A 57,671-nucleotide genomic window follows, 5' to 3' on the forward strand; every position below is an offset into this window, starting at 1 on the left:
TCCATGGCAACGAGCGGCATCAGCTGCTCGCGGTACTGCACCATGTAACGGCCGTTCGAGAACTCGATCTTGTCGGCGGGCAGCTCTTCCAGGCGGGTGACGAGGCCGAGCGGGACCGCCTTGGGCTGCGACGAGCCGGCGCGGAAGACGAGGAGCGAGGTGGTCTGCTCGCCCGAGCCGATGTGATGCGCGCCGTTCTCGTCGCCCATGTCATGGGCCGAGGAGCCGGCGGCGCCGAGCGCCTTGGCAATGCCGTTGGGGTCGATGATCATGATCACCGCGCCATCGCCCAGAATGGTGTTGCCGGAGAACATGTCGATGTGACGCAGCTTGGTCGACATCGGCTTGACCACGATTTCTTCGGTGTGGAACACGCCGTCGACGACGATGCCGAAGGTCTGGCTGCCGACTTGCGTCACCACGATGAAGCCGTTCTCGGGATCCGAGGCGGCACCGTCGTCGATCTTGAGCAGCTTCTTCAGATGGATCAGCGGCAGCAGCTTGTTGCGCAACCTGAGGACCGCGGTGTCCTTGATCCGCTCGATGCGGTGCTCCGAGTTGGCGCGGGCCCGCACCAGCTCGACCACCGAGAGCTGCGGGATCGCAAAGCGGTCGCCAGCGGCCTCCACGATCAGCGCCGAGACGATCGCCAGGGTCAGCGGGATCTTGATGGTGACGCTCGAGCCCTCGCCGGCCACCGACTTGATGTCGATGGTGCCGCCGATCTGGTCGATATTGGTGCGCACCACGTCCATGCCGACGCCGCGGCCGGAGACCGAGGTGATGGCGGCCGCGGTGGAGAAGCCGGGCGCGAAGATGAACTTGTGGATCTGGGCTTCGCTCATCTTCTCGAGCTCGGCCTCGGTGACGAGGCCGCTCGAGATCGCCTTGGCCTTGATCTTCTCGGTGTTGAGGCCGCGGCCGTTGTCGGCGATGCAGATGATGATGTGGCCGCCCTCGTGGTAGGCGGACAGGCGGATGGTGCCCTGCTCGCCCTTGCCGGAGGCGAGGCGCTCGGCGGGGGTCTCAAGGCCATGATCGGCGGAGTTGCGCACCATGTGGGTGAGCGGGTCCTTGATCAGGTCGAGCACCTGGCGGTCGAGCTCGGTGTCGGCGCCGTGCATCTCGAGTTCGATCTGCTTGCCGAGTTCGCTGGAGAGGTCGCGGACGATGCGGGGCAGCTTCTGCCAGGCATTGCCGATCGGCTGCATGCGCGTCTTCATGACGCCTTCCTGCAGCTCGGCGGTGACGTTGGACAGGCGCTGCAACGGCACCTTGAACTCGGTGTCCTCGTTGCGGCGGGAGATCTCCAGCAGCTGGTTGCGGGTCAGCACCAGCTCGGAAACCATGGTCATCAGATGCTCCAGCGTATCCACGTTGACGCGGATCGACTGGTTGGCGATGCGGTCGCCTTCGCCGGCGCCCTCGTCGGCCATCGACTTCTTCGGCGCGGCCTTCTCCTTGGCGGGCTTTGCTTCCTTGGCGGCGGGTGCGGGCGCTTCAGCGGCCGGCGCGGGCTCGACCTTGGCTTCAGCCTTGGCAACGGGCGCGGGCGCCGGCGCTTCGATCGCGGTCTCGCGGAAGGCGCGCTCGAGCTCGTCGAGCGAGACTTCGCCCGGACGCAGCGGGCGCTCCAGGGTCTGCTCGATCAGCGAACCCGTGGTCATGTTTGCCGGCGCAGCAGCGGCAACCGGGGCTTCCGGCACCAGCGGCGGGGCCTCAGTGACGGGAGCAGCCGTTGCACCAGCAGCCATTGCCGCCATGCCCTGCTCGACCATCGCTTCCAGCTTGTCGATGAGATCGCGGTCGTTCCCCTCCGGCTCGGCTTCGGTGGCTTCCAGGCCGGCCAAAATTTCCTTGATGCGGTCGATCGAGGACAGGATCACCGTCACCGCCTGCCCCGTCACCGGCATGCCGTCACGGAATTTGCCCATCAACGTCTCGCCGGCATGCGCCAGCGCTTCCAGCCGCGGCAATCCGAGGAAGCCGCAAGTGCCCTTGATGGTGTGGACCAGGCGGAAGATGTTATCCAGGATCTTGGCGTTGTTCGGCTCCTGCTCGAACTTCACCAACTGGTTGTCGACGGTGTCCAGGCTCTCGCTGGTCTCCGTCAAAAACTCCCGCAACAGATCATCCATGAGCTACGCCTTACTGACCTGACCCTGGACTTCGGCGCCTGCGCCGCTTTTTGGCATGGACGGAAGTCTCTATTCTGGATCGTTAGACATCCCTTTTCACAGTCCCGTTAATTTCATCCTCCGTCCTAATACGGATATTGAAGAGAAGTTTGCGGTTCGCCCGCATGCGGCTGCGCTATTCGGCAAAAGCGACTCCGCGCCGCAACGGCGGGGACGCGTGAGGTAAACGGGCCGATAACAGCGGGCGAGGCGCGCCGGAAAATCCCGCTCTTGAAGGACGATAGGGGCCGCCTGCGGGGCATCGAACAGCGCCGCCGGCAACCGGAGGCGCAGTTGCGCCCCTCGGTTCGCGTCGGCGGCGCGATCTGCGTAGTCCGCAGACGCGGTAAACGAACGGTTACCTGTGGCCACAGCGGACCGCGCCGCGCTAACCCAATCGCGCGGCCGAGGCGATGTCGCCGTCGGGACGATGCTCCGCCAGACAATCGTTGATGGCAGCGAGCAGCGCGTGCGGCGTGAACGGCTTGCGCAGACAGCGTGAGGCGCCGAGCTCGAGTGCCATCCGGAGGAAATCGGGTGCAGGCGAATTCAGATTTGCAAAGGCGTAGCCGGACATCGCGATCAGCGGAATGACCGGCGCCCGCTCGTGGAAGATCCGGATCGATTCGAACCCGCGCATGTGCGGCATGAAGATATCGATGATCATCAGATCGAATTGCTGGTGTTCGAGCGCGCGCAGTCCGGCTTCACCTCCTTCGGCAATCGTGACTCGAAAATTGTTACGCTGGAGATAGACCTCGATGGCCATGCAGACCATCGGGTCGTTGTCGACAACGAGAATATGGCGCAGACCTTCTGTCCCCATTTGCGTTTCCCGTTTTGGCGATTCAATAATTGAACCGTGGGGCACGCCGTTCTCCTTTGCTTTCAGTCGAAAAATGGATGGTCGCGAATGCCGTTGGCGGCACGGGGAAGATGGACGCGAAATCTGCGGCCACGCGACGCCAGGCTTCATCGCAATAGTGGATGGCTGTGAATGCTGGTCCAACGGACGACACTGCGCGGGTCGACCGACGTCTGATCGCAGCGCGGATGCAATGCTTCCGGCTCATGACAGCCCCCCTTGCAGATTTTTCCTGCGCAACCCCTGCAGGACCGGCGCACCGGCTCGTAAGCGAATCAGCGCGCCATTCTTATTTCCGCCGCAAATGCCGCAGCCTGTCTGCCCTCTAACGGGTATATGGACAGCGCCACAACCTTTACAATATGTTTTTGTCACCGCGCAACTGGATGACGAGCGGGCTTTACACCGATCGTACATCGAACACGCCGGATTGACCTTCGATGATTGCGAGCGGCCGCCCGTCCAACCAATTGCTGCAAATGCTCGACGCGGCAGATCTCGATCTGCTGCGCCCGCATCTCGCGACAGTCGAAATGGTCAGGAAATCTGTCTTGTGCGAGGCGGGTGCTGCGCTGAGATATGTCTACTTCCCGCATGGCGGATCCGTTTCGATCACGGTGGGCCTGTCCGAAGGACAGATGATCGAAGTGGCGATGCTGGGCCGCGACAGTGTCGTCGGTGGCGGCGCTGCGCTTGCCGACGGCATCGCGGCAACGGACGCGGTCGTCTTGTTCCCAGGGACTGCTTCCGTGCTTGAAATCGCAGCTTTCCGTACGGTCGCTGCCGCAAGCGCGCCGTTTCGCCAGTTGATGGTCCGCCATGAGCAGGCCTTGCTCGCGCATGCGCAGCAGTCGCTGCTCTGCAATACGCTGCACCCGGTCGAGGCGCGGCTCGCGCGCTGGCTGCTGCGCGCCCGCGATCTCTCGGACAGTGAAATCCTGCCGCTGACCCAGGAGGCGCTGGCGCAGATGTTGGGCGTACGGCGCAATGCCGTCTCGCTGGTCGCGCATGCGCTGCAGCGGGCCGGCATCATCCACTACAGCCGTGGCCAGATCGAAATCCTCGATCTACGGGCACTGGAGAAGACGTGCTGCGACTGCTATTCGGCAGTGAAAGCACACCACCTCCGCCTGGTGGGAACCGTGCCGTGACGACACCTCGGCGCAATCAACTGTATGCCGGCGTGCACGGAGCGTGGCAGGACCGCTGCCATGGTCGGGACAACTTGTCCCAATTGCCAATATATCCCGACGTGAACATGATGGAACTTACGCGCGCTGGGCGTGATTTCGTCCATCGCGATTCGATGGCGCGGGAACGGGAGGCAGCTTTTGGAAACGATGGTGCGTTCAGCCAACGGTTTCCTGTCTGCACTGTCGGCAGACGACTATGAATCGATCCGCCCGCACCTGCGAACAGTCGATCTGCCCCATGACGCGGTGCTGGTCGAGACCGGCGAGGCGCTGAAGCGTGCGTATTTTCCCCACCGCGGCGTCATCTCGCTGGTGGTGAAGCTCGCCAAGGGCGAGCATGTGCAAGTCGCCATGATTGGGCGCGACAGCCTGCTCGGGACGCTCTCGACCATGGGCGATGCGTGCGCGCTGAACACGGCCATCGTGCTGGTTCCGGGCGTCGCGTCGGTGATGGATCTCGACCGGCTGCGGATCGCCGCCGACCAGAGCAGCACCCTGCGCACGTTGCTGACGCGCCACGGGCTGGCGGTCTACGCCCAGGTCCAGCAGACGGCAGGCTGCAATGCCGCCCACCCCGTGGAGTCGCGGCTGTCGCGCTGCCTGTTGCACACACATGACCTCTCGGGCGACTACCGGCTGCTGCTGACCCAGGAGGCCATGGCGCAGATGATCGGGGCGCGGCGCAACAGCGTGTCGCTGGTCGCCAACACCCTGCAACAGGCCAATTTCATCCATTACAGCCGCGGGCACATCCAGATCACCAACCTCGACGGCCTGCGCCAGACGGCGTGCGAATGCTACGCCACCGTGAAGGCCCAGTACGACCGGCTGCTCGGCGCGGGCTGAGGGCCGCGCGCGCATGGTAAACGGCCGGCTAATGTCGGCCTGCAAACACCTTGTGTCCTGCTACCGGAACTGAAATTCGAATGCCGTAGACATTGGGCCGCCCTCGCGCCCGGACGTGCCGCGCGACAAATGACCCGTGATCAAGGCAGCAGGCCCATGTTTGAAGTCACCGTCGCGCCCGCGCAGAAGGCGCTCGATGCCGAGCCTGCGCGCGAGCCGCACGCTTACGAAGCGCTGGTGCGAGAGATCGGCGAGGACGGTGCCTGCGAAGTGCGCGATGTATTCTGGAGCGAGACCGGTGCGCGCCTGCAATTATTTCGCACGCTCTCGCTGGCGCAGCACCACGCCAGGATCGCGCGCGAAGCGCATTCGCTGAAGAGCGCAGCCGGAACGTTCGGCTATGCCAGGCTCGCGGCGCTGGCACTGCGACTGGAGAAGTCCGCGGAGAGGCTGGGCGATGGCGAATTTCGCGATCTCCTGGACCTGATGGACGCCGCCTATGCCGCCGCGCGTGCGCAGGAGCCGCAGGGCTAACCACTCGCGTGTGTGCATTCCCGCCGTACTTCTACGGTTTGGGATTTTTAGAGATGGCTAATCATAGGTGGCGATAGTCGCCGGAAACCAGGAGGGTTTCCATGTTCACCTACGAGACCGCGGACCAGAAAGAGGTTCGCCGCTTCCGTATCGCACAGTTCAACGGCCGCATGGCAACGGTGAAGGCTGGCGAGTCCACGGTGACCGGCTTCGTGCGTTCGGTGCTGGAGCATGAATCGAGCATGCCGCCCCGCTGGACCATCACGATCATCCCGAACGGGCCGAAGGAAGAGATCAAGCCGTTGCGTCCGATCTCGCGCGCGCGTCCCTTCGCCGAAGACTATTTCTGAGCGCGATCGGGTTTTTAAGACGGCCCGGGAAATCTCTCGGGGACTTGTCCGCACCGCCTGCCGGCGATGCAACACACCAGCCTCAGTCGATCGAGTGCAGCAGCGCCGCGCGGACGAGATCCGCGGTGTTGCGCGCACCGAGCTTGCGCATCGCTTCGGCGCGATGGCTCTCGAACGTGCGCGGGCTGATCTGCATCCGAAGCGCGCCCTGCTTGTTCGAATAACCTTCGCTGATCAGGCTCAGCACCTCACGCTCGCGCTTGGTCAGCCGCTTCTGACCCGACAGGCTGAGGAGCTCGGCGCTCGGCACGCGCTGGGCCTGCTGGGCGCGGACGGCCTTCGATTCCGCGTCCTCGACGCTGGACGGGATTGACAAGCCACCCTTGTGAGGACCGGCAAGCTGCTTGACCACACCGCAAACCCGCTCGGTTTGTGCCAGCGCGTTCTCGATCACCCGCTGCAAATAGGCGCGGTCGCCGGTCACGGGCGCGAGTTGATCGCTGTGATGCTTGATCTCGCCCATGTAGAGCAGCAGGGCAGTCAGGGGGCCGTTGAGCTCGCGGGCGATGGCAGCGGCCATTTCGTCGGCGGCTTTGGCCCGGGCGGCACTCAGGCGGACGAAATCGAGCTCTTCAGTTGGAGCAGCGCTGCTTTCGTACCATTCCGACGGCCGCGAATCGGTGGCCGTATCATTCTGTGACCCCATGTCACTCGTTTAGCGGAACCGGGGGCCGTCTGTGGTTAACTTTTTGCTCCGTAAGAATACGGTGATTTTGTCGGTTTTGCGTTAAAGTGGTGACGCCGGCACAATTTGTGCTTGCGTTTGGCGGTGCGCGCCCACGCTGGGGTTGAGCTTTTCGCCAGAAACTTGGGCAGACAGGCGAAATCGTCCTTAACCGCAGCCTTCGCCCCGACGCCTCCCCCCGGTTTTTACGGATTAATTAACGGCGACTTGCTTCTCTTAGGCGAAGTTGAGAGCGCGCAAATGCCTCCACGCATTGGGCCCGCACGCCCGCGGGAAACGCTGCGAAAGATTGCGTGCCATGAACGAGATCGATCGGCTGTCGGAATTCCTGCAGAGGCTGACGCCGCTGTCGCGCAGCTGTCTGCTCAGCGAACTCGAACGGCTCGAGCTGTGCGGCATCGACATGCCCGGCTCGTCCGACATCCAGTCGCGCTTGCGCGCCGAGTTTCGCAAGGACGGATCGACCCAGGCGCGCGCCACCAGCCCGTCGCGCTATTTCTTCGCGCCGCTCGAACTGCTCCTGATCGATGGCGCGCCCGAGCACGCCAATATAGGGCGGATCTCGCGCAACACCCTCACCCCGATCTGGGAGTGGATCTGCCGCGACCTGCTGCCGACCATGGCACGCGACTACATCAAGGCGATCAACGACCAGGTCGCAGCCAACAACCCGAAGGAAGTCCTGAAGGTCGCCGCGACCTTCCAGACCAAGGTCGTCAAGGTGCTCGAGAGCACCTTCGCATCAGTGGAGAGCACCGAATTCGCGCGCGGCAAGCTCGCGCAATACACGGCCTCACGCACCGCCTTCGACGACGTCAGGAAGATGCAGCACGTGCTGCGCGCGGGCGATGCGCTGCCGAAGTTCAACGAAAAGCTGCCTGAGAAGATCGCGAAATTCGACGACGGACGGGTTGCCCAGATCACCGCGCAGCTCGACGCCTTCAAGAAGGCTCATCCCGATGCGCTGCCCTTCGCGCTCGCGCTGGTGGCGAGGCGCCTGACGATGCCCTGGCAATTGGCGCGTCTCGCGACCAAGGCCGCTGCGAGCAAGAGCGTCACCGATGTCGCCGCGACGCCCTATGCCTGCGTCATCCCCATGGTGCTCGACCGGCTCGACGACAAGCGCCTCGCACTTCGGATCGCGCTCCGGCACAACCGGGTGCTGGTCGCCCGCGACCTGCTCGCCGAGATCTACGACACCGAATATGCACTCAAGGTGCGCATCGACGGCATCGAAAGTTGCGAATGGGGAATTCGGCTCCAGCAATTGATGGATGCGATCGCGGCGCTGGTGTCCGCCGAGGTGAGCCGCTTCCCGTCCAATGTCGGCCATATCCTCGGCTCGCGCCGGCTGCGCAGCCACGACACGCTAGGCGGCAAGCTGACCTATATGGCCTGGAAGGGCCGCGACGTGGTGCAGGACGGCGCGGCGGCGTTTCGTAAGTTAATCGGGCAGACCTGATATCGCGCGAACCGCTGCACACTTTTCCGGTTCATGCTCATTGCGCGCGCGGCAGGCACAGAAAGCGATCGAGAAATCGCCCTGACATCACGACCCTGAACCACCAATACATCATTCGCCGCATCGTCATTGTCGTAATCCTCGACAGCCCACCACCGGCTGTGCCGAGCAATAGCGCAGGTGCAGCAATGCGCGTGTGATGCACTTCACATTTGCAGCCCTGGGCCTGGACGCGGTGTCGCAGAACCGTCACGAGCGAAGGCGATACTTGCGCGCATCGCGCGAAGGCGAATCCTGCGACCGTCGCCGTCGCTCGCTTGCGATCTCCCGCAAAGCGATCGGGAGAGCAACCGCCGCAATGCGGGGCCGCCCACCGCCGACGACGCGCTCCCGTTCACCGTCTTCGTCGCGCACGAGCGGGCGCACACCCCGAAGAAACGCCGGAAATTAATCTGCGCTGGTCGCGTCGTTGCTTCGAAAGGGCACACATCCGCATCGCTCATCTTCATCCGCTGGCAAGCGGGACGCAGCTTTCATCGCGCGAGAGACATTTCGCGTGCGCTGACAGTCGTTGTGCGCGTGGTGCTCGGGTATGCGAACTCTTTGCGAAGAGTCTGTCGACAAATTAGCTCGAATTGCAGGGTTTAACGTTACTCAAATAATTCAAGAACGATGTGAAGCTCTCCTTATTTGAACCCACGCTCACCGTTTAAGAAACCGTCACGGAACGGGAGTGGTGTTGATGAACGATGGGATGGTTGAACTCGTCGGACGAAGGCCTGTGACCTTCGGACGACGAAAGGTAACGCCGCGCGCCTGCGTGGCCGATAGCAAGCGGCATCTGCGCGCCTTCCTCAGCGAGGTGCTGGAGGATCTCGGCTTCGTCACCAGCGAATGCGCCAGCTCGGACGAGCTGCAAACCGTGCTCGCCACCGAATTGCCGGACCTGATCCTGCTCGGCGTCGCCGCCGACGGCATCGAGCCGGGGAGATTCCTCGAAATACTGGTGCGCGAGGCATTTGCCGGCAAGGTTCTCGCCGTCGGCGCCCGCGAGTCGATCATCGTCAAGGCCGTGCGGCAGGTCGGCGAGGAATATGGCCTTGCCATGCTGCCGCCGCTGACCACGCCCTTTGCGGCGGAAACGCTGCGCGAGCGCATCGCCATGCTGCTGCCGGAAGAGCCGGCGCCCAGTCCCGCCGTGCATGTCGGCGAGGCTCTGCACGCCGGCTGGCTCGAGCTCTGGTACCAGCCCAAGATCGACGCGCGCACGCTGATCCGCTGCGGTGCCGAGGCGCTGGTGCGGATGCGGCATCCGACCTGGGGCGTGGTGCCGCCGGCTTACTTCATTCCGGAAGAGCGCGATCCGCATCTGCGCGACCTCTCCGAATTCGTGATCGAGCGCGCGATACGGGACTGGCATTATCTGCTGGAACAGCAGACCCCGGTCGATCTCTCGATCAACCTGCCCGCGTCTTATCTGAAGGAGCCGCAGGCGGTGCGCGATCTCTGCCGTCGCGTGCCGACGCATCCGGCCTTCGGCGGGCTGACGGTCGAGATCGACAGCGAGGAGGCGATCCGCGATCTCGATCACCTGACCGAGGTCGCGCGCGAGGTCGGGCTGCACAATATCGGCCTGTCGATCGACAATCTCGGCGCCAACTGGCCGGCGCTGATGGAGCGGGACAAAGTTCCCTTCGTCAAGCTGAAGGCCGACCGGCAATTCGTCACCGGCAGCGGCAGTGACCGGTTGAAGCGCACGGTGTGCCGTCACATCGTCGAGCTCGCGCAGGGCTTTGGCGCACGCAGCGTGGCCCAGGGGGTCGAAAGCCGCGCCGACCTCGTCGCCGCCAACGAGCTCGGCTTCGATCTCGTGCAGGGCTTCCTGTTCGGCAAGCCGATGCCGCTGAAGAAGTTTGCAAAGGGCGCGCTGACGAAGACGGTGATGGGGCAGGCGTGAGGCACAAGCCTCACGCAAACCGGCGCGCGAAGAACACGCAGGCGACCACGAGGACGGTCGCGACGATCATGCTCCAGGCGACGGGCTCGTGCAGCAGCAGGCCGGCGAGCGCGAGACCGAAGAACGGCTGGAGCTGCTGCAACTGGCCGACACGCGCAATGCCGCCGATCGCAAGGCCGCGGTACCAGAAGATGAAGCCGACGAACATGCTGAAGATCGAGACGTAAGCGAGCCCGATCCAGGCGGGCACGCTGACGCCGTTCCAGCTCGCCGGCCAGGTCAGAACCGCGACCGGCACCATCAGCGGCAGCGCAAGCAGGAGCGCCCAGGAGATCACCTGCCAGCCGCCGAGCCGGCGCGACAATGCGGCGCCTTCGGCATAGCCGAGGCCGCACAGCACGATCGCGGCCACCATCAGGAGATCGCCGGTGAGCGAGGCCGAGCCGCCGTTCGACAAGGCGAAGCCCGCCACGGTGCCGCTGCCGAGGATCGCGAACAGCCAGAACAGCGGCCGCGGCCGCTCGCCGCCGCGCAGCACGGCGAAGACCGCGGTCGAGAGCGGCAACAAGCCGATGAAGACGATCGAACGGGCCGAGGTGATGTGCTGGAGCGCGAGCGCCGTCAGCAGCGGGAAGCCGACCACGACGCCGATGGCGACGATGGTGAGGGAGGCGAAATCCCTTCGCTGCGGCCGGGCCTGCCGCAGCACGCCGAGCACGGCCACACCGATCAGCGCCGCGATGACCGCACGGGCCGATGTCAGGAACAGCGCGGAGAAGCCGCCGACCGCGACGCGCGTCGCCGGCAGCGAGCCGCTGAAGATGATGACGCCGAGCAGGCCATTGCCCCAGCCGCTCCCCGCAGATTGCATGTCCGTTCCGCCTTTCGAGAAGCGCGATACTCGGCTGTCGGCGGTGGCACGACCAGTCACAATCCAATACAATCCGGCAAATCTGTATGGGTATGGAAGGTGATACACCTTGGACATCGGAGCGCCCTCGAGGGGACGCGGCGGCACGCGGACCGTTGACGTGATGAGCGCGATCCGCGCCAAGATCGCCGGCCGCGCGCTCAGTGCCGGCGACCGCCTGCCATCGGTCCGCAGCCTGGCCGCCACAATGGGCGTGTCGCCGTCGACCGTCGTCGAAGCCTATGATCGCCTCGCGGCCGAAGGCCTGATCCGCGCCCGTCGCGGCTCCGGCTTCTATGTCTCGCCGACGATCATGCCGCCGCTTGCGCTGACTGAGGCCGAGCCGCGGCGCGACCGGGAGGTCGATCCGTTCTGGGTCTCCAGGCAATCGCTCGATGCCGACGCGGCAGTGCCGAAGCCCGGCTGCGGCTGGCTGCCGGCGGAGTGGATGCCGGAAGCGGCCTTGCGCCGCGCCGTCCGTGCCCTGGCGCGGACCGATGCGGATCTCTTGACGGACTATGGCAGCACGCGCGGCGGATTGGCGCTGCGCCGGCTGCTGCTGGCGCGCCTCGCCGAGGATTCGATTCCCGCGTCCGTCGATCAGCTCATGCTGACGGGCTCGGGCACACAAGGCGCCGACCTCGTCTGCCGCTTCCTGCTGCGTCCCGGCGACACGGTGCTGGTCGACGATCCCTGCTATTTCAATTTTCGCGCGCTGCTGCGGGCGCATCAGGCCAGGATCATCGGCGTGCCCTACACGCCGTCGGGCCCTGACGTCACCCGCTTCGAGCAGATCCTCGGCAGCGAGCGTCCCAGGCTCTACATCACCAATTCAGCGCTGCACAATCCGACCGGCGCGACGATGTCGCTTGCGACAGCGCACCGGCTGCTGACCGCGGCCGCGGCGCACGACCTCACCATCATCGAGGACGACATTTTCGGCGACCTCGAGCCGGAGCGCTCGCCGCGCCTTGCCGCGCTCGACGGGCTCACCCGCGTGATCCGCATCGGCAGCTTCTCCAAGACGCTGTCGGCCTCGGTACGCTCAGGCTACATCGCCGCACGGGCCGACTGGATCGAGCATCTCGTCGACCTCCAGGTCGCAACCAGCTTTGGCGGCCCGAGCCCGGCCGCGACCGAGATCATCGCAAAGGTGCTGGCCGGCGGCAGCTATCGCAAGCACATGGACGAGCTCCGGCAAAAGCTCACGCGGACGCGCCGCGACGTCGCGCGAAAACTTGGGGCGTTGGGGATAGAGCCCTGGCTGGTGCCGCGCGGCGGATTCTTCCTCTGGTGCCGGCTCACGGGCGGACAGGATGCCGCGCAGGTCGCGCGCGCGGCACTGGAAGAGGATGTCGTGCTGGCGCCGGGCAACGTGTTCAGCGTGTCGCAGACGTCGCAGCACTTCATGCGCTTCAACGTGGCGCAGATGAGCGATCCCCGGGTGTGGGACGTGCTGCGGCGGGCGTTGAAGGCGACGCCGGAGCCGCCGCGCTAATACAGCGGCTCCTCATAGACCGGCTCGCCGTCGAGCAGCAGCCGCTTGATGGCGGCGCGGCCGGAGGGGAGCACGGCGGCGACGACCCGGATTTTTTGCTGGTTGCGGGCCTGCTCGAGCTTCTTGCCCTCGCCTTCGGGGACGAAGTAGCTCTCGAGACCGTATTTGATCGGCAAATTATCGCAGAAAGTGTGCCGGGCCGAACCGCAGGCCCCGCCGTAATTGGCGACGCGGCCGCGGATCAGCACGTCGGGAGCCGTGACCGGCACCGGCTCGGCATGCACCGAGACCGCCTGATAGAGGCCGTTGGCATTGGGCGCGACCTTGACGAACACGACGGGATGGCGCGCGTCGGCCGGCTTGCCGGCGAGCGCGCCGGCCGGCACTTGCGAGATGTCGTAGCGGAGCACGACATAGTCGCCCCGCAGGAGATCGCGTGGATCGACCGGCTGCGTCTGCAAGGTCACCTCAACGCCTTCGCGCAGGATCTGCATGCGGTCGGCGACCATCAGCACCAGCAGCGCGCATTGCAGCAGCACAGCGACGCCGAACAGCACGGCTTTCGGGATGCGCTGCCAGAGTCCAGTGATGGTACCGATCATCGCTCAGCCCTCGGCAGCATGCGATTGAGCGCGGTGGCAAAGACCACGGCAATGATTCCGGCCCCCGCAAGGAAGGCCGAGCGGCGCAGCAACGAGCCGTGCACCGCCCAGGTGATGCCGGCGATGACGCCGGCGATCCCGAGCCAGCCGGCGGCGATCCGCGGGCGCACGTCATCGAGCACACCGGAGACGACGAGGCACAGCATGGCGCAAAGCAGCGCGGCGTAAGCGAACCAGGGCTCGCCGGCCGTGGAGACCGGCCAGATCGGCGCGGCGAGCAGCACGAGCCCGATCGCGCATGATGCGAGGATTTCACCTGCGCGCTTCGTGAGCATGGCGGAGACGAGAGCGAGGATCACCCCCGCGGCCCCGCACAGGATCGCCCAAATCGGCTGGGCGGATACCGTGCTGGTCCGGAAGCGAATGATGTCGTCGACGGTCGCCACCTCCAGGACGGCGACGCCGGCCAGCGAAAACGCCCCGTAAATCGACAGGACGGTCCCGAGCCGGAGCGCCCTCGGCGAGGGCCAGGCTGCGAGCGCGAGACCGGCGCCGAACAGCAGCGCGGCACCGTTGGCGAGCACGAAGGACGGCTGGGCGCCGTCGAGCTCGAAGCGGAGCGACGTCGCGATCCACCACGGCAGCGCCGCGAGCGCGACGAGATGAGCGGCGGCGCGCGAATTCCAGGCGAAGGCGAGAACTGCTGCAATCAGCCAGACCGCCACGAACGGAAGATGCAGGACGTCGGGCGCGTCATAAGTCCGCATGCAGGTCCAGATGCCGGCGGCGACGAGACCGACCGCGAGCGCACCGCGCGAGCCGGTCAGCAGCGCCGCGGCGAACGCGCCGATCGACCACAGCAGCATGCCACCGGCAAAGTCGTCGCCGAGATGATACATCTGGCCGACCAGCGCGATGCCCGCACCGAAGATGATCGCACCGACGCTGGCGCTGAGATCGGCGAGAACGTTGCGGCCCGTCGACGCGAACCAGGCCCCGAGGCCAGAGGTAGCGACCATGCCGGCGAGCAGGATCGCGAACCGCGACAGCCGCGCGATCTCGGTCCAGTGCGCCGCGACGAAGGCGAGGAACGCGGCCGCGATCAACAGACCGCCGACGATGCAGACGACCACGGCGATGTTGATGCCCGGCGCTAGCGGCGGCAGCGCAGTGCGGATCGCGGCCGCCGCCGCCGGCGCAATCACGCCATCGGCTTCCCATTGCGCTAGGTCAGCGTTGAGGCGGTCGCGGTAGGTCTTTTCGAACATTGGGGTGGGTTACCTTGGGCCCGGCGGATGGCGGGGCATTGCTAGGTCGGAGCGTGGGGGCGGTGGGTTCAAGCTGGCATCGCTCTGCGGGGGGTCTTCCGATGCCCGGATGACCAAAAACGCGAAAACAACCCCATGCACAGTAGGCGTGGGCTGGAAGATCAATGGGTTACGCGGGGTCCGAGCCGGGTGACTCGGCGCAAGGGGGCGGCCATCGTTTGCTTCGTCGGGCAAAACAGGGGCATGATGGCATCGTTGCAATTGCGATTGAAATGCTGCGATGCTTCGTCAAGCCGCCTGCGTGTTGCTGCCTAGATCAGCCAGATATTCAGAAACGGGAATCACTCCTGTGAGCAGCAGATGCTCGCGAGCCCGCGTGCAGGCGACGTAGAGAAGCCGTCTTTCAGTTTCGTAGATGTCGTCGAGCTCAGCCTCGTCAGCAGCATCGGCGATGCGCTCGTCGAGCGGCAGAACGCCCTCATCACACGCCATGACGGCCACTGCACGAAACTCCAAACCCTTGGCGAGGCTCATTTGAGCCGTCGTTATCTCGGCTGCGCCTGCTAACCCTTCGATCGCGGTGCGCGCGCACAACGAGCTCCGGTGTCCGGACGAACAGACCGATCTCATGGGCTACGATTCCTTCGCTGAGCCAGCCTTCCACCGTCTGGCGGACCGCTTCTGCCTCTGCTGCAGTCGTGGCGAAGGATCTGATCTCGGGCGGAGGTCCATCGAACACCGAAATGATTCCGCGACGCTCATCGTCCAAGCCGTCGCTGTCGCGGCGGACGGTCGGCAAAAGCCGATCGGCAGCGCGTCGAATCTGTTGCGATGTGCGATAGCAAACCTTGAGGGTATGCGATCGGCCTCGCACATCGACGCCGAGGCTCGCCCACGAGAAAGGATGCTGGAAAATACGCTGACCAATATCGCCGGAGAGGAACAGGCCGTTCGGACCTGCCGGCGCCAGCGCCGCGAAGAAACGCAGCTCCGCGGGCGCCAAGTCCTGTGCCTCGTCGATGACGATGTGGTCGAATGGCTTGGAGGTACGGCCTTCAAGGGCTTTCGCGAGGCCGGTGAAGACGTTGGCCCATGTGGTGTAGCGCTCCGTCTCAAGCGTCTCCCGAACCGCTGCGAAGACAGGCCAAAGGCGCGCGCGCTGGTTGGGGCCAAGCCTGCTCTTGCGCCCCATTCGTTCGACGGTCGAATAGGCGTCGAGTGACGACAGGCCCCAGGCGTCAACCACGTTGGTCCACTCGGACAGCAGAAAACGTTCCGAAAAACCCTTGATCGCGGCCCCGGCAGCGGCGGCGCGCAGCCGTTCGCGCAAAACGACGTCGGATGCGATCCGAGGCCGCACGCCGTGTTCGAGCTGATACATCTGCTCGGCGATCCCACGGAACGATGCGGTCGTGATCCGGGGCACGACGCCGCCTGTCTCAGGGGCAAGGACCAGAAGCTTTTTTGCAAGAGCATCAGCCAAAGGCTGAGAAAAGCTCGCCAGGAGTATCTTGGCGGATGGATTTTCGCGAGCGAGCCGCACTGCTCGATGGATCGCAACGATAGTCTTGCCGGTGCCCGCCGATCCCGCCACGCGGGCCGGCCCCGAGAAGGAGCGTTCGACCAGCGAGCGTTGCGAGGGGTGAAGGAAGACGCCCCACTTCTCCCACGGAAAGGCCAACGCCTGTTCGAGCTCCTCCTGATCGGCGATCAGGCGAATGCGGCGCAGCGCATCGGGATGCTTGAAGGGATCAGCGGTCGGCGGAGCCGGCAGCGCCAATTTGCCGGTAGCGGCGAACTCCAGCAAGGCCTCGGAAGCCTCGCCAGGGAGATGCGCCGCCAGCGTGAAGAAAGAGTCTTCATCGGCCGCACGGACGTCGGCCAGCCAATCAGCGGGCACCCCCACCGAGAGAAGCGCATTGTCATCTAGTGCAGCAAACAGCGCGGGCTTTGCCGCTTCGTTCTTGGCAGGCTCGGGAAAAACAAAATCGAATGTCGGCGGCGGCGCGACTTCCGCCACCTGCTCGCGGACTTCAACAATCTGTATCGCGCCGGTTCGGGGATGGGCCTCGATCCGCCGCCGTTCCGCCCAGGCATAGGCTCCGTCGTGATGGTCGACATAGGCAACCAGCAGGCTTTCGGCTGTCTTATGGACGATCAACCGGATATCGCGATTGACCCGCGCCGACCAGAAATTTGGGTCCTTGCTCTTGTCGATTCGATGCAACTGGAGACCGTTGCCACTCCGATCCATTTGCAGATCGAAGACGCTCGCCTTCACCGCCTTCTGGTCCACGCCGGAAAGACGATTGAACGACGCGGTGAAAGTGTCGGCGATGAGAAAGTTCACGCGCTCACACTCCAAAAACCTTCATCACCTCGTCGCCGAAGTGATTGATGACCTTCACCGCAATGCGGCGCCCCGCCGGCCGCGGGAACGGGCGCGAGGTGTCGGAATAGAGCGTCGCCCAGGCATCTTCGTCGATCTCGGCCTGGAGTGCGGACTTCAGGCTCTTGTAGGGATCGTTCGCGCCGAGGAAATAGGCGTGGCGCACGAAGAAGCTCTCCTCGTTATAGTCGGTGTCGACGAACCACGTAGCGATGCCCTTGGTATCGTTGGAGCGGATGTCGCCAGTATTGGGGTCGAACACGTCAACGCCGTTCACCTTCACTCGGATTTCAGCCCCCCATCATCAAGAATTTCTACGTCGGGCTCGCCAAACACAACGAACATGTTACCACGCCCAGTGTTCTTCAGTTCCTCCGACATATGCATGTCGGGATTAATGCGTGCCTTCAGAATTTTGAGGCTCCCGAGGCTGCCCAATTCAGAGGAGTGGGCGTCGAAGTTGAAGGCGCAGGCGATCAGCACGTCGAAGCGCGCATCAACGGCCTCGCGCGCGGCCGCGACAATGTCCTGCCGACCGACGGTGCCGTATTCTGGGCCAATCAAAATCGCGGCGCGCCTTTCGGGACCATTCTCGCCTTCAATGAAGGTGCCACTGGCGCCAATGAACCTCTTCCCCGGCCACGGCGTCAAGCTCTCGAAGGTGATGCGGTCGCCCTTAGCCTGCTGCTTGACGCCTTCGGATCTGAGATAGTCGATCACAATGGCGGCAAAATCCAGCCCGGCTAGGTCCGCATCGGCGGCGTTGCGCTTACCTTCAGCGGCATCGAGCAAGTCGATCAGCTCTTCCTCGCTCGCCGGCAGCACTCGATGGGGCGACAAGCTCTCAACCGTAAATGGACCTGCGACTCGCACGCGGGCATTGTCGATATAGGGTTTGTCATAGAGATATTCGACATCCGCTCGCGCAGCAATGCTAGCGTCGATCTCGCGCTGTCGGGCGGTCCGTGCCTTCCACCACTTGGCGTGCAGTTCGACGACTAAGGCCGGCGCGTCGTCGTTCAGTTCGCGCGGAACCTGCCACTCCTCCCAATTGCTCTCGGTCGCTTTATTGAGCGCAGCGCGCAGCGGCTCGATTAATGCCCGCCACTTCTCCCAGATGTCGTCGATCAGCGGGTTACTCGCGATCGAGCTGAGCATGATGTGCGGCACCCTCTCGTAGACGAAACCCTGGCGAATATCGTTCTGAACTGGGGTGTCAGGAAGCGTGCGCTTCTGAAGATCAGCCTCCTTTGCGCGGCCTTCGCGGCTGTCAGCGAGCAAATACCAAGGATAGCGCGCCGCTATCAGCCGCGTGCGTGCGAGCGCCAGTGCAACCCGGCTTGTGTCAATCGTGATCCAGCGCCGTCCCCATTGCTCGGCCACATAGGCAGTAGTGCCGGAGCCGCACGTGGGATCTAGGACGAGATCACCAGGATCAGTGGCCATCAACATACAACGCTCAATAACTGCGGTGGCTGTTTGGACGACATAAGTCTTGTCGCTTGCACCACTCAAATCATTCCAAATATTCGTTCGCGTCGAGACGGAGAAATCGCTAAACGAACGTGCGTACCGGATTGATGTGGAAAGTGGGATGAGTCGAGCAGCTTTGCGAAGCCGCTCCATTCCTATTTCGTTGGTCTTCCATCGACTTTGCATCGTTGGGCGGTAGGTTTTTCCCGCTAATTCCACGGGAAACCAACTGGAGCACCTTCGCCCTTTTCGCGCCCTGCAGATGCAGACTGAAGAGGGTCTGGGGCCACGAGATTGTGTTGCCCTACGTCCGATGCCCCCTTCTTAGGTATAAGGCCCCCGTCTGCCAGACGAACAAGCGTGAACCGTCCAGAGTCTTCTTCTGTGATCTTCCTCGAATCGTACAGCGCGTGATACTTGAGACGCTCCTTATCGCGCGCGAACCAAAGCACGTAATCGGCGACGCCACCAAGATATTCTGCGTAAGTGGATCCGGCCTTCTGTACGGTGATCTCCGAGATGAAGTTTGCACTACCAAACACCTCATCCATTACCGCCCGAACGCGATGAACATTCTCGTCTCCGATCTGCACGAAGATCGAACCGCTCTCGGTCAGCAAATCTTGCATCGCAGTGAAGCGGTCCCGCAGATAGGTTAGATAGCTGTGAATGCCGTCCTTCCAAGTATCGCGGAAGGCCTTCACCTGCTCGGGCTCGCGGCTGATGTCCGCCTGCTTACCGTCCTTGACGTCGCGCGACTGCGTCGAGACCTGCCAGTTCGAGTTAAACTTGATACCGTAGGGCGGGTCGAAATAGATGCACTGGACCTTACCCTGCAAGCTCTCACGCTCGGACAGGCTCGCCATCACCTGCAAGCTGTCGCCAAGTGTCATGCGATTCGACCAGTGCCCATCGTGCTTGTAAAAGCCGTCCTCGACCCAGTCCTGCGGCAGTCCATTGAAATCAGCAAACATATCCGGCGCTTCGGTTCGCGCCTCGCGCGTTCCCGCCGTGCGACGCCTGAGGTCGGCGATGATCGCCTGCGGCTGGATCTTCTCCTGGATGTAGAGCGGCGGCACGTTGACGACGAGGTCGGACCAGTCCTGTTCGTCTTTGCCGCGCCAGACCAGCTGCGCATCCGACAGCGTCAGCTTGCCGGTCTCGGCCAGCTCCTTCATCTGCTCCGGCGTGATGGTGATCTTCGTACCGTTCCAGATCAGTTCGGGCGCACGCGGCTCCTCGGCGGTTCGGGTCGTGCCTTCGGCGAGCGGCCGGGCGCGCGGATAGTGCTTGGGCGGCATCGGCGAGGCGTCCTCGTCGCGCCGGAAGAAGCTCTCCATCTCCGCCGTCGGAATATTGCGCCGGCTCGCCGCGTCGTGCTTGAGCGCATCGACCTGCTTGGACGATTTCGGCGATTTGGACGGTTTGGTCGGGCGTGTCATCAAGCGGGAACCTCAGTTTCGGCCCATAACGACGGATAGCGATTCCGCAGCCACGGGTACCAATCTGCTTCCGGCCATGCGGTCAGGGGAGCGAAGGCGTCCTCTATCGACATGGAGATAAAGTCCTGCGGATTTGCCAACAACGACTTGAAGACGTCGAAGGCATCGTCACCGAATCTGCGCAGCCCGGGCGAAGTTACCCGATGCAGCAGACGATTGCCTGAAGGTGATAGGTGGAGAACACGTGCCCGGTCGATCTGCGGATCACCTGCCTCTGTATGCCATGCGAGCATCTGCTGCCGGAGCATCTGGTAGAACGGCTCATAGAAGAGTTCGTCCAGGATAACTTTCGCATCGGCGCAAATCGGCCCGTTCGGCTGACGAAAGATATGCTCATAGCGTTGCCGACGCGTCGCATTACCCCTTGGATTGAGAGGTTGGCCATAACGCTCGGTGTATTTCCATTCGATCAGCAGCAGATTGTTGCGGCCTTGAACGTCCCGATACAGCATTGCTGCATCAGCGGCGGTGGCGTTGGCGCCTCGTTTGCGTGGCGCGCCCTGCTTGCCCTCGTTGAGATGATCGGTTTCGCCGATCCATTCGAAGGTGACAAACCAGGGCTGGCCTGCACGATCCGACTCGATTGGCAACATCTCGGACGCCTGATCGGCTGTCACATGTTCAACCCACCGGCGCAGCAATTCCGGCTTCGCGGCGAATGGCAGAAGGAAATTGAGGCAGCATACCTGGGATGAGAGCCCATGATTGGCGTGCTTGTGCCATTGGATCGCGGGCTTCGCCGAGAACAGGCGGTCCGCCGCTTTTCGTATCGAGGGCGCCAGATTCAATTCGCGGCAGGCCGGGGGAATGCGGTATGCGGCTCCCGCGTAACCGTGATTCGGGGCAAGGTTTTCGGTGAACCAAGCGCCCTGAATCCTGCGCTGCTCGGCATCGAACGACGGTTTGTTCATCATGCTCCTTCCTTCACCAGCAGCCGGTCGACCAACGCAGCAAAATCTTCTTCCATGTTCGCCCAGTCGCGAAACTCCTTGAAGTGCCAGCGTCCGAAGCCCCCAAGTGCATTGACACCAGGTACCCAAAGGTCGCGAGACGTCTGCGCCTTAGCCTTGTCGCCCTCGTCGCGGTCGCCCTTGACTTCGAGGATCATGTTCAACGGCTCGTCGCCGCCGACATCGAGACGGACGAGGAAATCGGGCACGTAGCGTCGCATCACGCCGGCATCGAGATAGGGAATGTCGAAGCCCATCGCCTGGTTCTTGGCGTAGGCGAGCACGCGGGGATGGTTTTCGAGTGTCAACGAGAGCTGCTCTTCCCAGCTGCTGTCGAGGACGACATGGCTGATGTGGCACTTCGGTGGCTGCGCACCTGTCTTCCATACTGGCTTGGATGTGATGAAGTTAACGAAGCGCGTCGACCCCCGGGGATTGTAGGGATCGAGCACAGCCAGAAGCCGTCCCTCGCTGCCTCGCGTGAGCGCGATATCGATCTTCTCCGCAGCGCGGGTGAGTTGATCCTGATACAGGATCGCACCGATCGGTACGCCCTTAGTGACCAGATAGCCTTCATCGAGCCATTTTCGCGCAATGCGCTGGATCTGGGGAAACAAATGTTGTTTGGGGAAGCCCTCGTCATCGCGAAAATGGGTATAGAGAAGATGCTTGGCCAGGTTGAAACTGATTTCTGAAGGCCGCAACCGCTCCAGGACTTGCGGCGTAATAGTCACGCCCGCACCCACGATACCTTCCATGACGACTGAGGTCGGGCCGATATCGACGGGCGTTATCTCCAGCCGGCTGTCCGCGGTAAAGGCAGCTTCCAACTTCTCGGAAGGTAGGTCGCGGCGATAGCCGCTGACGCGCGGGAAACGGATTTCGAGCTCAGCTCTCTCCTTGATCGCGTGGACTCGTGTGACCGGCTTGGGCGCGATCGGCTTCGTTTTCTGCGGAGAGGCGGCGAAATCGAACGGGATACCCATGATGTCGGCATATTCCACGTCGAATAGGCCGGTCTCCGGATTGAGATCGTAGGACTGGCGTCTCAGGCCGCGGCCAACCACTTGCTCGCATAACAGCTGCGTGCCAAATGCACGAACGCCGAGGATATGAGTGACCGTGTTGGTGTCCCACCCTTCGGTCAGCATCGACACCGAGACGACGCACCGAATCTGCTCACCGAGCCGGCCGGCGCGACCGACGGTGTTCATCACTTCGCGCAGCAGCTCGCTCTCGCTAGTTTCGCCCTGTGCGTTGCCGGCTCCTTCGCGGGCTGCAAGTTCGCGCTTGAATTGTTCGATCTCCGGGCCGGCCGCCTCGCGAAACCCCTTGTCCAGAGCATCCCCGGATTCGATCTGGCGCGAATCAATCAGCAGCGTCCTCGGGCGAGGAAGGCGACGCCCTTCTTCATCATAGTTTCGAAACAGTTCGAGATGCCCGGCATGGAAGGCCGCGCGTTCGTCCTGCTCCGCGTTACCACGCTCGAAACCGGCGATCCACTCGAACACGAGCTTGGAAATCGCAGTGTTCTGACACACGACGATGAACACCGGCGGCACACCGATGCCGGCGCGTTGCCAGCGCTCGAATTCGCCTTCGTAATGGCTGTAGAGCGCGTTGAGCGCGGTTCGAAGCATGTTCGGAAGGTCGAAGGGGCTAAGCTTGTTGCCCCCCGCCGCGGTCTTCGGCAGGTCCTTGCCGATATGCTTCCACAGATGGCGATAGACCACCGTATCAGTCTGCACAAGATTGTCGGTCACTGGCACGCGCGGCAGCTTAACGATGCCGCTCTCGATCGCGTCCATCAGGTTGAAATCGGACACGACCCAGGGGAACAAAGTTCCTTCTTCATAACCCGAGCCGCGCAAGAAAAAGGGGGTAGCGGACAAATCGTAGACTGCCCGAACACCTTTCGAAAGTTTGCGGTTGAGGGCCTTGATGCCGTTGATCCAAAGCCTGGCAGCCTCCTCGTTCTCGGCAGCCTCCTTCTTGTCCTCTCCTGTCAAGGGACCTTCGACGTCATCGCCGACCTTATGCATGTAGCAATGATGAGCCTCGTCATTGATGACGTTGACGCGGTCATAGTTCAGCAGCTTGCCGCAAGCCCTTTCGAGCATCTCCGCTTCCGTCTCGGTCGTCTTAATCGATTCGGGCGCGTTGCCTTGCAGGAAGCTGCGCGCGACCTTGGGCAGGGACAAAGTCTTGCGATGCTGAAACGAATGGTAGTTGGTGATCACGATCTCGGCGCGGCGAACCTCCGGCAGCATTTCCGGCGGTACGATCTCGCGAGTCTCGTAGTAGTTGTCCGGCTCGCTCGGGAGCAGCACGCGAAGACGGTCGCGAATTGTAATGCCGGGGGCTACGATCAGAAAGGCGCGGGAAAAATCCTTCGAGTCCTTACGTGCGGCGTTGACCGTCTGCCATGCGATGAGCATCGCCATTACGGTGGTCTTCCCGCTGCCCGTCGCCATCTTCATCGCTAGGCGGAACAGTTCCGGATTGGCTTCCGCGTTGTTCGTGAGAAGCCGATCCAGGATTCCCTTCGTCGCCGCACGCTTCGGAGCGACCTCGGTCAGCCATATGATGGTCTCGACCGCTTCGATTTGGCAAAAGAACGGGCGTTGGGCGACGAACTCGTGATTGCGCCAATATTCGAGCAGCCGTTGCGTGGTCCCAGTCACGCCCCAGTCGGCCGGATTACGGAGCGCACGCCAGTTATCGAGATGACCACGAATTTCGTTGATCAGAGCGTGGTCGGTGTAAGTTTCAAGATCGAGCGAGGCTTGATTGCTCGATGCCTTCTTCCTGGAAGCGGGCACGGGCACGATCAATCGGGACGGTCGACGACCGCGCCGCGGCTCCCCCTCGAGGGGCTGGCCGTTGTCGTCGAGGGGATGGTGCAGTTCTGGTGCCCGGTACGGCGAGTTCAGAATCGGCCGATCGTAAAAGCTAGTCAATTTCCTTGGTCCGCCCCGAAATTATCTCGGCCTGACATGATGCACGCAAATCGAGCGCATATGGGCCACCTACCATACTGTAGGTTGAAGGCTTCGGATGAGCCATGGGCAAAATGGATAACTGACAAATCGGGTTATGGCGGAGAGGGAGGGATTCGAACCCCCGATAGGCTTGCACCTATGCCGCATTTCGAGTGCGGTGCATTCAACCACTCTGCCACCTCTCCTGAAGGCGCCATGGTAGGAGCAGGGCCCCTGTGGTTGGGGGCGTTAATAGGCGAGGATGGCGGGCCAGACAAGGCGCGCGGGGCGAAAATCCGCTGCCTGTTTCGCCCTCTGCCCGCCTTTTCCCGGCGCGAACGGGGGGAAAGGCGGTCCGATTAGCGATTTGCCCCGTTTTTCGCGCGCGCGAGGCGTCCGCTTCGACAACCCCAATGCGGAGACACCCTCTCCCCAACCCTCCCCCGCGAGCGGGGGAGGGGGCGCACCGCCTTCGGAGCGGGCGTCTCATTGCGTGTTCGAAAAAAACGGGGTGGGACCGCCAGACGCGGTAAACACTGGCGGTCCCTTGCCGCTCATTGCAATACTGGCTGGGAAGGGCGGCTTCGCCGGCCAGGTGAGGCGACAATTCGACCCTAGCGTGCGGCCTCGGCGCCGCAACGCAATCCGGTCCTTAACCTAACCAGTCAAGGTTACTCTGGAGCCCGCTGCCGTTCCGATGACACCGGAACGGGGCTCCAGATTCCTCGTTTTGCGCGTTTTCTCGACGCGAACCGGTGTCCACTTCGCTTGAAAACGCGCAGCTAGTCGCTTTTGGCGCTGTCCTTGTTGTTTTCCTTGTTGTTTTCCTTGTTATTTTCCTTGGCCTTTTTCTTGCCGTTCTCCGTACTGTCCCGGTCCTTGGCGCTCTCCTTGCGGCGGTTGGTGAAGCGCGCATTGCCAAGGCCCGTGCCGATGGTGAGCACGCCCCAGCGCTCGACGTCCTGCATGAACGGCACCTCGGAGAGGCCCTGAACCACGCCGTCATTGTGCATCAGGATCGCGGTGTCGTGCTCGCCGATCTCGGGGATGCCCTCGATCAGGCTCGCCGGCAGGTTGAACTTGCTGCTCTCCCAATTGCCCGGCAGGTTCTGCGCGCCCTTTTCGATCGAGCCGTCGGCGTTGATCACGCCGGGACAGGCGATGCCGATGAAAGGCGCGAGCTTGAAGCCGTCGTTCTCGGCGTCCGCGATCAGCCCCTTCAGCATCTTGGTGAGCCGCTTGACCGCGCCTTCGCGCGTCGGCTCGTCGTCGGCATGACGCCACAGCTCGGATTTCACGACCTTGGCCTTCGACAGATCCTTGGCCTTCCTCCAGTTGGTCTCGACCAGGCCGCAGCGGATGTTGGTGCCGCCGATGTCGACGGCCAAAATGCTGTCATAGGCCTCGAAGATCCAGGACGGCGCCAGATGCAGCGCGCCGAGCAGGCCGGCTTCGTCGGGGTGATGGCGAATCGGCATCATGTCGATCTTGAAGTCCTCGGATTTGAGGATGATCTCGGTGCGCGCGATCGCAAGCTCGCCGAGCCGGGAATCGCGGAAGCCGCCGCCGACCACGATGCGCTCGGTCTTGGCCCAGGCCTTGGTCTTGAGGAAACGCCGGGTGACATAGGCGAGCTCCTGGGCGAAATCCTCGATCGCGCTGTGCACCACCGCGGAGGCCTCGGTGTCGTCGCCGACCAGGATGGCATCCAGCGTCTTCTTGCTGATCTCCTCCGAGGGCTCCTTGCCGAACGGGTCCTCCCCGGTCTTGCGCAGCGGCTTGCGCCAGCGGTCGAGGATGTCGCGGAACGCGCCCTTGCTGGCGCGATCGCCGAGAAAGCCGTCCTCGTCCTTCATCTCGATGTTGAAACTGTCGATCTCCACCGACGGCAGCCGCTCCGCGCCGTGATGGGCGATGCCCGTCGCCTTGACCAGTTCGTCTGTTGCCATGGTAAGCCCTTGCCCGCATGTCGATTTGCGAGGACAACGGCAAGGGAACCCGTTGGTTGCAATGCTACCCCGCAGATTCGACGGGGCGCCGGAAGAGGTCCAAATCCTTCAAATCCGGACGTTTTCCGCGGTTTTCCTTGACTCTTCCCTGCCGGCGGCTATAAGTCCCACACCCGGCGCGGGGCGTTTCTCGCGCCGCTTGTTTTTGCGTGGGTTTTCAAAGGGATAACTCCCGCCCGCACAAAACTCGATAAACCCATAGCGACTGACAAAAAGCCGACCCCGACGATACCAGTCGCGAGGCCGGGATTGAACACGGAGAAAAAAACGATGTTCGCAGTCATCAAAACCGGCGGCAAGCAATACCGCGTCGTGCCGGATGATGTTCTCGAAGTAGGCAAGATCGAAGGCGAAGTCGGCTCGATCGTGCAGCTGAATGAAGTTCTGGTGGTCGGCGGCGACACGCCGGTGCTGGGCATTCCGACGGTCGCAGGCGCGTCCGTTGCGGTCGAGGTGCTCGACCACAAGCGCGGCCCCAAGGTCATCGCGTTCAAAAAGCGCCGCCGCAAGAATTCGCGCCGCAAGCGCGGCTATCGCGACGAGATCACGGTGCTCCGCATCTCCGAGATCCTGACGGATGGCGCCAAGCCCACCAAGGGCCCGCGTCCGAAGAAGGAGAAGGTGGCGAAGGAGCCGGCAGCGGAAGCCGCCGAGTAACGCAGAATCGATCACGCCAATTCACGAATTGATGCGTGAGAAATTTTGAAATGATTCCGTCAAGGAATTGATCTAGAAATACGCAGGATTTCGGAGACGAGCCATGGCTCACAAAAAAGCAGGCGGTTCATCGCGCAACGGTCGCGATTCCAAGGGTAAGCGCCTCGGCATCAAGGCGTTCGGCGGGGAAGTTGTGATTCCCGGCAACATCATTGCGCGTCAGCGCGGCACCACCTGGCACCCGGGCCTTAATGTCGGCATGGGCACGGACCACACTCTGTTCGCCAAGATCGAGGGTCGCGTCACGTTCCAGGCCAAAGCCAACGGCCGCACTTTCGTATCGGTGCTCCCGCTCGCAGAGGCGGCTGAATAGACGGTGGATCAAATTGGAGTCCGCCGGTCCTACCAAACCGGCGGAGTCCTTAAGATCGCAAGAGATCGAAGGCTCCAAGGGGGAGGCGGGAAACCGGCCTCCCCTTTTCTTTTGACTTGCTCACTTTGACTTAGTGACTTTCACGGAGCCGGACATGTTGCAGGATTTCTCGAGCGCGACCTTGGCTGAGGCGAGACCTGGTGTCGTCGCCACCAAACGGCTGACCTTGCGGCGGCCGACCCTCGCCGACGTCAGGACCATCGCCCGGCTCGCCAACGACCGCCGCGTCGCGGAAAACACCCGCCGCCTGCCACACCCCTATTCCCAGGACGACGCCGTCGCCTTCGTCCGCACCACTGCCGCGCTCGGCAGCGAGACCGTGTTCCTGGTCGAGCACGATACCGGGCCGGTCGGCATGGTCGGCATCGACTGCTCCACGCCTGGCAATGCCGAGCTCGGCTATTGGCTCGGCGTCGAGCACTGGGGCCAGGGCTTTGCCACCGAGGCCGCGCGCGGCGCGATCGACTTCTTCTTCGAGGAGTTCGAGGACGAGCACCTCTATGCCGGCGCGCGCGTCACCAATCCCGCCTCGCGCAAGGTGCTGGAGAAGTGCGGCTTCCAGTGGAGCGGCGTGCAGCTGCATCGCTTCCTGGCGCTGGGCTCGTCGACGCCGGTCGACTGCTTCCGTCTGTCACGCGGCGTGTGGGCGTCGCTGAAGAGCTGGAGCAGTGCGCGAAGGATGAGGTAGGGGGCACACTGCGTCCTCAATCACCAGTGTCGCCCCCGCGAAAGCGGGGGCCCATAACCACAGGGAGGAGTGTGAGGCAAAGCGCCCACTCCGAGTCTTCGCAAAACATCTCCCTGTGGGTATGGGTCCCTGCGTACGCAGGGACGACGGCGTGAGTGGGGTTACGCCGGCGGATTCACTTCCACGCTCTCGCGACCCAAATCCCGTTCGCGCAAGTAGATGTAGAACCCCGCCCCGATGATGATCGCGGCGCCGATGAGTGTGGCCATTGACGGCACGTCGCCGAACACGACGAAGCCGAAGATCACGGCCCAGACAATCATCGAATATTGATAGGGCACGACGACGCTGGCCGGCGCCAGCTTGAGCGAGCGGTTGACGCAGAACAGCGCGGTGACCGAGACGCATCCGGCCAGCGCGAAGATCACCAGGCTGCCAGGGGTCGGCGGCACCCAGTGGAAGGCGGACAGCACCGCGCCCAGCGAAAACGTGCCGATGAATTGCGAGGATGCCATCACGATGTCGGGCGTCTTGCGCAGGCTGCGGGTGATCAGCATCAAGGTCGCAAACGACAGGCTGCCGCCGAGCGCGATCAGCGCCGGCAGGCTGACGGTCTGCGCCGACGGCCGCAGCGCGATCAAAACGCCGCAGAAGCCGATCAGGATCGCGGTCCAGCGCCGCCAGCCGACCTTCTCCCCTAAGAAGATCGCCGACATCGCGGTGACGAAAATGGGACCGGCGAGATAATAGGTGATGACGTCGGCGAGCGGCAGATAGACGGTAGCGAGGAAGAAGGCGGCGACCTCGAGCGTCGAGAGCACGACGCGAAACAGCTGCAGCCACGGCCGTTCGAGGCGGACGAAATCATGACGCTGCCGCCAGATCAGCGGCGCGAGCAGCAGCAGCGCCGCGCAGGCACGCAGGAACAAGAGCTGCCCCACCGAATAAGTCCCGACCAGGAACTTGCCCATGGCGTCGCCGAACGAGAACATGAAGATCGACAGCACCATCAGCCCGATGCCGGCGAGGCGCGCGGAGCGATCGTCATAGGCGGAGAGGTTCTTGAACAGGGGCATCGAATAAGTCGGACTGTGAGAGGTCGTCATCGCGAGCGAAGCGAAGCAATCCAGACGGTCTCCATGGCGGCAGTCTGGATTGCTTCGTCGCTACGCTCCTCGCAATGACGGGCGGAGAGAGCGCAGAAAACCAGCGGTAGAGTTCGCTTGCGGTCGTTTTTAATGACGTGAGCCGCCGCGGCAACCCCGCGCAAGCCGAATTGAACGGATTGTCGCACTCTTCGCATCGCGGTAGCGATAAGCGCCCCGCAGATAAAGTGAGCATGGACATGACCGATTTCGATCCGACCCAGCATCGCATGATCCCCACGCAACGCTGGTTTGAGGATTTCGTCATCGGCGAACGCTTCGTGCTGCCGAGCCGGACCCAGACCCCGGCGATATTCGCCGCATTCCAGACCGCGAGCGGCGACACCCATCCCGTGCACTATGACGTGGAATATTGCCGCAGCCGCGGCATGCCGCATCTGCTCGCCCACGGTTTTCAGACGCTGATCCACACCGCGCCGGGCGCCGGCCTGTTTCCGTTCATGGTCGAGGAGTCCCTGGTGGGCTTCCTCGAGCAGTCGAGCCGGTTCCTCAAGCCCGTGTTTGCCGATGACACCATCTACCCCGCGCTCGAAGTCACCGAACTGGTGCCGGGACGTACCACCGGCGCGGTGACGCTCCGCAGCACCGTGTTCAACCAGCGCAAGGAGCTGGTGCTGGAGGGGACGCAGAAATTCCTGATCCGGCGCCGGCCGACTGGTTAAGCAAGGGGCGAAATCGCGAGAAATTCGGCCGATTTGCGGGTCTATCCGGGTTGCCGCGGGAGACCTGCTGGCCTACCTATGGCCCATGAAATTCCTCGACGAAGCAAAGGTCTATATCCGCTCCGGTGACGGCGGGAACGGCTGCGTGGCGTTCCGCCGCGAGAAGTTCATCGAATTCGGCGGCCCCTCCGGCGGCAATGGCGGCCGCGGCGGCAACGTCATCATCGAGGTCGCCGACGGCCTCAACACGCTGATCGACTACCGCTACCAGCAGCACTTCAAGGCCCAGAAGGGCGAGAACGGCTCAGGCTCGGACCGCCATGGCGCCAACGGCAAGAACATCGTGCTGAAGGTGCCGATGGGCACGCAAATCTTCGACGAGGACCGCGAGACGCTGATCCACGACTTCACCAAGGTCGGCGAGAAGTTCGTGCTGGCCGAGGGCGGCAATGGCGGCTTCGGCAACGCGCATTTCAAGACGTCGACCAACCGCGCGCCGCGCAACGCCAATCCCGGCCAGGTGGGCGAAGAGCGCTGGATCTGGCTGCGGCTGAAATTGATCGCCGATGCCGGCCTCGTCGGCATGCCCAATGCCGGCAAGTCGACCTTCCTCTCCAAGGTCAGCGCGGCGCGGCCGAAGATCGCCGACTATCCCTTCACCACGCTGCATCCGCAACTCGGCGTCGTGAATGCTGACGGCCGCGAATTCGTGCTCGCCGACATTCCCGGCCTGATCGAAGGCGCGCATGAAGGCACCGGCCTCGGCGATCGCTTCCTCGGCCATGTCGAGCGCTGCCGCGTGCTGCTGCATCTGATCGACGCGACCTGCGAGCACGCCGGCAAGGCCTACAAGACGGTGCGCAAGGAGCTCGACGCCTATGGCGGGCTCTTGACCGACAAGATCGAGATTGTCGCGCTGAACAAGATCGACGCGGTCGAGCCGGACGAACTCAAGAAGCAGAAGGACCGGCTGAAGCGCGCCGCCAAGAAGACGCCGCTGCTGCTCTCCGGAGTCACCGGCGATGGTGTCAAGGAAGCACTGCGTGCGCTGGTCGAGGTGATCGGCGAGGCCCCGGTGTCGGCCAAGGCCAAGAGCGCGGCCGAAGCGGAGCCGTGGTCGGCGTGATTGTCGTCCCTGCCTAGTGCGCAATTGCGCACGGGGCGCAGGGACCCACACCGCGTGATCTCTCGATTGCGGATGGTCGTAGTACCGAGCATCGAGTCTTCGCCAAACCACGCCCTGTGGTTATGGGTCCCTGCTTTCGCAGGGACGACAGTGGAGGATGCGGCTACGCGTACGCGCATCACCGGCTTGTCTTCGCCCCTCCAATAGCGCAGCATCGAACAATCAAGAAAATGCAGGGATGACGCATGGCGCGGGCGAAGAACGTTCTCTGGATCATGTGCGACCAGCTTCGCTATGATTATCTCGGCTGCACCGGCCATCCCACGCTGAAGACGCCGAACATCGACGCCATGGCGAAGCGCGGCGTGCTATTCAGCAAGGCCTATGTGCAATCGCCGATCTGCGGTCCGTCGCGGATGTCGTTCTACACCGGCCGCTACATGCGCTCGCACGGCTCGCACTGGAATGGCTGGCCGCTGCGCGTCGGCGAGCCCACGCTTGGCGATCACCTCAACAAGATCGGCGTGCGCAACGTGCTGGTCGGCAAGACCCACATGGCGCCCGACCTCGAAGGCATGAAGGCGCTCGGCATTCCCCCGGAATCGATGATCGGCGTGCATGTCGCCGAATGCGGTTTTGAACCGTATGAGCGCGACGACGGTCTGCATCCGACCGGCCGCCCGCGACCGAAATACGACGAGTATCTGCGCCAGAAAGGCTTTGACGCCGCCAATCCCTGGGAGCATTGGGCCAATTCGGGCGCGGCGGAAGACGGTAGCTTGCAGAACGGCTGGCTGCTGGTGCATGCCGACAAGGCCGCGCGCGTGCCGGACGAGCATTCCGAAACGCCCTACATGACGCGCCGCGCGATGGACTTCATCGGCGAGGCCGAGACCGACGGCCGGCCGTGGTGCCTGCATCTGTCCTACATCAAGCCGCACTGGCCCTATATCGCGCCGGAGCCCTATGCCAGCATGTACTCGACCTCGGACATGATCCCGGCGATCCGTTCGATGCGCGAGCGGCAGAATCCGCATCCGGTGTTCGGCGCCTACATGGACATGCGCTACTCCCGCAACATGGCGCGCGACGATGCCCGCGAGAAGGTGATCCCGACCTATATGGGCCTGATCACCCAGATCGACGACCAGATAGGCGTGCTGATGAAATTTCTGGAGCAACGCGGCCTGCTGGAAACCACCATGATCGTGTTCACCTCCGATCACGGCGATTATCTCGGCGATCACTGGATGGGCGAGAAGGATTTGTTCCACGAGCAGTCGGCGAAGATCCCGCTGATCATCATCGACCCTTCGCAAGAGGCTGACGCCACGCGCGGCACGCGCAGCGACGCGCTGGTGGAGGGAATCGACCTCGCGCCGACCTTCGTCGATTATTTCGGCGGCAAGGTGCCGGGCCACATCCTCGAGGGACGTTCGCTGCTGCCGCTGCTGCGCGGGCCGACACCGCCGGACTGGCGCAAGGTCGCGTTCTCCGAATACGACTATGCCATGCAGGATGTGCGGCTGAAGTTGAACCAGCCGATCGAGCGCTGCCGCCTGTTCATGGTGTTCGACGGCCGCTGGAAATACATCCACGCCTCCGGCTTCCGCCCGATGCTGTACGACCTCGAAACCGATCCGCAGGAATATGTCGATCGCGGCGACGACCCTGAGTGCGCCGGCATCATCGCGCGGTTGCAGGCCGAGCTGTTCGACTGGGCGCTGCATCCGAGCGGTCACATCACCACGCCCCCCGAAAAGATCGCAGCCTATGCCGAGAACCAGCTCCAAGTGAAAGGCGGCTTCCTGATCGGCATCTGGGATGAGAAAGAGCTCGACGCGATCAAGGACGGCATCGCGCAACGCGCGAAGATGTAAGCCAAATCATCGCTCGGTACGTCTTAAGGGCGGTCCACGAGTCGTCCTTCGAACTCCGGTTTGCCCGGAACCAGAAAGAGGCGATACCACTCGACATCTTTTCGCTGGGCGAATTCGACATCAGCGAGCTTCGTGCTCTCGCCGAGGCTCAATTGATCGATTCCAAGATTTTGCGCGGCCGCATAGATCGAATAATCGCCCGGCTCCACGTCTGCGGAATATGCAGGCTCATTGTCGATCACCGACATGACGTGAACGCGTCCGCTCTCGGATCGGAAGTGGACGCAGGTGATCCGCTGCCATTCATCGAAGGAGGGCGGCCGGCTAGCGGCAACCAGCTCGACCCAATGGTCATTAAGATCAGCTTCGGTATTGATCATGCGGAACGTGGGCGCGCCTGCAAAGCCCCGTTTGGTTTTCTCGTCATTCCAATTTTCATCAGCACCAAGCGGTCTGCGCGGATCGTCGCAGACGACGATCTGATAGTGACTCGCAAACAACCGCGCGGCGCAAGCAGCTGCTGTTCCATTAGCAGAGATCCACTTCACGATTACGGTTCAATTCTCGATCTTGTATCCCGTCGCCTTGACGATCGGCTGCCAGAACGCCGTGTTCGCGGCGAGCTCCTTCGAAAGCCCGTCCGCATTGCTTCCGACCGGAATCAACCCGATCGCGGTGAGCTTCTCCTTCACCTCCGGCTTGGCCAGCATAGCGACCGCGGCTGCGCTGAGCTTTTCGGCAAAATCCGGCGGGCTGCCGGCGGGGAGCCACATGCCGTACCAGCCGTCGGCAACGAGATCGATGCCGCTTTCCTTTAGCGTCGGCACATCGGGAACGAACGGCGAGCGCTCTGCGCTTGCAATCGCGAGGATCCTCACGCCGTTGGCACGATGCTGCGCGATCGCATCGGATACCGTGGTGATGCCGAACGGCAGATGGCCGGCGATGAGATCATTCATGACCAGCGCACTCCCGCGATAGGGCGCCCGGGTCATTGAAAGACCAAGGATCTGTTCAAGTCGCCATCCGAGGAAGTGCGGGATGTTGCCGCTGCCTGGTGTCCCATAGGCGGCCTTTGCGACATTTGCCCTCAACCAGGTGACGAGTTCACTAAAACGACCCACCCCGATCGCGGGACTTGCAACGACGGCAAACTCGAAGCGAACGAGTTGCGACACGGGGACGAAATCCTTGGCCGCGTCGAAGCTCGGTTGATTCTCCACCATCGGCAGCAGGTACATGGTCGGACCGGTCGTCACCAAGATTGTATTGCCGTCCGAGCTTGCGCCCTTCACGGCCCTGATTCCGATCAACCCGTCACCACCGGTACGATTCTCGACGATCATGGTTCGCCCAAGCGGGGCGCCGAATTGCTCGGCGATGAGACGACACAAGGCATCACCGCTGCCGCCTGCCGCGAACGGGAAGATGATGCGCGTCAGCGGACCGGATTGAGCATGTGCGCCAATGGCCTGCGCCAGCAAGGGCAGCGAGAGGCCTCCGGCAATGAAGCTGCGTCGGTCCACGTCATCCTCCCTCGTTATTGATTATTCGAGGCATAGACTGCCCGGGCCTCGGCCGACAAGGGTGCCGTTAGGCCTATTTACTGGCTCCTCTGCCTTGCGCCGGCCACCGTCCTGCTGCAAAAGCTAGCCGCATCGGCGCCGCCCCTTTTTGCTCCGCCGGACCAACGACAGAGCAATTTGACGACCGCCATGGCCAGCCCCGAACTCAGTCAATTCCGCCGCATCGTCGTCAAGGTCGGCTCCGCGCTGCTGGTCGATTCCGACAAGGGCGAGGTGCGGGCGTCCTGGCTCGCCGCGCTCGCCGACGACATGGCCAAGCTGCACCGCGAGGGACGCGACGTCCTCGTCGTCTCCTCCGGCTCGATCGCGCTCGGCCGCAGCCGCCTCAAGCTGCCGCGCGGCCCGCTCAAGCTGGAAGAGAGCCAGGCCGCCGCCGCCGTCGGCCAGATCGCGCTGGCGCGGATCTGGTCCGAGGTGCTCGGCGCGCACGGTATCGGCGCCGGCCAGATCCTGGTGACGCTGCAGGACACCGAGGAGCGCCGCCGCTATCTCAATGCACGTTCCACCATCGGCAAGCTGCTGGAGTGGCGCGCGATCCCCGTGATCAACGAGAACGACACGGTCGCCACCAACGAGATCCGCTACGGCGACAATGACCGCCTCGCCGCGCGCGTCGCCACCATGGCGAGCGCCGACCTGCTGGTGCTGCTGTCCGACATCGACGGGCTCTACGACGCCCCGCCGAAGAACAATCCGAACGCAAAACTCATTCCGGTGGTCGAGAGCATCTCCTCGGAGATCGAAGCCGTGGCGGGAGACGCCGAGTCCGAACTGTCGCGCGGCGGCATGCGCACCAAGGTCGAGGCGGCCAAGATCGCGACCACCGGCGGCACGCATATGCTGATCGCCTCCGGAAAGATCGAGCATCCCTTGCAGGCGATCGCCGACGGCGGCCGCTGCACCTGGTTCCTGACGCCGGCCAATCCGATCACCTCGCGCAAGCGCTGGATCGCGGGCACGCTGGAGCCGAAGGGCACACTGACCATCGACGCCGGCGCCGTGACGGCGCTGCGCGCCGGCGCCAGCCTGCTGCCGGCCGGCGTGATCAAGGTCGAGGGCCAGTTCGCCCGCGGCGATGCCGTGATCGTGCGCGGCCCCGACACCAGCGAGGTCGGCCGCGGCCTGATCGCCTACGACGCCGAGGTCGCCGAGCGGATCAAGGGCCGCTCCTCCCCGGACGTGATGACCATCCTCGGTATCAGCGGAAGATCGGAGATGATCCACCGCGACGATCTGGTGGTGGGCGGGTAAAGGCGAGAAGGGGCGTATCGAAGATCAGACGTTTTTGTCGAGCTTCCGCGCGGCCAGCCGCTCACGTCCTCGAGCCTTGATGCGTTCGATCCACTGATCATCGATCTCTTCCATTGGTCCGCTGTCGAAACCCTTCTGGATTTCGGCTCTCAGCGCCTCAAGCTTGGCCTTTCGTCGCTCTTCGCGCTCCTCGACGGTCGGCATCGCAGACTCCATTATTAGGCATTGATATTCCGAGATATTTTGGCGTCCCGCAAGTCGTGGCCCAACCAGGCCATTGGCCGAGCCGGCAGCGCGGACCGGGCCTCAGCCATACCCTCCACGGCCTTCGCAAACGCGGGATTTCCGTGCTAGGACACCGCCTTAGCAGAAGGTTTTGACCCCCATGGCCGCCCCCCTCAAAGCCGTCGACGGCAATGCCGATCTTCAGGCGCTGATGTCCGATCTCGGAACCCGTGCCCGCGCTGCCGCGCGCGTGCTGGCGCTGGCGCCGCCGGAGCAGAAGAACCGGGCGCTGGAGGCCATGGAGCGGGCGATCCGCGCGAGCTCTGCGGCGATCCTCGCCGCCAATGCCGAGGACGTCGCCGAAGCCCGTGCCTCCGGCAACGCCACATCCTCCTTCATCGACCGCCTGACGCTGACGCCGGCCCGCATCGAGGGCATGGCCGATGGCATCGGCATCGTACGCGGCATCGCCGATCCCGTCGGCATCGTCACCGAGAGCTGGCAGCGGCCGAACGGCATAAGGATCGAGCGCGTGCGCGTGCCGCTCGGCGTCGTCGGCGTGATCTTCGAGAGCCGTCCGAACGTTGCGGCCGACGCCGGCGTGCTGTGCCTGAAGTCCGGCAATGCCGTGATCCTGCGCGGCGGCTCGGACAGTTTTCGGTCCTGCCGCGCGATCCATGAATGCCTGGTGCAGGGCCTGCGCGAGGCGGGCCTGCCCGAAGCTGCGATCACGCTGGTGCCGACGCGCGACCGCGCGGCAGTCGGCATGATGCTCTCGGGCTTGAACGGCGCGGTCGACGTGATCGTTCCCCGCGGGGGAAAAAGCCTCGTCGCGCGCGTCGAGCAGGAAGCGCGCGTGCCTGTCTTCGCGCATCTCGAAGGCGTCAACCACGTCTATGTCGATGCCAGCGCCGACCTCGCCATGGCGAAGTCGCTCGTGCTCAACGCAAAAATGCGCCGCACCGGGGTCTGCGGCGCGGCCGAGACGCTGCTGGTCGATCGCGCGGCGGCCGGCAAAAATCTGAAGCCGCTGGTCGAGATGCTGATCGAGGCGGGCTGCGAAGTGCGCGGCGACGAAACGGTGCAAGGAACGGATGCGCGCGTAAAACCTGCCAGCGAAGACGATTGGGACACCGAATATCTCGACGCGATCATCGCGGCGAAGGTCGTCGACGGCGTCGACGGCGCGATCGCGCACATCCAGAACCATGGCTCGCATCACACCGATGCGATCGTGAGCGCGGATGAGGCGGCCGCGAAGAAATTCCTGAGCGAGGTCGATTCCGCGATCGTGCTGCACAACGCCTCGACGCAGTTCGCCGATGGCGGCGAGTTCGGCTTTGGCGCCGAGATCGGGATTGCCACCGGCCGCTTCCACGCCCGCGGCCCTGTTGGCGCCGAGCAGCTGACGAGCTTCAAATATCGCGTTCACGGCACCGGACAGACGCGGCCGTAAGCAACGTCGCGGGGCGGGCATTGAGCAACAATTTCGTCGTGCCGCGTTTCGTGGCGCAAGCGGTCCCGCCCCACACGGAGGGCATGCGCATCGGCCTGCTCGGCGGCTCGTTCAATCCGCCGCATCAGGCGCATCGCGCGATCAGCCGGTTCGCGCTCCAGCGATTGCAACTCGATCGCGTCTGGTGGCTGGTGACTCCAGGCAATCCGCTGAAGCAGAACGGCAATCTGCATGAGCTCGGCGAGCGCATGCAGGCCGCGCGCGACGTCGCCGATGATCCCAGGATCGAGGTCAGCTGTCTCGAATCCGTCATCCGTACGCGCTACACTATCGACACGATCAACACCTTGCGCCGCCGCTTCTCGGGCCTGCGCTTTGTCTGGATCATGGGCGCCGACAACCTCGCTCAATTCCATCGTTGGCAGGACTGGCGGCGCATCGCCGGCCAGGTCCCGATGGCAGTCATCGATCGCCCGCCGCAGAGTTTTCGCGCCCTCGCCTCCCCCGCAGCCCAGGCGCTGGCACGCTACCGCCTGCCCGAGAGCAAGGCAGCGCTGCTTGCGGACCGGCCGGCGCCGGCCTGGGTATTCCTGACCGGATTGAAGCTGAATCTGTCCTCAACGGGCTTACGGAACCCGGACGGGAGCTGGAAAGGTAAAATGTGAGGACGAGGGGCGTGGATGTGGTGTGGGCTTTCGCCTCTCTGGCATATTGAAACCCTTAACCCCACATGATGTAGTGTAACCAGTGAGCGCGGATTCGGCGTTCGCGATACAGTGAAAGGAATGGTCCCTGACCACATCTGTATTGTCCAAGTCAGCTTCGACGAAGTCTGTTTTACCCAAGGTTGCCAAGCCGGCGCGTAAAACATCAGCCAAAGCTGCGGCCTTGAAGGCGCAACCCGACGCCGACAAGACGCTGAGCCTGATCCTCTCCCGCCTCGAGGACATGAAGGCGGAAGAGACGGTCACCATCGACCTTCGCGGCAAATCGGAGTACTCCGACTACATGATCGTCACCACCGGCCGGGTGAACCGGCACGTTGGCGCGATCGCGGAAAACGTCGCCAAGGGCCTCAAGGAAAACGGCATCAAGAACATCCATGTCGAGGGCTTGCCCAATTGCGACTGGGTGCTGATCGATTCCGGCGACGTGATCGTGCACGTGTTCAGACCCGAGGTCCGCGAGTTCTACAATCTCGAGCGATTGTACACGCAGGGCCCAGGGGCGGCGAAGGCGATCTAGGCTGATCGAGCCGATTTCGAATCGGCTGACGCGCATGCTAGCGTCGTGCGCGCGCCATTTGCGCGCGGTCTTGAAAACACGACCCTGAAGATATCAGACCCCTGAAGATATCATGCGCGTTGCTGTCATTGCGGTGGGCCGGCTGAAGCAGGGCCCCGAACGAGAGCTTGCCGACCGCTATTTCGAGCGGTTCGACGAGGCCGGCCGCAAGCTCGGATTCCGCGAACTCCTGGTCCACGAAATCCCCGAGAGCCGCGCGCGCGACACCGCGACGCGGATGACCGAAGAGGCCGCCGCGATCTCCGCGCATATTCCGGACAAATCGATCCTGGTGGCGCTGGATGAGCGCGGGCAAAATCTCGACTCCACCGTATTCGCACGGCATCTCGGACGCTGGCGGGACGAGGGGGCCGGACATACTATCTTCATGATCGGAGGGGCGGACGGACTTTCGCCCGAATTGCGCCGTAAGGCCAAGCTCGCGATCGCGTTCGGCTCTGCGACCTGGCCGCACCAAATGGTCCGCGTCATGCTTCTGGAACAGCTTTATCGGGCCGCCACCATTCTGGCCGGCCACCCCTATCACCGCGCGTGATCCGCGCCACAACGGGCACTTTTGCCGACACGATGCGAGCGCCGCTCCTCAACCTGCTGCTGATCGGAAGCGTTGCCGGCGCAAGCCTCGCGCAAGCTTACATAAGCCTCGCGCAAGCCCAGACCGCAGCGCCGGCGCCGCAGACCGCCGCCGTCTCGCCCGACGCCATCAAGCAGCGCGAGCAGGAGCTCGAAGCCGCGCGCGCCCGGCAGAAGAGCGCGGAAGAGGCGCAGGCCAAGCTCAAGGCCGAGATCACCTCACTCGGCCAGGACCGCACCCAGCTCAATCAGCAGCTGATCGACACCGCCGCCAATGTGCGCAGCGTGGAGACCAAGATCGACGAGACCGAAGCCCGGCTGCGCGCGCTCAACGGACGCGAGCAGGCGATGCGCTCCTCGCTCGATTCGCGCCGTGCCGACATCGTCGAGGTGCTGGCGGCACTGCAGCGGGCCGGACGGCGCACGCCGCCGGCGCTGCTGGTGCGGCCCGAAGATGCGCTTCAATCACTGCGCACGGCGATGCTGCTCGGCGCCGTGGTGCCGGAGTTGCGCGGCCGCGCCGAAAAGATCGCAAGCGAGCTCGGCGAGCTCGTGGCCTTGCGCAAGAATATCGCCACCGAGCGCGACCAGCTCGCCTCCGACCGCGACAAGGTCAGGAGCGACCAGACCCGGCTCACCGCCCTCGTCGACGAGCGGCAGCGCCAGCAGGCGGCGCGCGAAAAGGACCTCGACGCGGAGAATTCGCGCGCCATCGCGCTTTCGAGACAGGTCGGCGATCTCCAGGGCCTGATCACCAAGATGGAGCAGGATCTGCAAAGCGCCGCAAAGGCCGCCGAGAAGGCAGCCGAGGCCGCAAGGCAGGCCGAGGCCAAGGCGGCGGCCAGCGCCAGCGCGAGCGCCAAGTCCGGGCCGGGCGTGTTCAAGGACCGGTCCCGCACCACCCCCGCGATCGTCTTTGCTTCCGCCAAGGGTCTCCTGCCTCTTCCGGTTAACGGTAACAAGATCAGGGATTTTGGCGGTTCCGACGGGGTCGGCGGGGTCCAGAAGGGCATTTCGCTCGCCACCAAGCCCGGCTCCCAGGTCACAACGCCGTGTGACGGCTGGGTGGTCTATTCAGGCCCGTTCCGCAGCTATGGACAACTCTTGATCCTCAACGCCGGGGGCGGGTATCATGTCCTGATCGCCGGGATGGAGCGCATTTCGGTCAACATCGGACAGTTTGTGCTCACGGGGGAGCCGGTTGCGACGATGGGATCGACCTCTCAGGTCGCCTCCATTCTCGCGACGAACGCGAGTCAACCTGTGCTGTATGTCGAGTTCCGTAAGGACGGCACTCCAATCGATCCAGGCCCATGGTGGGCCGCAAATGAAGGCGAGAAGGTTCGCGGATGATGCGCAAGACTTCAGTAATCCTCCTCAGCGCGGCCACCGGTGCGGCGCTGATGCTGTTCGTGACCCAGCCGCGCGCGGTGTTCATGGGCTCCAGCGCGCGAGCCGCGACCGCAGACACCTATCGCCAGCTCAATCTGTTCGGTGACGTCTTCGAGCGCGTGCGCTCCGACTATGTCGAGAAGCCCGACGACACCAAGCTGATCGAATCCGCCATCAGCGGCATGCTCACCGGCCTCGATCCGCATTCGAGCTACATGGACGCCAAGAGCTTCCGCGACATGCAGGTGCAGACCCGCGGTGAGTTCGGCGGCCTCGGCATCGAGGTCACGATGGAAGACGGCCTGATCAAGGTGGTCTCGCCGATCGACGACACCCCGGCTTCGCGCGCCGGCGTCATGGCCAACGACATCATCACCAATCTCGACGACGAGGCGGTGCAGGGCCTGACCCTGAACCAGGCGGTCGAGAAGATGCGCGGCCCCGTCAACACCAAGATCAAGCTCAAGATCATCCGCAAGGGCCAGGACAATCCGATCGACGTCACCCTGGTGCGCGACAACATCCGCGTCCGCTCGGTGCGCGCGCGCGTCGAGGCCGACGACATCGCCTATATCCGCATCACCACCTTCAACGAGCAGACCACCGAAGGCCTGAAGCGCGAGGTCGCCAACCTCTCCAATCAGATCGGCGACAAGCTGAAGGGCTACATCATCGACCTCCGCAACAATCCGGGCGGCCTGCTCGAGGAAGCGGTCACCGTGTCCGACTCGTTCCTGGAGAAGGGCGAGATCGTGTCGACCCGCGGCCGCAATGCCGAGGAGACCCAGCGTCGCACCGCGCATTCGGGCGATCTGACCAAAGGCAAGCCTGTCATCGTGCTGGTCAATGGCGGCTCGGCCTCGGCATCGGAGATCGTCGCCGGCGCGCTGCAGGACCACAAGCGCGCGACCATCGTCGGCACGCGTTCGTTCGGCAAGGGCTCGGTGCAGACCATCATTCCGCTCGGAAGCGGCAACGGCGCGCTGCGCCTGACCACGGCGCGCTACTACACGCCGTCGGGCAAGTCGATCCAGGCCAAGGGCATCGTGCCCGACATCGAAGTGCTGCAGGACGTGCCGGACGAGCTGAAGTCGCGCACCGACACCAAGGGTGAGGCTTCGCTGCGCGGCCATCTGAAGAACGATGGCGACGAGAAGACCGGCTCGCAGTCCTACGTCCCGCCGGACGCCAAGGACGACAAGGCGCTCAAGCTCGCCGACGACCTGCTCCACGGCATCAAGAACAGCGCCTCCGCCGCGCCCACCCCGGGCGGCGACAACAAGGCTACGACCGACAAGCCCAAAGCGGCGAACTAAAGTCGGCGCATCAAGGCGGCGCATCGCGCGATCTGACGAAAGGGCGGCTCCTCGAGCCGCCCTTTTTGCTTGGAACTCCTGGTTGCTGGAAACTCCTGGCATCCCCGGCCTATCCCGGCCTGCCGCCGCTTGACCCCGGCGTGGTATCGTCATTGGCAGTGATTCGGGATCGCGCATGACTGAAACGGCCGATGATCTGAGCGCCCCGCTCGGACAGGACAAGCCGCGTCGAAAACGCCGGCTGCGGTTGCCGTTCACGGCCATGCAGGCGCTCGCCGTGCTGCTCGGCCTGTTCCTCCTCACCTTTGCCGGCTTCGCCATCTTCAACAAGGATCCGCTCGGCGGCGAGCCGATGACGCGGATCGCCATCCGCGAGAACGGCGCCGACAAGGCTGCCGCCGAGAAGCCCGCCGCCGGCCACGGCCAGGACGGCAAGCAGGACAGCAAGCAGGATAGCAAGCACGACAGCCAGGAGACGCCGAAGCAGGCCGCACCGGGCGAGCAGAAGACCGTCACCATGATCGACGGCTCCACCGGCGCCCGCCACGACGTGGTGATCGGCGAGGACGCAGGCGACAAGGCCGGGGCCGCGTCGGCCCCGCCGCCCGTCATGGCCGGGATCAATCCAAAACTGCTGGAGAAGTCACGCTACGGCATGATCCCGGTGGTCGCCGACGGGCTGAAGCCGTTCAATGTCTATGCGGCGGACGCCGATCGCGCCAAGGCCGCCAAGATGCCGGTGGTTGCCATCGTGATCGGCGGGCTCGGCGTCGGCGCCGCCAAGACCACCGATGCGATCATGAGGCTGCCGGCGGCGGTGACGCTGGCCTTCACGCCCTACGGCACCGATCCCGGCAAGCTCGCCGAACGGGCCCGCGCGCAGCGCCACGAGATCTTCCTCCAGATCCCGATGGAGCCCTACGACTTCCCGGACAATGATCCGGGACCGCAGACGCTGCTGACCTCGCTCAGCGCCGACCAGAACATGGACCGCCTGTTCTGGCATTTCAGCCGGATGCAGGGCTATGCCGGCATCACCAATTTCATGGGCGCCCGCTTCATCGCGACGGAGCCGGCGATGCAGCCGATCATCCGCGAGGCGGCCAAGCGCGGCCTCGGCTTCTTCGACGACGGCTCTTCGCCGCGCAGCATCGCAGCCCAGGCCGCGGCGAACCAGGCCATGCCGTTCGGCAAGGGCGACATCGCGATCGACGTGGTGCCGACCCCGACCGAGATCGACCGCGCCCTGAACAAGCTGGAATCGGCGGCACGCGAGCGCGGCGCGGCTGTCGGCACCGCCTCCGCCCTTCCCGTCTCGATCGAGCGCATCGGCGCCTGGACCAAGACGTTGGGCGACCGGGGTATCCTTTTGGTGCCATTGACAACCGCGATGCTGAAATCAAAATCCAGCTAAATCAACGGATTGGTACGGCACGGGTCCCGCGGGACCAGTCAAGCCTTACCGACAGCATGCGAGAGGTCTGGCGGAATGGCGCGTTACGAGGATCTGCCCTACCGGACCTGCGTCGGTGTGATGCTGATCAACGCAGAGGGACGGGTATTCATCGGCCGCCGCGCGGGCGGCATCGAGCATGTCGACGACACCCATGTCTGGCAGATGCCGCAAGGTGGCGTCGATCCCGGCGAAGACACCTGGGACGCCGCCAAGCGCGAGCTCTATGAGGAGACCAGCGTGCGCTCGGTCGAGCGGCTCGGCGAGGTCCCGGACTGGCTCACTTACGACATTCCGCGCACGGTCGCCGGGCGCGCCTGGAAGGGCCGCTATCGCGGTCAGCGCCAGAAATGGTACGCGGTGCGCTTCACCGGCAAGGACAGCGAGATCAATGTCGCCAGTCCCGGCGGCGGCGGCCACAAGGCCGAATTCGTGAGCTGGCGCTGGGAGCCGATGAAGAATCTGACCGGGCTGATCATTCCCTTCAAGCGCCCCGTCTATGAGCGCGTGGTGCAGGAATTTTCCGCGCTGGCGGATGGCTAGCTGCCACACCCTCGCTGTCATCCCCGCGTACGCGGGGATCCATACTCCAGGGAGGAGTGAGGCGGCCGATGGCAGCCACGGCCTTTCAACCGATTGCCGCCTGTGGTTATGAGATCATAGCTCGTGCTCCGCGCGCCCCGGAATGACGAAGAGAGATTCGCGTGACGACTGACAAGCCCTATCGCCCCAACGTGGGAATCGCCCTCTTCAACACCGAAGGCCGCGTGCTGATCGGTCACCGCTTCAAGGGCGACGGACCCGAGATCATCCTGCCCGGGCTCGACTGGCAGATGCCGCAGGGCGGCGTCGACGACGGCGAGAATTTACGCGATGCCGCGATGCGCGAGCTCTGGGAGGAGACCAGCGTCACGAGCGCAGCCTATCTCGGCGAGACCGACTGGCTCACTTACGAATTCCCGCCCTATGACGGCCCGCAGACGCATCGCCTCGCAAAATTTCGCGGCCAGCGGCAAAAATGGTTCGCCCTGCGCTTCACCGGCAAGGATGACGAGATCGACCCGCTGACGCCGCGCAACGGCCAGCCGGCGGAGTTCGATGCCTGGCGTTGGGAGCGCCTGGATCGTGTTGCCGACGTCGTGGTGCCGTTTCGACGTGAGGTTTATCAGGCCGTCGCAAAGCAGTTCGCCGGGTTCGCAAACTAAAAACCGCGAAAACAACCCCATGCACAGTAGGCCGGTAGCGTCAGCGCGAGGTGCTGTGGTTGTAGCGAAGTAATTGATAGGTCGTCTGAAATTGGGCAACAACCCGCAGTTATCGCAACAAGGTAAGCCGATAAGCAAATCGCGCCTATCGAGGCCCTACTGCTTCAGCCTCGGGCCGTCAGGATCGAACACGAAATCCCAGCGCCCCTCGCGCTGGTGGACGGAAGCACCAATGGTTTGCTGACGTTCCTCCACGGCAAGGTCGAATCGCAGCTTGAACTCGGTGTTTGAAATCCACCCCTCCATGATTCCGAATCGCGTCCTGGGCCCGTTCTCCCCAAAACTGTCCACTGTGTGATCAAATTCACGCTTGGCGATGTTTCCCTCAAACGAGAATATCGAGACGTCCTGTCCTGCAACCTCCGTGCTGCTGAAGAGAGAAGCAACTGTTCGGCCGTCCGGTGAAAATCGGGCCTCGCCCGGCCCGGAGACTATCTCTTTGGCCAGCCGGACTGAGACGACGTGAAAAGAGTTGGGCTCACTCTTTTCTTCGACGAGCGCTAGTCCCGCGGCCGGATTGAATGCACGGAGCCGATAAGTCGGGCATCTGACCTCGTCATCGTCATTTGGTTGGCAGTCATTTTTGGCGTCCGCAAAGACGAGCCGTGCTCCGCTCGGCGATCTGAAGATCAAGCGGCGTCCTTCGCGCCTGATCGCTTTGCCGCTTTGTTGAAGGCACAGCTTTTCATTCCGGCATTCCAGACGACTCATTGTCGAGGGCACCGACAGCTCGGCGGCTGATGCGCGCGCGCACAGCCAAGGGAGATGCAAGGCCGTCGGCGCCAGGAACGCCAGCACGCCGATAGTCCACCGCGACATTGCCCCCCCTTTCATGCGAGACAAATGGAAGCGGCAGTTAAGATGTTCTTGTCAGTCGGCGCAACCCTTGCTTTAATTCTTGAGAGGGGTATCGCAGGGGGAGGGCTTTGAGGTTCGCCGATATTATTCGGGCGGCGTGCGCTGCCACAGCGTTTTTGTTTTTCTCGGCTGAAGGTGCTTTAGCAAACAGTGCAGCAGATTTTTGTGCGACGGCGCCGTTTTGGCCACCAGATGATCAGAAGGAGGCTGATCCCGACATCCAGAATATTTTCTCGCAATTGCGGAAGTATTATCCGCGCTTCAAACGCATAAAGACGATCAAGGGAGCGGGCATCGCCCCGCAAGCCGATGTTTGCCCGGATGGCACGTCCATCATGCTGTTCCCCCAGAAATTTCTGGACGCCGTACGGCAAGCGCCGAAGGGAGGGGATGCATACTGGAAGTGGGTATTCATCTTCGCGCACGAATATTCTCACGTCGCCTTGAACCACAATCTCGTTGATACAGTATGCCGGCAAGGCAAGAAGGCCATGCCGGAGCCTTGTATCAAGCTCTTCTCGAGCGAGTTCAGCCGTGGCCTCGAGCTGGAGGCAGATTTCTGGGCTGCATTCACGATGGGACGGATGGGGGCGACGCTCGATGAGACGACCGCCGCGCTGAAGTCCATGGCAACTGAAGATGAGGATGATAGCCATCCCTCTTATGCTGTTCGCATCAAGAATGTCAGTGACGGTTGGGGGCAGGGAAGCCCATCAGAATCGGAAGGACGACCAACCTCGGATATCCTGAACTCATTTACGATGCGCCCGAATTACGACATTCCGGGCCGCGAATTCTATTCGTTTCCGACACCATCCATTCTCGCCTGTGCCGCCAAGTGCACGGGAGCACATCCGGAGACTTGCGCGGCATTCAGCTACGATAAGTGGGCCCAATTTTGTTACCTGAAGAGAGCGGAGATTGATCTCGCGAAGGAAAAGGGCCGGCCCTTCTCCAGTCAGGATCTCGTCTTGAAGTTCGACGTGTCTTCGGACACCGGTATTCCAAAGTCTTTCGGAAAGCCGAGGGTGGTTGTCAAGGACATGCCTGGCACGATCCCGGTGACGGAAGATCAAAGGAAGAATTGTAACTTGTTCGACTCGCTTGCCCGTACCCGCTTCTATGGCGCTGCGAGCCCAATGTCGCCGCCAATACCGTCGAGCACCGCCTGCCTCTCGCGGTGCCGCGGAGACCCGAAGTGCAATGCTGTCCAGTTTGCCGACGGAAAGTGCACGTTCTACTCGACAATCGGCAGCACGTTTCCGGTTGCTGGCAAACGTACCGTCATTTCCTTTCGAAGGTATGCTTACGATCCGGAGTGCTCGCGCCAGAAATAGGATTGGAGATTATTATGCGTGGGTTTCGCAGGCTGTTGATTTCTGCTGCATGGTTGATGATTGGAAGTGCGCCTTCTGCGGTTTGGGCGGCCGATGACGTAAGAGAGATTTTTTCGGTTCAGGAGCTTCGCGACCTGTGGCTACCGTCCGAAATTTCGGGGCTTGGCATTGCGCCGGCTCCGCCTGCTTTTGTGCTGGAGCCAGCGGGCGAAGCTTTCTCCGGCGTCTATGGAGCGGACGTGTCGCATCACAATACCGATTGCGCCGGCCCCAACTGCAAGCGCTGCGAGATCGACTGGAGCAAGATGAACGATCACGGCGTGAAGTTCGTCTACATGAAGGCGACCACGGGTGTCGGAGCGGTCAAGCCAGACGTCAGCTTTCCCATTTACTGGAAAGCTCTGGCGAATTTTCATGCCAAGGGGCAGATCTATCGCGGATCCTACCATTGGCTGACGTCCGACCCAGGTCATGATGGCCTCAAGCAGGCCAAGCATTTCCTGTCGGTGGTCAATCCAAAGGACGCACAACTCGCACCAGTCGTCGATTTTGAAGAGGATCCAGTCAGCAGGGACCGCGACTACTACGAAGCCCACCCGCAGACCTGTCGCGTCAAGAAGTCATCAGCGGGCGACGTCTATTACGTTTGCGACGGCTGGGTTGATGTATCTAAGAGCGAACGTTTGCAGAGGTTGAAGGATTGGCTGGAGACGGTCGCGAAAGCAACGTCGATGGTGCCGGTCATCTACACCCGGACGGGCTACTGGAGGGACATGCTGGGGGCAGACGGTGAAAGCCTGATCAAGCAGTACTCGGCGTGGCTGGCACAATATCCCGTCGAGCCAAGGAAGTGGCATGACGCTCATCCGGCAAACGGCTGGCGGATGCCGAATCTGCCGAAGGACGCCGCTTACCCGCCCGGCAAGACCGGCGACAAATATCCCAGCAGGCACTTCTGGCAGTTTACCGAGCGGGGCAGGTTCAAGACCCCGGTCATCACGTGCAACGGCACACCCGCCGACAAGCGATCCATGGACATGAATTGGTATCCGTCCAGCGAGGCCGACTTCAAGCAGGCGTTCGGCTTGGCCCAGCCGGCATCGACAAAGAAATAACGCGCACCGACGACGTGGCTCTGCAAACGTTCACGGAGCGGCGGCTCGACCGTGCCTGGGTCCAAGTCGCGGTCGTTCGCGATACCTCCGTCAGAGACAGCCCGAGCAGGTTGGATTGCCAGGCTAATTGATCGGCCCGACTGTGAACGGGCCGAGCGCGATGACGTGGCAATCGCTGTCGCGCTTGGCGCAGTCGGCGAGTGCGGAGGTGACGGCGGCCTGCTCTTCGGCGGCCTTGAGGCCGAGGCCCGGCCGGCCCGCGGTGCCGACCGCGACCGCATTCCAGCCCATGGCGTCACCGAGCTTGCGCACGACCTCGCCGCGCGCATCCGCCACGATCGAGGCGTTGGAGGCGGCGTTGAAGAAGCCGGTGATCCTGAACAGGGTCGGGATCGGCACGACGAAATTGTCGTCGATCGCGACCACGAGGCAGGCAACGCCGGCGATGGCGCCGCACGACTCCAGCGAGCGCCGCGCGGCATCTTCGGCGGACGCGGCGCCGAGCACCATGAAATATTGTCCGCCGGGGCCGAGCGCGACCGAGCGGGATTTCGCCGCGGGCACGAACATGTTCTCGAGCCGGACCTTTTGCGGTTCGCGCACCATCGGAAAGTCCTTCGATGCGAATGTCCGCTCGGTCATGGCGTCGTGCCGGAAATACGGAGACGGCGGCATCGGCGGCTTGCCGTGCGCGTAGACGACGTTGTTGCCGACCGCATAGAGCTCGCAGCGCCGCGGCGATTGCGCGGCATCGGCGCGCTTCTGGCACTGCTCGATCGCGGTGTTGCGCGCGGCCTCCTCGTTCGGCTGGTTCAGGGCCGAACCGGTGAAGCCGCCAACATTGAGCGCGAAAGCCTTGTAGTCGCCGGCCGCGGAATAGTCGCCGGCAAGGTAGTTGCGGACGCGCTCGTTGATGAAGGGAACGCTGTCGGCCGCAAACTTGCCGGCCATCGGCGCGGCCGATGGTGACGGCGCCGGCATCGGCGCCATCGCAGCGCCGGCATTCGGCGCGGTCATCGGCATCATCGGCGTCTTCACCATTTGAGTCGGCGCCGCGCTTGGAGTCGCGCTTGGTGCTGCGGCCGGCGTCGCTGCGACATTCGCCGTCTGCTTGAGCTTGGTGTTGTAGAGGAAGCCGGTGACGCCGATGCCGGTGACCGAGACCACGGCGACCACCAGCGGCCACATCCACACCGGTGCTGCGGCCACCTTGGAAGCCGCCTTCTTCAGCTGCGGCTTGCTATAGCTGCCGTCCTCGCGCCGCATCGCCACCATGTAGGCATGCACCGGCGTCGGGATGTTCTTGACCTCCTGCGCGCCGATATCGGCGAACTGCACCGAGAGCTTGTTGGCGACCTGCTCATGCACCGCGCGCGAGACGCAGATGCCGCCCACCTCGGCGAGACCCTCCAGCCGCGCCGCAATGTTGACGCCGTCGCCCAGCAGATCGCCGTCGCGCTCGACCACGTCGCCGATGGTGATGCCGATGCGGAACGACATCTGCCGGCTCGGCGGATAGGCCATGTTACGGGTCCGCAAGGATTCCTGGATGTCGATCGCGCAACGCACCGCGTCGACCGCGCTCGGGAATTCCGCGAGCACGGCATCGCCCGCCGTATTGAAGATGCGCCCGCCGGCCCTGGCGATGAAATCGTCGACGACCTCGCGATAGGAGGCCAGACGCCGCAGCGTCTCCTCCTCGTCTTCGGCAACCAGTCTCGAGTAACCGGCAATATCGGCTGCGAAAATCGCTGCGATCTTGCGTTTCATCTGCGACCCGCCCCCGGGAACAAATTCGCAGGGCAGAATGCCGCGATCGGTAACACGGTGCAACAAAGTTTCAGCGCCCGCCACGGGTGTGACGAGCGCTGCACTTGGTCAGGGAATGTCTTGCAGGGTTCTCGCTCGAGCCCCGGAGCGGTGCCCCGGGGCTTAGTGCATAGCCGTCGAGTTGAGCTGCTGCTGGATGCTCTTGAAGTGGTCGAGCCGCTCGATCGCCTGATCGAGCTCGCTGCCTTCGTGCTCCTTCAGCCCCTCTTCCATCTCCGAGATGGTCGCCGCGAACTGGGCGCGGTCGAGCTCGGCCAGCGACGTCGCGACATCGGCGAGCACGGTCAGGCCCTTTTCGGAGACTTCGGCGAGACCGCCGAGCACGATGACCTTCTCATGGCGGCCAGCCGTGGTGATGGTGAGGATGCCCGGACGGATCGCGGCCACGACCGGCGCATGCCCTGCCAGCACGCCGAAATCACCCTCGACGCCGGGGATGTCGACCTGATCGACCTCGCCCGAGAACGCGAGCTTTTCCGGAGAGACGAGATCGAAGTGGAAGGTAGCCATGGTGTACCTGCGAATGGTGAGTAGCGAATGGCGAGTGGCGAAGAGAGCAGCGCGTCTATTCGCTACTCCCCATTCGCCATTCGCGCCTTAGGCCGCTTCCGCCGCCAGCTTCTTGCCCTTCTCGACGGCTTCTTCGATCGTGCCGACCATGTAGAAGGCAGCTTCGGGCAGGTGGTCGTACTTGCCTTCCACCAGGCCCTTGAAGCCCTTGATGGTGTCGGCGAGCTCGACGAACTTGCCCGGCGAACCCGTGAAGATTTCGGCGACGTGGAACGGCTGCGACATGAAGCGCTCGACCTTGCGGGCGCGTGCCACCGTCAGCTTGTCCTCTTCCGAAAGCTCGTCCATGCCGAGAATGGCGATAATGTCCTGGAGCGCCTTGTAGCGCTGCAGCACCTGCTGGACCTGACGGGCGACCGCATAGTGCTCCTCGCCGACGACCAGCGGGGAGAGCATGCGCGAGGTCGAGTCGAGCGGATCCACCGCGGGGTAGATGCCCTTTTCGGCGATCGAGCGCGACAGCGTGGTGGTCGCGTCAAGATGCGCGAACGAAGTCGCGGGCGCCGGGTCGGTCAAGTCGTCGGCCGGAACGTAGATGGCCTGCACCGAGGTGATCGAACCCTTCTGGGTGGTGGTGATGCGCTCCTGCAGCGCGCCCATGTCGGTGGCGAGCGTCGGCTGATAACCCACCGCCGAAGGAATACGGCCGAGCAGCGCCGACACTTCCGAGCCGGCCTGGGTGAAGCGGAAGATGTTGTCGACGAAGAACAGCACGTCCTGGCCCTTGTCGCGGAAGTCTTCCGCGATGGTCAGACCCGTGAGCGCGACGCGGGCGCGGGCGCCGGGCGGCTCGTTCATCTGGCCGAACACCAGCGCGCACTTCGACTTCACGCTCGGATCCGGATTCTTCAGATCGGCGTTGACCTTGGATTCGATGAACTCGTGATAGAGGTCGTTGCCCTCGCGGGTGCGCTCGCCGACGCCGGCGAACACGGAGTAACCGCCGTGCGCCTTCGCGACGTTGTTGATCAGCTCCTGAATCAGCACGGTCTTGCCGACGCCGGCGCCGCCGAACAGGCCGATCTTGCCGCCCTTCGCATAGGGAGCCAGAAGATCGACGACCTTGATGCCGGTGACCAGAATTTCAGCTTCGGTCGACTGGTCGGTGTAGCTCGGCGCGTCCTGATGGATGGGGCGCAGGCCTTCGGCGTTGACCGGGCCGGCTTCGTCGATCGGCTCGCCGATGACGTTGATGATGCGGCCGAGCGTGCCTTCGCCGACGGGAACGCGGATCGGCTGGCCGGTGTCGGTCACTTCCTGGCCGCGCACCAGACCTTCGGTCACGTCCATCGCGATCGTGCGCACGGTGGACTCACCGAGATGCTGCGCAACTTCCAGCACGAGGCGGATGTTACCGTTCTTGGTTTCCAGCGAATTGAGAATGGCCGGGAGGTGGCCCTCGAACTGAACGTCGACGACGGCGCCCATGACCTGGGTGACGCGACCGACCGGGTTAGCTGCTGTAGCCATGAAGCTCTCCTTCGAAATTCTTTACTTGAACGACCGTCGTTGAGTTCGTGCGTCAGACCGCCTCGGCGCCGGAGATGATCTCGATCAGCTCCTTGGTGATCTGGGCTTGACGGGTTCGGTTGTAGATCTGGGTTTGCTTGCGGATCATTTCGCCGGCGTTGCGGGTGGCGTTGTCCATCGAGCTCATCTGCGCGCCGTAGAACGAAGCAGTGTTCTCCAGCAGCGCGCGGAAGATCTGCACCGCGATGTTGCGCGGCAGCAGGCCCGAAAGGAGTTCGTCCTCCTCCGGCTCATATTCGTAGGACGTCGACGGCGCGTTCGCCGCCTTCTCTTCCACGACCAGCGGAATGATCTGCTGCGCGGTCGGGATCTGGGCGATCACCGACTTGAACTGCGCGTAGAACAGCGTGCAGACGTCGAACTCGCCGTTCTCGAAACGGGCCAGCACCTTCCTGGCGATGTCCTCGGCGTTGACGAAACCGAGCTGACGAACGCTGCGCAGGTCGAGATGTTCGACGATCTGCTTGTCGAACTGGCGGCGGAGCTGCTCATAGCCCTTGCGGCCGACGCAGAAGAATTTGACTTCCTTGCCCTGCGCCATCAGCGCCTGGGCACGATCGCGCGCGAGACGCACGATCGAGGAGTTGAAGGCACCCGACAGACCGCGCTCGCCGGTGCAGACCAGCAGCAGGTGGACTTGGTCCTTGCCGGTGCCGGCCAGCAGCGCCGGCGCGCCGGGCGAACCGGCGGCAGCGCTGGCGATGTTGGAGATCACCGCGCTCATCTTGTCGGCATAAGGGCGCGCAGCTTCGGCCGCCTGCTGGGCGCGGCGCAACCTGGACGCCGCGACCATCTGCATGGCCTTGGTGATCTTTTGCGTCGCCTTGGTGGAGGCGATGCGCACGCGCATGTCTTTAAGTGACGCCATTCTTCGTTCACCCCGGCGGTTCGACTGATACGTCGGACCGCTAGCCTGTCCCGATCGCAATGCCCGGCCGGGCGCCGGGCACGCTTCTTATTGTCTTGCCTCTCGCGAAGCGATCATGGCCGGGTGACCCGGCCATGCTGCGATTAAGCGAAGCTCTTCGCAAAACCTTCGACCACCGACTTCAGCTTGGCAGCCACGTCGTCGGAGAGGTCGCGGGTGTCGCGGATCGAATTGAGGATGTCGACGTTCTTGCCGCGCAGCAGCGACAGCAGGCCGTCCTCGAACGCGCGCACCTTGTTGACCGGGAGCGGATCGAGATAGCCGTTGGTGCCGGCCCAGATCACGCAGACCTGCTCTTCCATCTTCAGCGGCGCGAACTGCGGCTGCTTCAGGAGCTCGGTCAGGCGCGAGCCGCGGTTCAGCAGGCGCTGGGTCGAGGCGTCGAGGTCGGAGCCGAACTGCGCGAACGCCGCCATTTCGCGGTACTGCGCCAGCTCGCCCTTGATCTTGCCGGCGACCTTCTTGGTGGCCTTGGTCTGCGCCGAGGAGCCGACGCGCGACACCGACAGACCGACGTTCACCGCGGGACGGATGCCCTGGAAGAACAGGTCGGTTTCCAGGAAGATCTGACCGTCGGTGATCGAGATGACGTTGGTCGGAATGTAGGCCGACACGTCGTTGGCCTGGGTTTCGATGACCGGCAGTGCGGTCAGCGAGCCCGAGCCGTGATCCTTGCTGAGCTTGGCCGCGCGCTCGAGCAGACGGGAATGCAGGTAGAACACGTCGCCCGGATAGGCTTCGCGGCCCGGCGGGCGGCGCAGCAGCAGCGACATCTGGCGGTAGGCGACGGCCTGCTTGGACAGATCGTCATAGATGATGACCGCGTGCATGCCGTTGTCGCGGAAGAACTCGCCCATGGTGCAGGCGGTGAACGGCGCGATGTACTGCATCGGCGCCGGATCCGACGCGGTGGCGGCGACGACGATCGAATATTCGAGCGCGCCCTGCTCTTCCAGCACCTTCACGAACTGGGCAACCGTCGAGCGCTTCTGGCCGACCGCGACGTAGACGCAGTACAGCTTGATGTTCTCGTCGGGCTGCGCGTTGAGCGGCTTCTGGTTCAGGATGGTGTCGAGCGCGATCGCGGTCTTGCCGGTCTGACGGTCGCCGATGATCAGCTCGCGCTGGCCGCGGCCGATCGGGATCAGGGCGTCGATCGCCTTGAGGCCGGTCGCCATCGGCTCGCTCACCGACTTGCGCGGAATGATGCCGGGCGCCTTGACGTCGACGCGCATGCGCTTGTCGGCCTGGATCGGGCCCTTGCCGTCGATCGGATTGCCGAGCGCGTCGACGACGCGGCCGAGCAGGCCCTTGCCGACCGGCGCGTCCACGATGGCGCGGGTGCGCTTGACGGTCTGGCCTTCCTTGATCTCTCGGTCGCCGCCGAAGATCACGACGCCGACGTTGTCGGTTTCGAGGTTCAGCGCCATGCCGCGGGTGCCGTTCTCGAACTCGACCATCTCGCCGGCCTGGACGTTGTCCAGACCGTAGACGCGAGCGATACCGTCGCCGACGGACAGCACCTGTCCGACTTCGGAGACTTCAGCTTCCTGGCCGAAATTCTTGATCTGGTCCTTGAGGATCGCGGAAATTTCCGCGGCGCGGATGTCCATCAGCCTGCCTCTTTCATCGCGTGCTTGATCGAATTGAGTTTGGTGCGAAGCGAACTATCGATCATGCGGCTGCCGAGCTTGACGACGAGGCCACCGATGATCGAGGGATCGACATTCACGTTGAGCGCGACGTCCTTGCCGGTCACCGACTTCAGGGCAACCTTGAGGGCGTCGAGATTCTTGCCCGAAAGCGTTTCCGCCACGGTGACGTCGGCCGTCACCTCGCCCTTGAACCTGGCGACCAGGGCCCGGTAGGCGCGAATGACGTCGACCACCGCAAACAGGCGGCGATTGGCGGTCAGGACCTTCAGGAAATTGGCGGTGATGCCGGCGATGCCGGCCTTGGCCAGCACGGCCGAAAGGGCCTTGGACTGGGCATCGGCTGCGAAAACCGGGCTACGGACGAGGCGCTTCAGATCGGCGCTCTCATTCAGCATGGCCTCGAATTTCTCGAGATCGGCTTTGACCTCGTCGACCACTTTCTGGTCGCGGGCCAGTTCAAACAAGGCCGTTGCATAACGGCCGGACACACCTGAAACGGACGTATCTTCTGCAGCCACAGACGCGCTCTTTTTGCTGTCAAACTCGCAAGGGAAAAACCGTCGCCACAAAGCGGCGCCAAGCGATCCAAGCCCTTGGAATTCAAGCGGGACTTCGATTTCCGGCCGACACGGGACGTGCCGGATCCGTTAAAATCGCGGCTTTGCTAACATAGCAGGCGCGCAGGTGCAACATGACGCCAAATTAAAGGCACGAGGTTCTGTCGCCAGTTCGTCGCACGCGGGATGCATCGATCGCACCGGGTCCGAGGACCGTATCAGGGACTTGAGCAAGGACATGGTGACGAGGTGCCGCGTCACGGAATTGTCGCGGCGGCTCTGCCGTGTCTCGCCTTGTTGGTTCCTGCTCTCAGCGCATAGCGGCCATGAACACGGATCGCTGAGGCGTGATTCTGGCCTCGCCAGCTCCACTCGCCGAATACTTACCCAACTCTAAATGCTCAAGATGATGACTTCGTTTTTACAGTATTTAGCAGTATTACACAGGTTAACAAATCGTTAAAAGCGAAGATTACGGAACACCGGCTGAATATCTGATCGCGGTAACAAGATATTTCATGACGACACAGAATGGATTTACTGCCCAATTCACGCCTCATTAGGAATCGAAACGCCAACCCGCTCACAAACTGATGGGGGCTCCACTAGCCACATGTGTGGCAATACTAGCTTAGGGACCACTAAATGCTGTCTTTGAAGACGCTGGGCTTTGTGACCCGGCCGCGCACGGCGATCGCTTTCATTGCCGCAACTCTTCTCATCGGTGGAACTGCCACCGAAGCTTCCGCCAAATCCCGGCATCACCGGCATCATCATCACCGCCACCACGCTCAGACCGATATCAACGCGACCTCCGATTGGCGCAACGCCAATGCGTCGATGACGCCGACCTCGGGCACGGGCCACAGCTTCTCCGGCATGGCCTCCTTTTACGGCAACGAGTCCGGCAGCCGCACGGCCTCGGGCCAGCGCTTCAACCAGAATGCTATGACCGCGGCGCACCGTTCGCTGCCGTTCGGCACCAAGCTGCGCGTCACCCACGGCGGCTCGAGCGTCGTCGTCACCATCAATGACCGTGGCCCGTTCATTCGCGGCCGGGTTCTCGACCTCTCCACGGGCGCTGCCCGCGCCATCGGCCTCACGGGTCGCGGCGTCGGCCGCGTCACCGCGGAAGTCGTCTCCTAAGGCGCGATAAAGCGTCTCATCGAGCGCGCGCAGTTTTCATCAGTTTGATGCGCGCATGAAACAAGCCCGCGGTCTTGGGGGACCGCGGGCTTTTTTATTGGCATCGTAGCCCGGGCGGAGCGCAGCTGCCGTAGGGTGGGCAAAGCATTCTCCGGCGCTCGCAGAGCGGCGGCGGATGCGTGCCCACCAATTTCAGTGGTGGGCACGCTTACGCCTTCGTTCTTCGAACGAAGACGCGCGCTTTTGCCCACCCTACGAATGCGCCTGGCTCCTACAAAAAGCTCTGCGGATCGACGTCGACTTCGAGCTTCTGATTGCCGGTCGGCTTTGGACACACCGCCAGCCAATTGCGCAAATAGTCCGAGAGGTCGAAACCGCGCGCCGATTTCACCAGGATGCGGAAGCGGTAGCGGCCCTTGATGACCGCGAGCGGCGCTTCCGCTGGCCCCAGCACCACGACGCGCTCGTCGCGGGGCGCGAGCGCGACGAGTCTCCGCCCGAGACCTTCGGCGCTCGGGCGGTCGCCGGCGGAGATGATCAGGCTGGCGAGCCGGCCGAACGGCGGATACAGCGTGCGTTCGCGCAGATCGATCTCGCTGTCGTAGAAGGCCTCGCGGTCGCAGGCGATCAGCGCCTTCATCACGGGATGATCGGGCTGGTGGGTCTGGAGATAGCCGACGCCGCGGCCCTGCTCGCGGCCAGCGCGGCCGATCACCTGGTTGAGCAATTGCCAGGTGCGTTCCGCCGCGCGCGGATCGCCGTTGGACAGGCCCAGATCCGCATCGACCACGCCGACCAGATTGAGCCGCGGGAAATTGTGACCCTTGGCGACGAGCTGCGTGCCGATGATGATGTCGACGCGCCCCTCCGCGATCTCGGCAAGCTCGGAGCGCATCGTCTCGATCGAGGTGATGAGATCGCTCGACAGCACCATGGTGCGGGCTTGCGGAAACAGCGCGGCCGCCTCCTCCTGCAGGCGCTCGACGCCGGGGCCGACCGCGACCAGCGATTCCTCGGCCGAGCAGTTCGGACAGAGATGCGGCCGCGGCATCGAGAAGCCGCAATGATGGCAGACCAGGCGCTGGCGGAAGCGGTGATCGACCAGCCAGGCATCGCAGATGGTGCAGGCGAAGCGGTGGCCGCAGCCGCGGCACAGCGTCAGCGGCGCATAGCCGCGGCGATTGAGGAACAGCAGCGCCTGCTCGCGCTTTTCGATCGCGCCTCTGATTTCACCGGCCAGCCGCGGCGAGATGAAGCGGCCGCGCGCCGGCGGCTCGCGGCGCATGTCGATGGCCTCGATATGCGGCATGTGCTGGCCGCCGAAGCGCGAGGGCAGCGCGATGCGCTGATAGCGGTTCTTGCGCGCGTTGACCTCGGATTCGACCGACGGTGTCGCAGACGCCAGCACGACCGGAATCTTGGCGATATGCGCGCGCACCACCGCCATGTCGCGGGCATGATAATGCACGCCCTCGTCCTGCTTGTAGGCCTGATCGTGCTCCTCATCGACGACGATCAGGCCGAGATTGGCGTAGGGCAAAAACAGCGCCGAGCGCGCGCCGACCACGACCGGCGCGCTGCCTCCGGAGATCGCAGCCCAGTTGCGCGCGCGGGTGCGCGGCGTCAGCTCGGAATGCCATTCGATCGGCCGCACGCCGAAACGTTGCGCGAAACGATCGAGGAACTGGCCGGTGAGCGCGATCTCCGGCATCAGGATCAGCGATTGCCTGCCGCGGCGGATGGCTTCCGCGATCGCCTCGAAATAGACCTCGGTCTTGCCGGAGCCGGTGACGCCGTCGAGCAATGCGACGTGGAAGGTGCCGTTGGCCGCGAGCGCGCGCATCGTGTCGACCGCCGCGCGCTGCAGCGGGGTAAGATCCGGCCGGCCGAAATCGGGATCGGGCACCGGCGGCGGCGGAGGCGGCGGCATCGGCTCGACCGTGAGCGTGCCTTCGTCGACCAGCCCGTCGATCACGCCCGAGGAGACGCCGGCCTCCTTG

General features: G+C 63.4%; 52 protein-coding genes and 1 tRNA gene (1 of these 53 running past the window's edge). 26 read left to right on the top strand and 27 right to left on the bottom strand.

Annotated features, from left to right (window positions below):
• Nucleotides 1-2,138 (bottom strand): chemotaxis protein CheA (locus tag GGD65_RS20225; protein ID WP_183236416.1); only part of this gene is annotated, 2,138 nt, incomplete at its 3' end.
• Between the two features lie 427 nt (nt 2,139-2,565).
• The gene (locus GGD65_RS20230; RefSeq protein ID WP_409362756.1) at nt 2,566-3,048 is read right to left on the bottom strand and encodes a response regulator; all 483 of its coding nucleotides are present in this window, start codon (nt 3,046-3,048) and stop codon (nt 2,566-2,568) included.
• A gap of 434 nt (nt 3,049-3,482) precedes the next feature.
• On the opposite strand from GGD65_RS20230, the gene GGD65_RS20235 reads away from it, so the two are divergent.
• From GGD65_RS20235 to GGD65_RS20250, 4 genes are all read left to right on the top strand, one after another.
• Entirely contained in the window at nt 3,483-4,193 is a 711-nt protein-coding gene (locus GGD65_RS20235) for a Crp/Fnr family transcriptional regulator (RefSeq protein ID WP_183236417.1), read from the top strand.
• A gap of 189 nt (nt 4,194-4,382) precedes the next feature.
• Nucleotides 4,383-5,081: a Crp/Fnr family transcriptional regulator gene (locus tag GGD65_RS20240; protein ID WP_018322870.1), complete on the top strand. Its 699-nt coding sequence runs from the start codon at nt 4,383-4,385 to the stop codon at nt 5,079-5,081.
• A gap of 156 nt (nt 5,082-5,237) precedes the next feature.
• Nucleotides 5,238-5,615 (top strand): Hpt domain-containing protein, encoded by a 378-nt coding sequence (locus GGD65_RS20245; protein WP_026202834.1) that lies wholly within the window; start codon nt 5,238-5,240, stop codon nt 5,613-5,615.
• A gap of 101 nt (nt 5,616-5,716) precedes the next feature.
• Entirely contained in the window at nt 5,717-5,965 is a 249-nt protein-coding gene (locus GGD65_RS20250) for a hypothetical protein (RefSeq protein WP_018322868.1), read from the top strand.
• Nucleotides 5,966-6,047: 82 nt separating this feature from the next.
• On the opposite strand, the gene GGD65_RS20255 is transcribed toward GGD65_RS20250, so the two are convergent.
• A complete protein-coding gene (locus GGD65_RS20255; protein ID WP_018322867.1) occupies nt 6,048-6,671 on the bottom strand; it encodes a helix-turn-helix transcriptional regulator in 624 nt (207 codons plus the stop codon).
• A 337-nt stretch (nt 6,672-7,008) separates the two neighbouring features.
• Between GGD65_RS20255 and GGD65_RS20260 the strand changes: the two genes are divergently transcribed.
• Together GGD65_RS20260 and GGD65_RS20265 are read left to right on the top strand one after the other, a co-directional pair.
• Nucleotides 7,009-8,172, top strand: coding sequence for a hypothetical protein (locus tag GGD65_RS20260; protein WP_183236418.1), 1,164 nt, complete (start codon nt 7,009-7,011; stop codon nt 8,170-8,172).
• A 742-nt stretch (nt 8,173-8,914) separates the two neighbouring features.
• Nucleotides 8,915-10,129, top strand: a complete 1,215-nt coding sequence (locus GGD65_RS20265; RefSeq protein WP_091964894.1) for an EAL domain-containing protein — start codon at nt 8,915-8,917, stop codon at nt 10,127-10,129.
• Between the two features lie 10 nt (nt 10,130-10,139).
• Here the strand turns inward: GGD65_RS20265 and GGD65_RS20270 are convergent, their stop codons facing one another.
• Nucleotides 10,140-11,000, bottom strand: a complete 861-nt coding sequence (locus GGD65_RS20270) for a DMT family transporter (RefSeq protein WP_183236419.1) — start codon at nt 10,998-11,000, stop codon at nt 10,140-10,142.
• 109 nt (nt 11,001-11,109) lie between these two features.
• Here GGD65_RS20270 and GGD65_RS20275 point away from each other — a divergent pair, with 109 nt between their 5' ends.
• Nucleotides 11,110-12,537: a PLP-dependent aminotransferase family protein gene (locus tag GGD65_RS20275; protein WP_183236420.1), complete on the top strand. Its 1,428-nt coding sequence runs from the start codon at nt 11,110-11,112 to the stop codon at nt 12,535-12,537.
• Here GGD65_RS20275 and GGD65_RS20280 read toward each other — a convergent pair.
• The 11 genes from GGD65_RS20280 to GGD65_RS20320 all read right to left on the bottom strand — a co-directional run bounded on the left by GGD65_RS20280 (nt 12,534) and on the right by GGD65_RS20320 (nt 25,651).
• Nucleotides 12,534-13,139: a GDYXXLXY domain-containing protein gene (locus GGD65_RS20280; protein WP_183236421.1), complete on the bottom strand. Its 606-nt coding sequence runs from the start codon at nt 13,137-13,139 to the stop codon at nt 12,534-12,536. The genes GGD65_RS20275 and GGD65_RS20280 overlap by 4 nt on opposite strands.
• A complete protein-coding gene (locus GGD65_RS20285; protein ID WP_183236422.1) occupies nt 13,136-14,407 on the bottom strand; it encodes a DUF2157 domain-containing protein in 1,272 nt (423 codons plus the stop codon). The genes GGD65_RS20280 and GGD65_RS20285 overlap by 4 nt, the downstream gene beginning before the upstream one ends.
• Before the next feature lie 288 nt (nt 14,408-14,695).
• Nucleotides 14,696-14,941, bottom strand: a complete 246-nt coding sequence (locus GGD65_RS40260) for a 3'-5' exonuclease (protein WP_246783370.1) — start codon at nt 14,939-14,941, stop codon at nt 14,696-14,698.
• Nucleotides 14,889-16,757, bottom strand: coding sequence for a UvrD-helicase domain-containing protein (locus tag GGD65_RS20290; RefSeq protein ID WP_312017725.1), 1,869 nt, complete (start codon nt 16,755-16,757; stop codon nt 14,889-14,891). The genes GGD65_RS40260 and GGD65_RS20290 overlap by 53 nt, the downstream gene beginning before the upstream one ends.
• 4 nt (nt 16,758-16,761) lie before the next feature.
• On the bottom strand, nt 16,762-17,073 hold the full coding sequence (locus GGD65_RS40265; protein ID WP_246783371.1) for a DNA methylase: 312 nt from the start codon (nt 17,071-17,073) through the stop codon (nt 16,762-16,764).
• A 2-nt stretch (nt 17,074-17,075) separates the two neighbouring features.
• On the bottom strand, nt 17,076-18,422 hold the full coding sequence (locus GGD65_RS20295; protein WP_246783372.1) for a DNA methyltransferase: 1,347 nt from the start codon (nt 18,420-18,422) through the stop codon (nt 17,076-17,078).
• A gap of 56 nt (nt 18,423-18,478) precedes the next feature.
• Nucleotides 18,479-19,711, bottom strand: a complete 1,233-nt coding sequence (locus tag GGD65_RS20300) for a DNA methyltransferase (RefSeq protein ID WP_183236423.1) — start codon at nt 19,709-19,711, stop codon at nt 18,479-18,481.
• Nucleotides 19,711-20,685: a PGN_0703 family putative restriction endonuclease gene (locus GGD65_RS20305; RefSeq protein ID WP_183236424.1), complete on the bottom strand. Its 975-nt coding sequence runs from the start codon at nt 20,683-20,685 to the stop codon at nt 19,711-19,713. Before GGD65_RS20305 ends, GGD65_RS20300 begins: the two co-directional genes overlap by 1 nt.
• Nucleotides 20,682-23,681: a BPTD_3080 family restriction endonuclease gene (locus GGD65_RS20310; RefSeq protein ID WP_183236425.1), complete on the bottom strand. Its 3,000-nt coding sequence runs from the start codon at nt 23,679-23,681 to the stop codon at nt 20,682-20,684. The genes GGD65_RS20305 and GGD65_RS20310 overlap by 4 nt, the downstream gene beginning before the upstream one ends.
• Before the next feature lie 137 nt (nt 23,682-23,818).
• A tRNA-Ser gene (locus GGD65_RS20315) sits at nt 23,819-23,908 on the bottom strand.
• 576 nt (nt 23,909-24,484) lie between these two features.
• Complete coding sequence (locus GGD65_RS20320; RefSeq protein WP_183236426.1) at nt 24,485-25,651, bottom strand: ROK family protein; 1,167 nt, start codon at nt 25,649-25,651, stop codon at nt 24,485-24,487.
• A 330-nt stretch (nt 25,652-25,981) separates the two neighbouring features.
• Here GGD65_RS20320 and rplU point away from each other — a divergent pair, with 330 nt between their 5' ends.
• The 3 genes from rplU (at nt 25,982) to GGD65_RS20335 (ending at nt 27,489) form a co-directional block, all read left to right on the top strand.
• Nucleotides 25,982-26,368, top strand: coding sequence for a 50S ribosomal protein L21 (gene rplU / locus GGD65_RS20325; RefSeq protein ID WP_008538808.1), 387 nt, complete (start codon nt 25,982-25,984; stop codon nt 26,366-26,368).
• Between the two features lie 103 nt (nt 26,369-26,471).
• On the top strand, nt 26,472-26,741 hold the full coding sequence (rpmA, locus tag GGD65_RS20330; protein ID WP_008137923.1) for a 50S ribosomal protein L27: 270 nt from the start codon (nt 26,472-26,474) through the stop codon (nt 26,739-26,741).
• 154 nt (nt 26,742-26,895) lie between these two features.
• The gene (locus GGD65_RS20335) at nt 26,896-27,489 is read left to right on the top strand and encodes a GNAT family N-acetyltransferase (RefSeq protein WP_183236427.1); all 594 of its coding nucleotides are present in this window, start codon (nt 26,896-26,898) and stop codon (nt 27,487-27,489) included.
• Nucleotides 27,490-27,650: 161 nt separating this feature from the next.
• Here GGD65_RS20335 and GGD65_RS20340 read toward each other — a convergent pair whose 3' ends face one another.
• Nucleotides 27,651-28,565, bottom strand: coding sequence for a DMT family transporter (locus tag GGD65_RS20340; RefSeq protein ID WP_183236428.1), 915 nt, complete (start codon nt 28,563-28,565; stop codon nt 27,651-27,653).
• Between the two features lie 269 nt (nt 28,566-28,834).
• Here GGD65_RS20340 and GGD65_RS20345 point away from each other — a divergent pair, with 269 nt between their 5' ends.
• The 3 genes from GGD65_RS20345 to GGD65_RS20355 all read left to right on the top strand — a co-directional run bounded on the left by GGD65_RS20345 (nt 28,835) and on the right by GGD65_RS20355 (nt 32,323).
• A complete protein-coding gene (locus tag GGD65_RS20345; RefSeq protein ID WP_183236429.1) occupies nt 28,835-29,317 on the top strand; it encodes a MaoC family dehydratase in 483 nt (160 codons plus the stop codon).
• An 85-nt stretch (nt 29,318-29,402) separates the two neighbouring features.
• Nucleotides 29,403-30,443 (top strand): GTPase ObgE, encoded by a 1,041-nt coding sequence (gene obgE / locus GGD65_RS20350; RefSeq protein ID WP_028139191.1) that lies wholly within the window; start codon nt 29,403-29,405, stop codon nt 30,441-30,443.
• A 245-nt stretch (nt 30,444-30,688) separates the two neighbouring features.
• Entirely contained in the window at nt 30,689-32,323 is a 1,635-nt protein-coding gene (locus tag GGD65_RS20355; RefSeq protein ID WP_183236430.1) for an alkaline phosphatase family protein, read from the top strand.
• A gap of 23 nt (nt 32,324-32,346) precedes the next feature.
• Here GGD65_RS20355 and comJ read toward each other — a convergent pair whose 3' ends face one another.
• Nucleotides 32,347-32,871: a competence protein ComJ gene (gene comJ, locus GGD65_RS20360; protein ID WP_183236431.1), complete on the bottom strand. Its 525-nt coding sequence runs from the start codon at nt 32,869-32,871 to the stop codon at nt 32,347-32,349.
• A gap of 9 nt (nt 32,872-32,880) precedes the next feature.
• Complete coding sequence (locus tag GGD65_RS20365; RefSeq protein WP_026202084.1) at nt 32,881-33,849, bottom strand: Bug family tripartite tricarboxylate transporter substrate binding protein; 969 nt, start codon at nt 33,847-33,849, stop codon at nt 32,881-32,883.
• 189 nt (nt 33,850-34,038) lie between these two features.
• Between GGD65_RS20365 and proB the strand changes: the two genes are divergently transcribed.
• Nucleotides 34,039-35,160, top strand: coding sequence for a glutamate 5-kinase (proB, locus tag GGD65_RS20370; RefSeq protein WP_092261418.1), 1,122 nt, complete (start codon nt 34,039-34,041; stop codon nt 35,158-35,160).
• A 24-nt stretch (nt 35,161-35,184) separates the two neighbouring features.
• Here the strand turns inward: proB and GGD65_RS20375 are convergent, their stop codons facing one another.
• Entirely contained in the window at nt 35,185-35,364 is a 180-nt protein-coding gene (locus GGD65_RS20375; RefSeq protein ID WP_312017726.1) for a hypothetical protein, read from the bottom strand.
• A 181-nt stretch (nt 35,365-35,545) separates the two neighbouring features.
• Between GGD65_RS20375 and GGD65_RS20380 the strand changes: the two genes are divergently transcribed.
• From GGD65_RS20380 to GGD65_RS20420, 9 genes are all read left to right on the top strand, one after another.
• Nucleotides 35,546-36,841, top strand: a complete 1,296-nt coding sequence (locus GGD65_RS20380; protein ID WP_183236432.1) for a glutamate-5-semialdehyde dehydrogenase — start codon at nt 35,546-35,548, stop codon at nt 36,839-36,841.
• 20 nt (nt 36,842-36,861) lie between these two features.
• Complete coding sequence (locus GGD65_RS20385; RefSeq protein WP_018318846.1) at nt 36,862-37,506, top strand: nicotinate-nucleotide adenylyltransferase; 645 nt, start codon at nt 36,862-36,864, stop codon at nt 37,504-37,506.
• A gap of 223 nt (nt 37,507-37,729) precedes the next feature.
• Nucleotides 37,730-38,086 (top strand): ribosome silencing factor, encoded by a 357-nt coding sequence (gene rsfS, locus GGD65_RS20390; protein ID WP_183236433.1) that lies wholly within the window; start codon nt 37,730-37,732, stop codon nt 38,084-38,086.
• Nucleotides 38,087-38,198: 112 nt separating this feature from the next.
• Complete coding sequence (gene rlmH, locus GGD65_RS20395; protein WP_018318848.1) at nt 38,199-38,681, top strand: 23S rRNA (pseudouridine(1915)-N(3))-methyltransferase RlmH; 483 nt, start codon at nt 38,199-38,201, stop codon at nt 38,679-38,681.
• A gap of 32 nt (nt 38,682-38,713) precedes the next feature.
• Nucleotides 38,714-40,072, top strand: a complete 1,359-nt coding sequence (locus GGD65_RS20400; protein ID WP_026202085.1) for a murein hydrolase activator EnvC — start codon at nt 38,714-38,716, stop codon at nt 40,070-40,072.
• Entirely contained in the window at nt 40,069-41,427 is a 1,359-nt protein-coding gene (locus GGD65_RS20405) for a S41 family peptidase (protein WP_018318850.1), read from the top strand. The genes GGD65_RS20400 and GGD65_RS20405 overlap by 4 nt, the downstream gene beginning before the upstream one ends.
• A gap of 175 nt (nt 41,428-41,602) precedes the next feature.
• On the top strand, nt 41,603-42,841 hold the full coding sequence (locus tag GGD65_RS20410; RefSeq protein ID WP_183236434.1) for a divergent polysaccharide deacetylase family protein: 1,239 nt from the start codon (nt 41,603-41,605) through the stop codon (nt 42,839-42,841).
• A gap of 75 nt (nt 42,842-42,916) precedes the next feature.
• On the top strand, nt 42,917-43,423 hold the full coding sequence (locus GGD65_RS20415) for an RNA pyrophosphohydrolase (protein ID WP_183236435.1): 507 nt from the start codon (nt 42,917-42,919) through the stop codon (nt 43,421-43,423).
• Between the two features lie 161 nt (nt 43,424-43,584).
• The gene (locus GGD65_RS20420) at nt 43,585-44,085 is read left to right on the top strand and encodes an RNA pyrophosphohydrolase (RefSeq protein ID WP_183236436.1); all 501 of its coding nucleotides are present in this window, start codon (nt 43,585-43,587) and stop codon (nt 44,083-44,085) included.
• Nucleotides 44,086-44,241: 156 nt separating this feature from the next.
• Here GGD65_RS20420 and GGD65_RS20425 read toward each other — a convergent pair whose 3' ends face one another.
• Nucleotides 44,242-44,943, bottom strand: coding sequence for a hypothetical protein (locus tag GGD65_RS20425; protein ID WP_183236437.1), 702 nt, complete (start codon nt 44,941-44,943; stop codon nt 44,242-44,244).
• 128 nt (nt 44,944-45,071) lie between these two features.
• On the opposite strand from GGD65_RS20425, the gene GGD65_RS20430 reads away from it, so the two are divergent.
• Both GGD65_RS20430 and GGD65_RS20435 read left to right on the top strand, forming a co-directional pair.
• A complete protein-coding gene (locus GGD65_RS20430; RefSeq protein ID WP_183236438.1) occupies nt 45,072-46,340 on the top strand; it encodes a PAN domain-containing protein in 1,269 nt (422 codons plus the stop codon).
• Between the two features lie 14 nt (nt 46,341-46,354).
• On the top strand, nt 46,355-47,455 hold the full coding sequence (locus tag GGD65_RS20435; protein WP_183236439.1) for a glycoside hydrolase family 25 protein: 1,101 nt from the start codon (nt 46,355-46,357) through the stop codon (nt 47,453-47,455).
• A gap of 123 nt (nt 47,456-47,578) precedes the next feature.
• Here the strand turns inward: GGD65_RS20435 and GGD65_RS20440 are convergent, their stop codons facing one another.
• The 6 genes from GGD65_RS20440 to GGD65_RS20465 all read right to left on the bottom strand — a co-directional run bounded on the left by GGD65_RS20440 (nt 47,579) and on the right by GGD65_RS20465 (nt 54,486).
• Nucleotides 47,579-49,225, bottom strand: coding sequence for an adenylate/guanylate cyclase domain-containing protein (locus GGD65_RS20440; RefSeq protein ID WP_183236440.1), 1,647 nt, complete (start codon nt 49,223-49,225; stop codon nt 47,579-47,581).
• 162 nt (nt 49,226-49,387) lie between these two features.
• Nucleotides 49,388-49,795, bottom strand: a complete 408-nt coding sequence (locus GGD65_RS20445; protein ID WP_018318855.1) for a F0F1 ATP synthase subunit epsilon — start codon at nt 49,793-49,795, stop codon at nt 49,388-49,390.
• A gap of 87 nt (nt 49,796-49,882) precedes the next feature.
• Entirely contained in the window at nt 49,883-51,325 is a 1,443-nt protein-coding gene (gene atpD, locus GGD65_RS20450; RefSeq protein ID WP_183236441.1) for a F0F1 ATP synthase subunit beta, read from the bottom strand.
• 52 nt (nt 51,326-51,377) lie between these two features.
• Nucleotides 51,378-52,253, bottom strand: coding sequence for a F0F1 ATP synthase subunit gamma (locus tag GGD65_RS20455; RefSeq protein WP_018318857.1), 876 nt, complete (start codon nt 52,251-52,253; stop codon nt 51,378-51,380).
• 143 nt (nt 52,254-52,396) lie between these two features.
• Nucleotides 52,397-53,926, bottom strand: coding sequence for a F0F1 ATP synthase subunit alpha (atpA, locus tag GGD65_RS20460; RefSeq protein ID WP_018318858.1), 1,530 nt, complete (start codon nt 53,924-53,926; stop codon nt 52,397-52,399).
• The gene (locus GGD65_RS20465) at nt 53,926-54,486 is read right to left on the bottom strand and encodes a F0F1 ATP synthase subunit delta (RefSeq protein WP_183236442.1); all 561 of its coding nucleotides are present in this window, start codon (nt 54,484-54,486) and stop codon (nt 53,926-53,928) included. Before GGD65_RS20465 ends, atpA begins: the two co-directional genes overlap by 1 nt.
• A 684-nt stretch (nt 54,487-55,170) precedes the next feature.
• Between GGD65_RS20465 and GGD65_RS20470 the strand changes: the two genes are divergently transcribed.
• Nucleotides 55,171-55,671 carry a septal ring lytic transglycosylase RlpA family protein gene (locus GGD65_RS20470; protein ID WP_183236443.1) on the top strand — a complete coding sequence of 167 codons (501 nt, stop codon included), beginning with the start codon at nt 55,171-55,173 and terminating at the stop codon, nt 55,669-55,671.
• 271 nt (nt 55,672-55,942) lie between these two features.
• Here the strand turns inward: GGD65_RS20470 and GGD65_RS20475 are convergent, their stop codons facing one another.
• A protein-coding gene (locus GGD65_RS20475) for a primosomal protein N' (RefSeq protein ID WP_183236444.1) crosses the window boundary here: on the bottom strand, nt 55,943-57,671 show its 3' portion. It continues 482 nt past the right edge of the window; the window shows 1,729 of its 2,211 coding nt (coding positions 483-2,211); its start codon lies off the right edge, out of view — the gene reads right to left on this strand; its stop codon occupies nt 55,943-55,945.

The sequence above is a fragment of the Bradyrhizobium sp. CIR18 genome (assembly GCF_014198295.1).
GTDB lineage: Bacteria > Pseudomonadota > Alphaproteobacteria > Rhizobiales > Xanthobacteraceae > Bradyrhizobium.

What these genes read in the sequence shown, in the direction of transcription:
- GGD65_RS20235 (WP_183236417.1), top strand. Translation starts at nt 3,483, where the DNA reads ATGATTGCGAGCGGCCGCCCGTCCAACCAATTGCTGCAAATGCTCGAC.
- GGD65_RS20240 (WP_018322870.1), top strand. Translation starts at nt 4,383, where the DNA reads ATGGTGCGTTCAGCCAACGGTTTCCTGTCTGCACTGTCGGCAGACGAC.
- GGD65_RS20245 (WP_026202834.1), top strand. Translation starts at nt 5,238, where the DNA reads ATGTTTGAAGTCACCGTCGCGCCCGCGCAGAAGGCGCTCGATGCCGAG.
- GGD65_RS20250 (WP_018322868.1), top strand. Translation starts at nt 5,717, where the DNA reads ATGTTCACCTACGAGACCGCGGACCAGAAAGAGGTTCGCCGCTTCCGT.
- GGD65_RS20255 (WP_018322867.1), bottom strand. Translation starts at nt 6,671, where the DNA reads ATGGGGTCACAGAATGATACGGCCACCGATTCGCGGCCGTCGGAATGG.
- GGD65_RS20260 (WP_183236418.1), top strand. Translation starts at nt 7,009, where the DNA reads ATGAACGAGATCGATCGGCTGTCGGAATTCCTGCAGAGGCTGACGCCG.
- GGD65_RS20265 (WP_091964894.1), top strand. Translation starts at nt 8,915, where the DNA reads ATGAACGATGGGATGGTTGAACTCGTCGGACGAAGGCCTGTGACCTTC.
- GGD65_RS20270 (WP_183236419.1), bottom strand. Translation starts at nt 11,000, where the DNA reads ATGCAATCTGCGGGGAGCGGCTGGGGCAATGGCCTGCTCGGCGTCATC.
- GGD65_RS20280 (WP_183236421.1), bottom strand. Translation starts at nt 13,139, where the DNA reads ATGATCGGTACCATCACTGGACTCTGGCAGCGCATCCCGAAAGCCGTG.
- GGD65_RS20285 (WP_183236422.1), bottom strand. Translation starts at nt 14,407, where the DNA reads ATGTTCGAAAAGACCTACCGCGACCGCCTCAACGCTGACCTAGCGCAA.
- GGD65_RS40260 (WP_246783370.1), bottom strand. Translation starts at nt 14,941, where the DNA reads ATGAGCCTCGCCAAGGGTTTGGAGTTTCGTGCAGTGGCCGTCATGGCG.
- GGD65_RS20295 (WP_246783372.1), bottom strand. Translation starts at nt 18,422, where the DNA reads ATGGAGCGGCTTCGCAAAGCTGCTCGACTCATCCCACTTTCCACATCA.
- GGD65_RS20300 (WP_183236423.1), bottom strand. Translation starts at nt 19,711, where the DNA reads ATGACACGCCCGACCAAACCGTCCAAATCGCCGAAATCGTCCAAGCAG.
- GGD65_RS20305 (WP_183236424.1), bottom strand. Translation starts at nt 20,685, where the DNA reads ATGATGAACAAACCGTCGTTCGATGCCGAGCAGCGCAGGATTCAGGGC.
- GGD65_RS20320 (WP_183236426.1), bottom strand. Translation starts at nt 25,651, where the DNA reads ATGGCAACAGACGAACTGGTCAAGGCGACGGGCATCGCCCATCACGGC.
- rplU (WP_008538808.1), top strand. Translation starts at nt 25,982, where the DNA reads ATGTTCGCAGTCATCAAAACCGGCGGCAAGCAATACCGCGTCGTGCCG.
- rpmA (WP_008137923.1), top strand. Translation starts at nt 26,472, where the DNA reads ATGGCTCACAAAAAAGCAGGCGGTTCATCGCGCAACGGTCGCGATTCC.
- GGD65_RS20335 (WP_183236427.1), top strand. Translation starts at nt 26,896, where the DNA reads ATGTTGCAGGATTTCTCGAGCGCGACCTTGGCTGAGGCGAGACCTGGT.
- GGD65_RS20340 (WP_183236428.1), bottom strand. Translation starts at nt 28,565, where the DNA reads ATGCCCCTGTTCAAGAACCTCTCCGCCTATGACGATCGCTCCGCGCGC.
- GGD65_RS20345 (WP_183236429.1), top strand. Translation starts at nt 28,835, where the DNA reads ATGACCGATTTCGATCCGACCCAGCATCGCATGATCCCCACGCAACGC.
- obgE (WP_028139191.1), top strand. Translation starts at nt 29,403, where the DNA reads ATGAAATTCCTCGACGAAGCAAAGGTCTATATCCGCTCCGGTGACGGC.
- GGD65_RS20355 (WP_183236430.1), top strand. Translation starts at nt 30,689, where the DNA reads ATGGCGCGGGCGAAGAACGTTCTCTGGATCATGTGCGACCAGCTTCGC.
- proB (WP_092261418.1), top strand. Translation starts at nt 34,039, where the DNA reads ATGGCCAGCCCCGAACTCAGTCAATTCCGCCGCATCGTCGTCAAGGTC.
- GGD65_RS20375 (WP_312017726.1), bottom strand. Translation starts at nt 35,364, where the DNA reads ATGCCGACCGTCGAGGAGCGCGAAGAGCGACGAAAGGCCAAGCTTGAG.
- GGD65_RS20380 (WP_183236432.1), top strand. Translation starts at nt 35,546, where the DNA reads ATGGCCGCCCCCCTCAAAGCCGTCGACGGCAATGCCGATCTTCAGGCG.
- rlmH (WP_018318848.1), top strand. Translation starts at nt 38,199, where the DNA reads ATGCGCGTTGCTGTCATTGCGGTGGGCCGGCTGAAGCAGGGCCCCGAA.
- GGD65_RS20400 (WP_026202085.1), top strand. Translation starts at nt 38,714, where the DNA reads ATGCGAGCGCCGCTCCTCAACCTGCTGCTGATCGGAAGCGTTGCCGGC.
- GGD65_RS20405 (WP_018318850.1), top strand. Translation starts at nt 40,069, where the DNA reads ATGATGCGCAAGACTTCAGTAATCCTCCTCAGCGCGGCCACCGGTGCG.
- GGD65_RS20410 (WP_183236434.1), top strand. Translation starts at nt 41,603, where the DNA reads ATGACTGAAACGGCCGATGATCTGAGCGCCCCGCTCGGACAGGACAAG.
- GGD65_RS20415 (WP_183236435.1), top strand. Translation starts at nt 42,917, where the DNA reads ATGGCGCGTTACGAGGATCTGCCCTACCGGACCTGCGTCGGTGTGATG.
- GGD65_RS20435 (WP_183236439.1), top strand. Translation starts at nt 46,355, where the DNA reads ATGCGTGGGTTTCGCAGGCTGTTGATTTCTGCTGCATGGTTGATGATT.
- GGD65_RS20440 (WP_183236440.1), bottom strand. Translation starts at nt 49,225, where the DNA reads ATGAAACGCAAGATCGCAGCGATTTTCGCAGCCGATATTGCCGGTTAC.
- GGD65_RS20445 (WP_018318855.1), bottom strand. Translation starts at nt 49,795, where the DNA reads ATGGCTACCTTCCACTTCGATCTCGTCTCTCCGGAAAAGCTCGCGTTC.
- atpD (WP_183236441.1), bottom strand. Translation starts at nt 51,325, where the DNA reads ATGGCTACAGCAGCTAACCCGGTCGGTCGCGTCACCCAGGTCATGGGC.
- GGD65_RS20455 (WP_018318857.1), bottom strand. Translation starts at nt 52,253, where the DNA reads ATGGCGTCACTTAAAGACATGCGCGTGCGCATCGCCTCCACCAAGGCG.
- atpA (WP_018318858.1), bottom strand. Translation starts at nt 53,926, where the DNA reads ATGGACATCCGCGCCGCGGAAATTTCCGCGATCCTCAAGGACCAGATC.
- GGD65_RS20470 (WP_183236443.1), top strand. Translation starts at nt 55,171, where the DNA reads ATGCTGTCTTTGAAGACGCTGGGCTTTGTGACCCGGCCGCGCACGGCG.